At 69.0% G+C, this 53,599-nt stretch carries 51 protein-coding genes and 1 tRNA gene; 29 read left to right on the forward strand and 23 right to left on the reverse strand.

What is annotated here, in order from left to right; all coding sequences use genetic code 11:
* Positions 1-683: 683 nt before the first annotated feature.
* Both ACF08M_RS36110 and ACF08M_RS36115 read left to right on the forward strand, forming a co-directional pair.
* The gene (locus ACF08M_RS36110; protein WP_392189523.1) at positions 684-1,466 is read left to right on the forward strand and encodes a hypothetical protein; all 783 of its coding nucleotides are present in this window, start codon (positions 684-686) and stop codon (positions 1,464-1,466) included.
* Complete coding sequence (locus ACF08M_RS36115; protein WP_392189524.1) at positions 1,463-1,735, forward strand: hypothetical protein; 273 nt, start codon at positions 1,463-1,465, stop codon at positions 1,733-1,735. The genes ACF08M_RS36110 and ACF08M_RS36115 overlap by 4 nt, the downstream gene beginning before the upstream one ends.
* 150 nt (positions 1,736-1,885) lie before the next feature.
* On the opposite strand, the gene ACF08M_RS36120 is transcribed toward ACF08M_RS36115, so the two are convergent.
* Positions 1,886-2,119 carry a YozE family protein gene (locus ACF08M_RS36120; protein WP_392189525.1) on the reverse strand — a complete coding sequence of 78 codons (234 nt, stop codon included), beginning with the start codon at positions 2,117-2,119 and terminating at the stop codon, positions 1,886-1,888.
* Positions 2,120-2,513: 394 nt separating this feature from the next.
* Between ACF08M_RS36120 and ACF08M_RS36125 the strand changes: the two genes are divergently transcribed.
* Entirely contained in the window at positions 2,514-3,101 is a 588-nt protein-coding gene (locus ACF08M_RS36125) for a hypothetical protein (protein WP_392189526.1), read from the forward strand.
* Between the two features lie 617 nt (positions 3,102-3,718).
* On the opposite strand, the gene ACF08M_RS36130 is transcribed toward ACF08M_RS36125, so the two are convergent.
* Positions 3,719-3,973 carry a hypothetical protein gene (locus ACF08M_RS36130; RefSeq protein ID WP_392189527.1) on the reverse strand — a complete coding sequence of 85 codons (255 nt, stop codon included), beginning with the start codon at positions 3,971-3,973 and terminating at the stop codon, positions 3,719-3,721.
* A 127-nt stretch (positions 3,974-4,100) separates the two neighbouring features.
* Between ACF08M_RS36130 and ACF08M_RS36135 the strand changes: the two genes are divergently transcribed.
* Complete coding sequence (locus tag ACF08M_RS36135; protein ID WP_392189528.1) at positions 4,101-5,294, forward strand: hypothetical protein; 1,194 nt, start codon at positions 4,101-4,103, stop codon at positions 5,292-5,294.
* 965 nt (positions 5,295-6,259) lie between these two features.
* On the opposite strand, the gene ACF08M_RS36140 is transcribed toward ACF08M_RS36135, so the two are convergent.
* Positions 6,260-6,334 (reverse strand) — tRNA-Val (locus ACF08M_RS36140).
* A gap of 271 nt (positions 6,335-6,605) precedes the next feature.
* Here ACF08M_RS36140 and ACF08M_RS36145 point away from each other — a divergent pair.
* The 4 genes from ACF08M_RS36145 to ACF08M_RS36160 all read left to right on the forward strand — a co-directional run bounded on the left by ACF08M_RS36145 (position 6,606) and on the right by ACF08M_RS36160 (position 10,063).
* Complete coding sequence (locus ACF08M_RS36145; RefSeq protein ID WP_392189529.1) at positions 6,606-7,370, forward strand: DUF4097 family beta strand repeat-containing protein; 765 nt, start codon at positions 6,606-6,608, stop codon at positions 7,368-7,370.
* Positions 7,371-7,440: 70 nt separating this feature from the next.
* A complete protein-coding gene (locus ACF08M_RS36150; protein WP_392189530.1) occupies positions 7,441-8,826 on the forward strand; it encodes a hypothetical protein in 1,386 nt (461 codons plus the stop codon).
* A gap of 191 nt (positions 8,827-9,017) precedes the next feature.
* Positions 9,018-9,614 (forward strand): DUF4383 domain-containing protein, encoded by a 597-nt coding sequence (locus ACF08M_RS36155; RefSeq protein WP_392189531.1) that lies wholly within the window; start codon positions 9,018-9,020, stop codon positions 9,612-9,614.
* Positions 9,615-9,835: 221 nt separating this feature from the next.
* On the forward strand, positions 9,836-10,063 hold the full coding sequence (locus ACF08M_RS36160) for a zinc ribbon domain-containing protein (protein WP_114244342.1): 228 nt from the start codon (positions 9,836-9,838) through the stop codon (positions 10,061-10,063).
* Positions 10,064-10,098: 35 nt separating this feature from the next.
* Here the strand turns inward: ACF08M_RS36160 and ACF08M_RS36165 are convergent, their stop codons facing one another.
* From ACF08M_RS36165 to ACF08M_RS36180, 4 genes are all read right to left on the reverse strand, one after another.
* Positions 10,099-10,758 carry an O-methyltransferase gene (locus tag ACF08M_RS36165; RefSeq protein WP_392189532.1) on the reverse strand — a complete coding sequence of 220 codons (660 nt, stop codon included), beginning with the start codon at positions 10,756-10,758 and terminating at the stop codon, positions 10,099-10,101.
* Between the two features lie 63 nt (positions 10,759-10,821).
* A complete protein-coding gene (locus ACF08M_RS36170) occupies positions 10,822-11,658 on the reverse strand; it encodes an HAD family hydrolase (RefSeq protein WP_392189568.1) in 837 nt (278 codons plus the stop codon).
* Between the two features lie 167 nt (positions 11,659-11,825).
* On the reverse strand, positions 11,826-14,516 hold the full coding sequence (locus ACF08M_RS36175; RefSeq protein ID WP_392189533.1) for a phosphoribosyltransferase: 2,691 nt from the start codon (positions 14,514-14,516) through the stop codon (positions 11,826-11,828).
* Between the two features lie 100 nt (positions 14,517-14,616).
* Positions 14,617-15,780, reverse strand: coding sequence for an HpcH/HpaI aldolase/citrate lyase family protein (locus ACF08M_RS36180; RefSeq protein WP_392189534.1), 1,164 nt, complete (start codon positions 15,778-15,780; stop codon positions 14,617-14,619).
* A gap of 220 nt (positions 15,781-16,000) precedes the next feature.
* On the opposite strand from ACF08M_RS36180, the gene ACF08M_RS36185 reads away from it, so the two are divergent.
* Positions 16,001-16,900 carry a TerD family protein gene (locus ACF08M_RS36185; protein WP_392189535.1) on the forward strand — a complete coding sequence of 300 codons (900 nt, stop codon included), beginning with the start codon at positions 16,001-16,003 and terminating at the stop codon, positions 16,898-16,900.
* A 163-nt stretch (positions 16,901-17,063) separates the two neighbouring features.
* On the opposite strand, the gene ACF08M_RS36190 is transcribed toward ACF08M_RS36185, so the two are convergent.
* From ACF08M_RS36190 to ACF08M_RS36215, 6 genes are all read right to left on the reverse strand, one after another.
* Positions 17,064-17,798, reverse strand: a complete 735-nt coding sequence (locus ACF08M_RS36190; RefSeq protein ID WP_392189536.1) for a Tellurium resistance — start codon at positions 17,796-17,798, stop codon at positions 17,064-17,066.
* A gap of 178 nt (positions 17,799-17,976) precedes the next feature.
* Entirely contained in the window at positions 17,977-19,119 is a 1,143-nt protein-coding gene (locus tag ACF08M_RS36195; protein WP_392189537.1) for a DUF475 domain-containing protein, read from the reverse strand.
* Positions 19,120-19,189: 70 nt separating this feature from the next.
* Entirely contained in the window at positions 19,190-19,765 is a 576-nt protein-coding gene (locus ACF08M_RS36200) for a TerD family protein (protein ID WP_392189538.1), read from the reverse strand.
* 157 nt (positions 19,766-19,922) lie between these two features.
* Entirely contained in the window at positions 19,923-20,498 is a 576-nt protein-coding gene (locus tag ACF08M_RS36205; protein WP_037696943.1) for a TerD family protein, read from the reverse strand.
* Between the two features lie 175 nt (positions 20,499-20,673).
* Entirely contained in the window at positions 20,674-21,132 is a 459-nt protein-coding gene (locus ACF08M_RS36210; RefSeq protein ID WP_376235138.1) for a peroxiredoxin, read from the reverse strand.
* 248 nt (positions 21,133-21,380) lie between these two features.
* The gene (locus ACF08M_RS36215) at positions 21,381-21,818 is read right to left on the reverse strand and encodes a DUF3052 domain-containing protein (RefSeq protein ID WP_093895494.1); all 438 of its coding nucleotides are present in this window, start codon (positions 21,816-21,818) and stop codon (positions 21,381-21,383) included.
* Between the two features lie 471 nt (positions 21,819-22,289).
* Here ACF08M_RS36215 and aceE point away from each other — a divergent pair, with 471 nt between their 5' ends.
* Positions 22,290-25,031, forward strand: coding sequence for a pyruvate dehydrogenase (acetyl-transferring), homodimeric type (gene aceE / locus ACF08M_RS36220; protein WP_392189539.1), 2,742 nt, complete (start codon positions 22,290-22,292; stop codon positions 25,029-25,031).
* Positions 25,032-25,096: 65 nt separating this feature from the next.
* On the opposite strand, the gene ACF08M_RS36225 is transcribed toward aceE, so the two are convergent.
* Complete coding sequence (locus tag ACF08M_RS36225) at positions 25,097-25,489, reverse strand: peptidase inhibitor family I36 protein (RefSeq protein WP_392189540.1); 393 nt, start codon at positions 25,487-25,489, stop codon at positions 25,097-25,099.
* 176 nt (positions 25,490-25,665) lie between these two features.
* On the reverse strand, positions 25,666-27,153 hold the full coding sequence (locus ACF08M_RS36230) for an MFS transporter (protein WP_392189569.1): 1,488 nt from the start codon (positions 27,151-27,153) through the stop codon (positions 25,666-25,668).
* 240 nt (positions 27,154-27,393) lie between these two features.
* Between ACF08M_RS36230 and ACF08M_RS36235 the strand changes: the two genes are divergently transcribed.
* The 7 genes from ACF08M_RS36235 (at position 27,394) to ACF08M_RS36265 (ending at position 35,247) form a co-directional block, all read left to right on the forward strand.
* On the forward strand, positions 27,394-28,065 hold the full coding sequence (locus ACF08M_RS36235; protein WP_392189541.1) for a TetR family transcriptional regulator: 672 nt from the start codon (positions 27,394-27,396) through the stop codon (positions 28,063-28,065).
* Positions 28,066-28,352: 287 nt separating this feature from the next.
* A complete protein-coding gene (locus ACF08M_RS36240) occupies positions 28,353-29,567 on the forward strand; it encodes an alpha/beta hydrolase (RefSeq protein ID WP_392189542.1) in 1,215 nt (404 codons plus the stop codon).
* A gap of 85 nt (positions 29,568-29,652) precedes the next feature.
* Complete coding sequence (locus tag ACF08M_RS36245) at positions 29,653-30,651, forward strand: DUF4429 domain-containing protein (protein WP_392189543.1); 999 nt, start codon at positions 29,653-29,655, stop codon at positions 30,649-30,651.
* A gap of 125 nt (positions 30,652-30,776) precedes the next feature.
* Complete coding sequence (locus ACF08M_RS36250; RefSeq protein ID WP_392189544.1) at positions 30,777-32,141, forward strand: sensor histidine kinase; 1,365 nt, start codon at positions 30,777-30,779, stop codon at positions 32,139-32,141.
* Entirely contained in the window at positions 32,138-32,821 is a 684-nt protein-coding gene (locus ACF08M_RS36255; protein ID WP_392189545.1) for a response regulator, read from the forward strand. Before ACF08M_RS36250 ends, ACF08M_RS36255 begins: the two co-directional genes overlap by 4 nt.
* Before the next feature lie 174 nt (positions 32,822-32,995).
* The gene (locus ACF08M_RS36260; RefSeq protein WP_392189546.1) at positions 32,996-34,042 is read left to right on the forward strand and encodes an alpha/beta hydrolase; all 1,047 of its coding nucleotides are present in this window, start codon (positions 32,996-32,998) and stop codon (positions 34,040-34,042) included.
* Positions 34,039-35,247, forward strand: a complete 1,209-nt coding sequence (locus ACF08M_RS36265) for an acyltransferase (RefSeq protein WP_392189547.1) — start codon at positions 34,039-34,041, stop codon at positions 35,245-35,247. Before ACF08M_RS36260 ends, ACF08M_RS36265 begins: the two co-directional genes overlap by 4 nt.
* Before the next feature lie 46 nt (positions 35,248-35,293).
* Here ACF08M_RS36265 and ACF08M_RS36270 read toward each other — a convergent pair whose 3' ends face one another.
* The 4 genes from ACF08M_RS36270 to ACF08M_RS36285 are packed head-to-tail and all read right to left on the reverse strand — an operon-like array spanning position 35,294 to position 39,160.
* On the reverse strand, positions 35,294-36,310 hold the full coding sequence (locus ACF08M_RS36270) for an aldo/keto reductase (RefSeq protein WP_392189548.1): 1,017 nt from the start codon (positions 36,308-36,310) through the stop codon (positions 35,294-35,296).
* On the reverse strand, positions 36,310-36,771 hold the full coding sequence (locus ACF08M_RS36275) for a MerR family transcriptional regulator (RefSeq protein WP_392189549.1): 462 nt from the start codon (positions 36,769-36,771) through the stop codon (positions 36,310-36,312). The genes ACF08M_RS36270 and ACF08M_RS36275 overlap by 1 nt, the downstream gene beginning before the upstream one ends.
* Positions 36,768-37,052 (reverse strand): hypothetical protein, encoded by a 285-nt coding sequence (locus ACF08M_RS36280; RefSeq protein WP_392189550.1) that lies wholly within the window; start codon positions 37,050-37,052, stop codon positions 36,768-36,770. The genes ACF08M_RS36275 and ACF08M_RS36280 overlap by 4 nt, the downstream gene beginning before the upstream one ends.
* Positions 37,053-37,084: 32 nt before the next feature.
* The gene (locus ACF08M_RS36285) at positions 37,085-39,160 is read right to left on the reverse strand and encodes a glycoside hydrolase family 36 protein (RefSeq protein WP_392189551.1); all 2,076 of its coding nucleotides are present in this window, start codon (positions 39,158-39,160) and stop codon (positions 37,085-37,087) included.
* 447 nt (positions 39,161-39,607) lie between these two features.
* Between ACF08M_RS36285 and ACF08M_RS36290 the strand changes: the two genes are divergently transcribed.
* The 6 genes from ACF08M_RS36290 (at position 39,608) to ACF08M_RS36315 (ending at position 45,959) form a co-directional block, all read left to right on the forward strand.
* Positions 39,608-40,375 carry a GntR family transcriptional regulator gene (locus tag ACF08M_RS36290; protein WP_392189552.1) on the forward strand — a complete coding sequence of 256 codons (768 nt, stop codon included), beginning with the start codon at positions 39,608-39,610 and terminating at the stop codon, positions 40,373-40,375.
* Positions 40,376-40,573: 198 nt separating this feature from the next.
* Positions 40,574-41,869, forward strand: coding sequence for a D-tagatose-bisphosphate aldolase, class II, non-catalytic subunit (locus ACF08M_RS36295; RefSeq protein WP_392189553.1), 1,296 nt, complete (start codon positions 40,574-40,576; stop codon positions 41,867-41,869).
* On the forward strand, positions 41,866-43,023 hold the full coding sequence (locus tag ACF08M_RS36300) for an SIS domain-containing protein (RefSeq protein ID WP_392189554.1): 1,158 nt from the start codon (positions 41,866-41,868) through the stop codon (positions 43,021-43,023). The genes ACF08M_RS36295 and ACF08M_RS36300 overlap by 4 nt, the downstream gene beginning before the upstream one ends.
* A 49-nt stretch (positions 43,024-43,072) precedes the next feature.
* Positions 43,073-44,065: a BadF/BadG/BcrA/BcrD ATPase family protein gene (locus ACF08M_RS36305; protein ID WP_392189555.1), complete on the forward strand. Its 993-nt coding sequence runs from the start codon at positions 43,073-43,075 to the stop codon at positions 44,063-44,065.
* The gene (locus ACF08M_RS36310) at positions 44,062-45,012 is read left to right on the forward strand and encodes a DMT family transporter (protein ID WP_392189556.1); all 951 of its coding nucleotides are present in this window, start codon (positions 44,062-44,064) and stop codon (positions 45,010-45,012) included. Before ACF08M_RS36305 ends, ACF08M_RS36310 begins: the two co-directional genes overlap by 4 nt.
* 95 nt (positions 45,013-45,107) lie before the next feature.
* Positions 45,108-45,959, forward strand: a complete 852-nt coding sequence (locus ACF08M_RS36315; protein ID WP_392189557.1) for a ketose-bisphosphate aldolase — start codon at positions 45,108-45,110, stop codon at positions 45,957-45,959.
* A 14-nt stretch (positions 45,960-45,973) separates the two neighbouring features.
* Here ACF08M_RS36315 and ACF08M_RS36320 read toward each other — a convergent pair whose 3' ends face one another.
* The gene (locus tag ACF08M_RS36320; RefSeq protein WP_392189558.1) at positions 45,974-47,074 is read right to left on the reverse strand and encodes a DUF4037 domain-containing protein; all 1,101 of its coding nucleotides are present in this window, start codon (positions 47,072-47,074) and stop codon (positions 45,974-45,976) included.
* Positions 47,075-47,224: 150 nt separating this feature from the next.
* Here ACF08M_RS36320 and ACF08M_RS36325 point away from each other — a divergent pair, with 150 nt between their 5' ends.
* Positions 47,225-48,046 (forward strand): serine hydrolase domain-containing protein, encoded by an 822-nt coding sequence (locus ACF08M_RS36325; RefSeq protein ID WP_392189559.1) that lies wholly within the window; start codon positions 47,225-47,227, stop codon positions 48,044-48,046.
* 6 nt (positions 48,047-48,052) lie between these two features.
* Here the strand turns inward: ACF08M_RS36325 and ACF08M_RS36330 are convergent, their stop codons facing one another.
* Complete coding sequence (locus tag ACF08M_RS36330; RefSeq protein ID WP_392189560.1) at positions 48,053-48,511, reverse strand: ATP-binding protein; 459 nt, start codon at positions 48,509-48,511, stop codon at positions 48,053-48,055.
* Positions 48,512-48,595: 84 nt separating this feature from the next.
* Here ACF08M_RS36330 and ACF08M_RS36335 point away from each other — a divergent pair, with 84 nt between their 5' ends.
* The 3 genes from ACF08M_RS36335 to ACF08M_RS36345 all read left to right on the forward strand — a co-directional run bounded on the left by ACF08M_RS36335 (position 48,596) and on the right by ACF08M_RS36345 (position 50,123).
* Complete coding sequence (locus ACF08M_RS36335) at positions 48,596-49,444, forward strand: helix-turn-helix transcriptional regulator (protein ID WP_392189561.1); 849 nt, start codon at positions 48,596-48,598, stop codon at positions 49,442-49,444.
* Positions 49,404-49,670, forward strand: coding sequence for a DUF397 domain-containing protein (locus ACF08M_RS36340; RefSeq protein WP_392189562.1), 267 nt, complete (start codon positions 49,404-49,406; stop codon positions 49,668-49,670). Before ACF08M_RS36335 ends, ACF08M_RS36340 begins: the two co-directional genes overlap by 41 nt.
* Before the next feature lie 213 nt (positions 49,671-49,883).
* Positions 49,884-50,123 carry a DUF262 domain-containing protein gene (locus ACF08M_RS36345; protein WP_392189563.1) on the forward strand — a complete coding sequence of 80 codons (240 nt, stop codon included), beginning with the start codon at positions 49,884-49,886 and terminating at the stop codon, positions 50,121-50,123.
* Here the strand turns inward: ACF08M_RS36345 and ACF08M_RS36350 are convergent.
* The gene (locus ACF08M_RS36350) at positions 50,098-51,084 is read right to left on the reverse strand and encodes an IS481 family transposase (RefSeq protein WP_392189564.1); all 987 of its coding nucleotides are present in this window, start codon (positions 51,082-51,084) and stop codon (positions 50,098-50,100) included. The two genes, ACF08M_RS36345 and ACF08M_RS36350, sit on opposite strands and share 26 nt — an antisense overlap.
* Positions 51,085-51,171: 87 nt before the next feature.
* Positions 51,172-51,537, reverse strand: coding sequence for a VOC family protein (locus tag ACF08M_RS36355; protein ID WP_392189565.1), 366 nt, complete (start codon positions 51,535-51,537; stop codon positions 51,172-51,174).
* 96 nt (positions 51,538-51,633) lie between these two features.
* Here ACF08M_RS36355 and ACF08M_RS36360 point away from each other — a divergent pair, with 96 nt between their 5' ends.
* Positions 51,634-52,599, forward strand: a complete 966-nt coding sequence (locus ACF08M_RS36360) for a helix-turn-helix transcriptional regulator (protein WP_392189566.1) — start codon at positions 51,634-51,636, stop codon at positions 52,597-52,599.
* Positions 52,600-53,137: 538 nt separating this feature from the next.
* Positions 53,138-53,599, forward strand: a 462-nt coding sequence (locus ACF08M_RS36365; protein ID WP_392189567.1) for an aldo/keto reductase, incomplete at its 3' end; no start/stop codon positions are given.

A 53,599-nucleotide genomic window follows, 5' to 3' on the forward strand; every position in this document is an offset into this window, starting at 1 on the left:
TGAGCAGGGCGTCCAGGTCATTCGTCACAGATCGATCTTGGACGCCCTGTCCGCGTTCCCAAACGCACCGTCAGCATTCGGAATGACTCGTCTAGTAGGTACCGCCAACAAGTCGAAGCCCCGGGCCCAAGCCCGGGGCTTCTCTGCACACGGCTCCGGAGGCCGCTTGGGTCTCGACCGTTTCCGCAGGTCATATGGGCTTTGGCGTCCCTTGGGACGCTTGGTCGTCCACATTTAGTCCACGCTGGCGACCCCGTACCGCTATGGGGTTGGCGTCTCATCGTCAAAGTACCCGAGCAGCTGGCCACAAGGGGTCCAGCGGTCTCGGGGTACTACGCCACGATCCCGTGCGTCGATACAAACGCTTGGTGTGGGAACACCGGCCGGGCCGTCATCCGTGATACTGCTCGGCATGTCGTCGGATAGGTCGGGTGTCACAGTTTGCGTCTCAGTGACGGTCACGGCTGGCGATGGAGTGGGCTCATCGTTCAGGCTGAACAGGAAGTTGATCCCGCCGAGGAACATGACGAGAGCGACTACGGCAAGCAACGTGAGCCGGATCGCTATCAGGTCGAGCCATGGCCTGTTGGCGACCGTCGGTCCGTCGCGGGAGAACAAGATAGAACCCGGCCCATGAGACGCCCCGTTTCGCCTGACGCTCGTCGCCGCGATGATGTCTGGTCATGAAGGAACTTGTTCTCGCTCTGGTGGCTGCGGTGTCCGGACTGGCTGGCACAGTCGCTGGTGCACGGGCCGCAAAGAAGGGAGCCTTGATCAGTGCACAAGTCACCTTGCAGCAAGTTCACGATCAAGCCGACGTCGATCAAGCCCACTGGCTTCGGCAACAGCGGCTTCAGGCGTACGAAGGTTTCCTAGCGGCCTGGGACGAGTGTCTGCGCATCCTCAACTCCGTGGGTCTGCCGGGAGACTCTGAATCGTCGGGGCTCAACCCGCTGAAAGAAGCTGCTGGCCGCATGACTGAGCGAGCTCGGAGGATCGACATCCTCGGACCGGCCGAGGTGGCCAGGGCAGCGGAAGAACTCGCCGACAGCATTCGACGTGACGTGGACATAGCCACCAAACTGCTGAATCTCACAGAGGAATACATTCCGACCAATGAACGCATAGCTACCGATACAGCGCCAGCGATGACAGCCGCAATCGGGGCCATGGAGGAAGCCGCAAGGCAGATGCAAGAGCTCACGGAGGAGGCGATCGAGAGCGTTCGGGTGCCCCCTGAGACGGACGCGATGTTCGAAAGCTTCGAGCGGGCTCAGGAACTCGCCGACGCTGCAATCTCGCGCGCGCGTGAGGACACTGCCGGGTTTTCCGGATTCCTTGACCAAGCAACTGCGATCGTCGATGAACTGAAGCGCAACCAGGAAGCTCGCGAGCGTACTCGCGAGCGGTTTACGACCGCCGCCCGTCACACGCTCGCCCCTACGCCAACAAGGAGATCACCGTGACGTTGCGAGTTGGAACGTTCGCTACTGGCGCTGCGACCATAGGCGTCAGCAAAGCCCGTGGTGGACGGATTGAGTTCTTGCTCGACTGCAACCGCGGATCGAAGTTTGGTGATGACACCACGGTGGCCACCGGCACGCTTCCGCTCCAGGAAGCACGTGAGGTGATCACGCGACTCGTAAACGAGACTCCCTGGCTCCAACGGGCTCTCGCCATGCAGTTCGTAGAACAGCTGCTGGAGCAGGGAACGGAAGCCTCCGAGACCAAGTAGTTGTTAGCTGACGGCGCGCACGAAAGAGCGGCCTACGGCCGCGCATCCCTTGGCGCTCGCTGCGCTCGCAGATCGGCCGCGGCCAGGTTCGCGCCGTCTCCCCCTTGGAAGGGCGTCCCGTCAGCCTTCCAAGGGGGCCGCCTCAGCCGCTCAGGCGTCGCCTTGGGCCGCCCGGTACGCCTCGTACTGCGTCCACGCACGTTCCAGTGCCTCAACAGCTTCGGGGTTGGCGCCGCACTCTTCGAGGTAGTCACTCTGCCCCGACAGTCCCTTGCGAGAGGGCCAGTCAGGATCAGCGGAGACGTCCCGCGCGAGATCCCCGATAGGATTGCGCTGATCGACGTGGGTCTTCAACCACGCGGTGAAGCTCTTCGACTTGGGCATGTCCCCATCCTTCCGCCGCCGTGTCGGGGCTAACCTCGGTTAGGAGCGGCCTACGTCCGGGCTCGCTACGCTCGCACGCTGGGCGGGCCGTCATCGGGGTGGGCACTGCGTCGGGCCGTCGGCTGGCTGGGTCAGGAGACGGAAGAACTACTGCAACATGGAGCCGACCAGAGCAAGCCGCGACAGCCGGTGCGTAACCACGGCGCTGGAGACCTCAGCTTGGGAAGCTTGGGCGAACCAGGGGTAGTTGATCGGATGACCAGCGGCGGAGCGCTCCCGGCGTCCGGTTGACCGCTGATCTGCCCCTCGGTGTTCCCCGTGTGTTCTGGAACGATTCTGGCACAACAGCCGTCGACGCCTGCTGAGAGTCGCCTCACCCGCCACAATGCCGGGTATGGATGCAGGGATTGCAGCAATTCTTGGAGCCACAGTTGGGGCGTTGGGCACTGGCGGCGCCGCCTTCGCCACCGGCTGGTGGGGGGCGAAACAGGCGCGGCTCCAGATAGCCACGCAAGAGACGCAAAGCCGACGTCAACTTCGCTTTAATCATTTGAGTGAGCGAAGAGAGCCGAGGAGCGTTGCTTATGTTGCTCTTATTTCGCAAGCTCAGGCAGCGCAACGAAAATACTCTACTCTCGCACCTCAGGTATTGATCAGTCAGGATTCCGCTACCGCGGAGTTAGCCGATGGCCTCGAAACTGAAAATGTAAAGATGCAGGAGTTGGCTGCGCGTGTCTCGATCGAGGGTCCTGCATCAATCGTTGAGCCCGCGAGGAAGCTTAAGGAAGCAGTAGGGAAATGCAGCTTCTTCTGTCTGGTGATGCACATGGAGAATTCGGAGCTGAAGAGATCTGGCACTGCTCCGGCTATTGCTGCCCAAAATGCTATCGAACTAAGTCAGATGATCGACCTGTTTACGCACGCTTCCAGGCTGTCGCTGGATGAAGATATCTCCGGGCTTCACACTTCAGAGTCTCCGTGAAAGGGGAGTCTGAAGGATCGCGGAACCAACCGCCCAGCCGCGACGTACCCCTTCTCTGACGGCAAGCGGCTGATTTCTGTGCGCGCGGCACGGGCGCCGGCCGATGCGTGACGGCGAGGAGTTCGATGCGGAATCCGGGCTCCCAGCCTCGGTGGAAGAGAAGAAGTCGGCGGTGTCGTGGTACCACTGCTTGGGTCGCCCAGTGCAGCCGCCGAGGTGCGCGGGTCAAGTTGAAACGAGGATCTGGTGGCTGAAGTTACGGCAGCAATTGCTGGAGTGTCGGAGCTGGCGGTGCTCCGCGCACTGGAGCGGGCGGGTAGGCGCTTGCTGGGCCGCCCGGACCGAAACAGGCTCAAGGACGTCCTACCGTGGGACCTGCACATCCATCTGACAGTCGAGCCAGCCATCGTGGAACGGCTTCTCGCCGGAGCATGGGACCTTCCCCGAGCGGTTGGGCTTCCAGAAGAGCTCATCGGCGCACTGGATACTTACTCCCGAACTCTGCTGACGTGCGGCCTCCCCTTCGACAGGGACGACTTGAGGCGTGTCCTAGCGCGGCTGAACCGGCGGCCGCAGCTTCCCTGGGAGGAGAGCAACACGTGACATCGACGGGTAGCTCACCGCGGTGTCTGGCTCTCGCCGCTGCCCGCCCGACGCTCGGGCCGACCGAACGACAGCAGTCCCACCCACAGCGTCCCGCTCGCCGCAAATAGGGACACCCATGCCTCGACGGGGGCGTCGAGGCCGACCAGCAAAGCCCAGAAGCTCAGTGCGCCAGCCACACCTGTGAGAGCGCCGGCGATTACCTGTGCGGCGCGAAGCCAGCGAGGAGACTTGGAGTTGGACGTGGCGATGGATTCGGAGCGGGACATGATGGTCTCCTGTTCGAGGGGGCCTGAGCTACTGATTTGCCGTCGAGCAGCACTGCCACGCTAGGACCGCGCGGCATCAGCACACCAGATACAGAAAACGGCCCGATTGCCAAAGGGGTGAGTAGCCATGGACATCGTCGAATGTGAGGGCACCGAACAAATCCCGGGCTGCGAGGGGGGCCACGTCCACGTTGCAAGCGTCGGTCGCGACGAAGAGTGGGAAGTCGTGCTTGGCCTCCGTCAAGGGCCACGTGGTCTCCCGCACGCGGCTTTCCTGCGCATTTCTCCCGCGGCCACCGCACGACCGCCGTGCTTGCTGACAGAACGGGTCGTCAGGAGGATCGACTGGCAACGGGTCTTCGCCCTCGGCTTCGCCTATCACCTCCTCGGCGCCGATGCTGCCCTACACCTCGACCAGACCTGGTGTGTGCGCCCGACGGACGGCAGCGACAATTTCTCCCGTCTGGTCGCCGACCTGCACCAAGCAAGCGCTGCGTCCCGCCTGCCCGCTCGGCAGTTACTCAGCCGCATTCTCCAGCGAAGCCTCTTCCGGGTGGACGACCTCATCCGTGAGGCCCGCGACCGAGGCATGCTGCCGCCCCACGACCCGCACTTGTCCTATCGTCCCCAGCCTCCACCATCTCACTTGGGCCCGATACGGTCGCCTCTGCCGCCTGAGGTGCCGCCGACATGGCAGATGGACGCGTGTACCGGTGGTGCCGTCCTGCGCGACCTGCCCAACTGCCGCGACTTCGACTTTCACGTTGGTGTCTGCTTTCTTCGCACCACACAGGAGCAAGGCGTCTGGGCTTCTTACCTTCGCGGACCCACAAGCAAAAAAGAAGCTGGGACCGGTGCTTACCCACAGTCCCTGGAAGTACAGCCGGCAATGTGGCACGCAGGCGGCGTCACAGCCGAACTGACGGTAAAGCGCCTGGAGAAGCTTCCTCTCCTGCTCGTGCTCGCCCTGGGCCCGGAAGTACAATTGGGAGATCCGACGTCGTTGGCACATGTCCTTGCCGGCAACCATCCGCCGCGCGGATCCGCACATCTGCAAGCTGTGGCGACCGTCCATCGCTTCGCCCTTCAGCAGGGCTTAAAACCCCACGACATGGTTGCCCAGACCTGGCGCGTGCCGCTGCGAACCGCGCAGGAATGGTCGCGCAAAGCGCGACGCTCTGGGTTGCTGTACGAGCGGTCCGTCGAACTCGCACGGCTCCGGCCGCCTGTTGACAGTGAGAAGCTGGCCTCTCTCCGATCTAAAATGGTGTCTGCCGAACGGGAGGCTCGATCAGGTGATCGCGGCCGGAGCCAGGTATGAGGACACGACGTCGCATCGTGTTTCGTGATGGGCTGGGACTCATCGTCGACGGTTTATCCAATGCCCTCCGGAGCGGTCAGCGCCATCGAGGAAAAATTTCTGAACCTGCATGAGTTAGCACCGCCAGGGCCCTGCTGGATGAAAAGCCTCACTCCGGGGTGGCGGCCTGACGAATCCTTGATCCAGAACACGGACGGCTGGATTCTCTTCGAAGCCGTGTCTGCGCGGCGAGGCACGGTGCTCTGCCTGACTGATCCTTGACGGGATCGCGGGACCTGCCTGGGAGCCGGATTCCGAACTTGGCTCCCAGACGGCTCCCAAGATGACCCCGGAACGCCTCATGGCCCGATCCGCTGAGCGGATCGGGCCATGACTTGGTACTTCTCTGTCGGGGTGGCGGGATTTGAACCCACGACCTCTTCGTCCCGAAGCAACTTGGGCTGCTCGCTGGTCATGGGCTGCTGTGCCTATCACCTGCGCTGACGGTCCGCTGACGTCCACGGTTGTTCGCGACTGTGCGTTGTCGTTGTCACGCAGTTAGACATTCAGTGTGCCTATCACGCGGAGCCGCGGCGCAAGTTCCTACAGACCGCGCAGCGCCTCGTACAGGTCGTCGTAGGCTGCCCAACAGCCGATGCTGCCCTCGTCGTACAGGCTGCCCATGTACCAGTCGTCGTCATCGACAGGCTTCACGAGACACAGGCTGTGGAACCCGAGAACGATCTCTGGGCGTGGCATCTCGTGGGCCTCGCCGACGCTGACCCACTTCACTGGCCGATCGGGATCCAGGGCGACAGCCTCTTGGTCCCCCGAACGCATCAGGAAGGTCCGGCCGGCCGAGCCCGGCGACGCATCTAGCACGTAACTGGCACGACGCCCCTCCGCCGCCTCCCCGGCCGGGGAACGGACAAGGCCCAGGTTCCCGGTTCAGTACCGGTGACCTGGGCCTTTGTCGTGCTACCTATTGGTGGGCGCGGACGGTTTCGAACCGCCGACATCTGCTTTGTAAGAGCAGCGCTCTACCCCTGAGCTACGCACCCGTGGATGAGGCAACAGCGTACATGGACTACGGCCCACGGTCACAAACGGTTGCCGGAACGGCAGGGACCCGGCGGAGAACCAGGTCGCCGAAGAACCCGAGCGCCGGGGAACCGGACCGCCGGGGCCGTGGCGCGGCCTCGGTGCCGGCCGGGGGATATCCCCACCCCTCGTACGGTAGCCGTCCGGATTCCGCCCGGCGGGCCGACGTACGTACGGTGATGCCGACAGCGTCGGGGACCACCCGCCGTACGACCTGGGGGACAGTTCATCGTGGCACTCCGTACCCGCACTCTCATCGCGTCCGCCGGGGTCGTACTCCTCGGTTTGGGCCTCACCGGCTGCGGCAGCACGGATCCGGGCGACGCGCCCGCCGAGCACAAGTCGTTCGCGCTCCGCGGGAAGACGCTGACCATCCACTCCGGGGATTCGTCGCTGGAGCTCGCACCGGCCGATGTGCAGAAGGTCGAGGTGACCCGTCGGGTCGACGGTTGGGTGGCGCTCGGGAACGGACCCGAACCCGAGTGGGAGATGCGGGACGACACGCTCAGGCTTGAGGTGAAGTGCCGGGCGCTGGTCAGCGACTGTGCCGCGCAGCACCAGGTGAAGGTGCCGCGCGGGGTGGCAGTGGTCGTCGAGGGGGACGACGGGAAGGTCGTCGCGTCCGGCTTCCACTCCGCCCTCACCCTGCACGCCGACAACGGCAGGGTGATCGTCCGGGATTCCAGTGGGCCGCTCGGGCTGGAGAGCGACAACGGTGACATCTTCACCGAAGGGGTCTCGGCCAAGTCCGTATCGGCGCGGTCCGACAACGGCAGGATCCGGCTGGGGTTCGCCTCCGTGCCGGATCTCGTGGACACCGTGAGCGACAACGGAGAGATCACCATCGAGCTGCCGGCCGGCTCCGTGAAGTACGCGGTGGACGCCGTCGCGGAGGAAGGACGCGTCTCGGTGGACGCGCCCCGCAGCGACGACAGCGGCCATGTGGTGAAGGCCCGGAGCGACAACGGCCAAGTCACCGTGCGAAGCGCGAACTAACCGGCCCGTGTGTTCGTCCTTACTGGTGGGAGAATGTACCGGGCAGGGCGAAACGGCACGGGAGAGGGATGTGACGGCGACACACGCGCGGCCGCGGGCGAGAGCGGGCGGGAGTTCCGCCGTCAGGGGCGTCAGGGGCATCGGGGATGTCCTCATGCTGATGCTGCTGCCCGTGCCGCTGGTCGCCGCCGCGTTGCCGGCCACGTTCGCCGGTGGCGGTACGCGGCGCTGGTTCGGCGGGCGTGGGGAGAGCCAGCGGGCGGATGCCCAGGCTGCGAAGGATGCCGCCGCAGCCGCCTTCTACGAGCTCGACACCGCCCAGCGCGACTTGCGGATCTCGATCGAGACGATCACCGCGGTGGACAGCTCGACCGGGGCACTCAGGGCCGTGGACGACTTCGCCGCTCTCGGCCGGCGGATCGACGAGGTCAGTCATACGTACATCACCGCGGTCGACGCACACGACCTCGACCGGGACGATCTGGAGCCGGCCGTCGCGGCCCGTGCCAGGACCGAGCTGACCACCGCCAAGGACGAGCTGGTACGGGTCAAGGGCGAGCTGGACCGGTTCGCGCAGGGTCTCGGACCGTTGCTGGGCAACGCGGAGACGCAGCTCGCCCGGCTCGCACCCGCCGTGGAGCGGGCCCGGCAGGCGCTCCTCGGTGCGAGCAACGCTCTCGACGCGGTGCGGGCGTCCGGACTGCGGGCGGACGATCTCGCCGCGCGACTGGCGGCCCTCGCTCCCGAGCTGACCAAGCTCAACGAGGGGGCCGGCCGGCACGGCGTTCCGGAGACCTTGCAGCGTGCCGATCGGGTGCTGCGCGACGCCGAGGCGGTACGGGCCGAGGCGGCCCGGCTGCCCGAGCGTGCCGCCGAGATCGACCACCGGCTGGTGTCCTTGCGTACGCGTGCCCAGGCGCTGACCACCCGGGCGGGCTCGGTGGAGCCGGTGCTGAGCGAGCTGCGGCGGCGTTTCTCGGCCGCCTGCTGGCAGGACCTCCAGCCCGTGCCGGAGCAGGCCGCGGCCAATGTGCGGCAGGCCGAGGAGAAGCTGAAGGAAGCCGCCGAGGCGCGGGACGAGCAGCGGTGGGCCGACGCGACCTCCCGGCTGAGCACGGTACGCGCTCTGCTGAACGCCACGGACGAGGCGGTGTCCGCCGCGGGCGACCGGCTGCACCGGCTGAACGACGTCGCCAAGGACCCGCAGCAGGAGATCCAGCGGACCCGGTTCGCGGTCCGGGACGCCCAGCGCCTGGCCATGGCCGGGCGCAACACTCCCGAACCGCGCCACGCCCGCCCGCTGGACGACGCCGTGGCCCGGCTGGAACGCGCCGTGGCCGGGCTGGAGGGACGCCACCCGGACTACTGGCACTTTCTGACCGAGACCGAAGCGGTACGGCAGACGGCCGCGCGGGTGGTCTCCGAGATCCGCGAGGAGCGCGGGGCGGGCACCTGATCCGTACGGGCTCTGGTACGCGGGCTTCCATACACGGACTGGCACGGACTGCACGGACGGCTGCACGGACGCTGTACGGACGACACGGGGCCGGGAACGGGGCCGCTCACAGGGCGCCGGGCCTCTGGATTCCTGATGTGCGGCAGCAGGGCCATGGGCGGATCCTGGTAGTACGCCCGAAGGAGACCGACATGGCCACGCATGCACTGCACGCCACCGGGCGGCACCCCCCGCGGCGCCGTCGCAGCGCCACCCAGCTCGACAAACACCTGCCGGTCGATCACCGGCTCAACCGTGTCTACCGGGTCGGGGCGGGGCTGATGGGACTGGTGCTGCTCGCCTTCGGAATCCTGGGGCTGATCGACGAGATCGGCTTCTTCAGCACGGGCGGAGCCACCGTCGCGGGCCTGAACACCAACGGCGCCCTCAGCGTCCTGTCCATCTGTGTCGGCCTGCTGCTGTTCATCGGGATGGTGATCGGCGGCAACTTCGCCTCGACGCTCAACATGATTCTGGGCATCGCCTTCATCCTCAGCGGCTTCATCAATCTCGCACTGCTCGGAACCGGCTACAACTTCCTCGCCTTCCACCTCCAGAACGTGCTGTTCAGCTTTGTGGTCGGTCTGATGCTGATGGTCTTCGGGATGTACGGACGGGTCAGCGGCGGTCTCCCGCACGACAATCCGTACTGGCGGATCCGCCACCCCGAGGAGGCCGAGCGGGAACTGCGAAGGGTCCCGAGGGCCGCACCGGAGACGATGCCGGTCGTCCGCCGCCCTGAACCGTGAGCCTGTGAGCTCATGAACCCGTGAGTTCGTGTATCCGTGACCCCGTGACCCGGTGACCTCGTGCATCCGGTGACCCCGTGCATCCGGGTATCCGTGAACACGTCAGCGCGTCGGCGTCTGAACCCCTGGCCCCGTACACCGTCTCCTGAGCACCCGTCGGCCGCCGTCCGCCGTCCGCCATGCCTGTCTTCCATGAGTCCGCGCCGGATAGCCTGGGTCCCATGCCTCGTTACGAGTACCGCTGCCGCTCCTGCGGAGACACGTTCGAACTCAGCCGCCCGATGGCCCAGTCCTCGGACCCGGCCTCCTGCCCCGCCGGGCATGCCGACACCGTGAAGCTGCTGTCCACCGTGGCCGTGGGCGGATCGTCGGCCAAGTCCGCCCCCGCCGCCCCGTCGGCGGGCGGGGGCGGGGGCGGCGGCTGCTGCGGCGGGGGCTGCTGCGGCTGAGAGAGCGGGCAGCCGGGGCTGTCGGCCCGCGGCTGCTATCGCTTGCGGGAGAGCGTCAGCCCGTCGGACACGGTGAGCATCACGCTGTCCATCCGCGGATCGGCGGCAACACGGTCGTTGAATTCCTTGATCGCCGCCGCCCCACCGGTCGCCTGCGGATCGGTCACCCCGCCGTGGAACAGCACGTTGTCCGTGACGACGAGACCGCCCTGCCGCATCCGGGGCACCAGTTCCTCCCAGTACGGAATGTAGTTGCCCTTGTCCGCGTCCAGATAGGCGAGGTCGATGTGCGGCTCGGCCGGCATCGCCCGCAGTGTGTCGAGCGCGGGGGCGATACGGAGCTCGATCCGGTCGGCGACGCCCGCCTTCTCCCACGCCTCCCGTCCGTACGCGGTCCACTCCTCCGAGACGTCGCAGGCGATCAGCCGCCCGTCGGCGGGCAGCGCCTGTGCCATCGACAGGGCGGAGAAGCCGGTGAACGTCCCGACCTCGACGACGTGCCGGGCCCCGGTCAGCCGGACGAGGAAGGCGAGCAACGGCCCCTGCTCCTCGGCGGACTGCATGCCGGCGTGCTCGGGCAGGCGCGCGTACGTGGTCTCCACGAGCTCACGCTGCACCGCGTCGAGCGGTGGATTGTGCGCCAGCATGTACGCGTACAACTCGTCCGTGATCTTGGTTTCGTTGCCCTTGGTCATCGCGTGCTCCTCGTTGGTCGTACCGGGTCGGGCCCGCGCTGTCCCCGTTCCCGTTCCCCGTCCTCACATACTGCTACTGCCGGACGAGGGCGCCCGCCTCTGACGCGATGCCCGCAGGAAATGCCGCAGGATCTCCTCACCCGCCGCCACGCCGCTCTCGGCCGTCACATCGACGTGCCCGGCGCTCCAGCCGGTGTCGGCGAGTTCGCCGTGGGCCGGACGCCAGGCGCGGTCGGCGGCGAGGAGCAGATCGGCGTCGAGGAGGCTGTCGCCGGCGGCGAGAGTGAGCGTGGCGCCGGTGCGTCGAGCGACCTCCTCCATGGCGGCGCTCTTGGTGAGCGGGCCCGGCACGGCGTAGATCTTGCGGCCCTGGAGGGAAACCGTCCAGCCTCGGGTCTCCGCCCACTCCCCGAGTTCGTCGACCCAGCCGTCCGGCAGCAGCGAGCGTTCGACGACGAGGTAGGCGAAGAGGTTCTCGGCGACCCGCTCCTTGAGCAGCCAGGCCGGGTCGGCCGCGGCCAGGAGATGAGTGCGGATCTCGTCGAGCGAGGCGCATTCGTCGGCGAGCCGGCGGGCCACCCGTGTCTGCCAGTCGGGGTCGGACACCCCGTCGACCAAGAGGTGTCCCCCGTTGGCGCAGATCGCGAACCGTGGCGCGGGGCCGGGGAGACGGATCCGGGCGTACTGCTCGCGGGTGCGGGTGGTCGTGGGGACGAAGACCGTGGAGCGGCCGAGCTCGTCGAGCAGTGCCGCGGCCGTCTCGGTCAGGTAGGAGAGCGGTTTGCGGTCGTACACCTCCACGCAGAGCAGCCGGGGGGCCTCGGCGTCCGGCATGGGGAGCCGGAGCGCCGCCGTCGAGTAGATCAGCGTGCGGTCGAGGTCGCTGGCGACCAGCGTCACGAGGGCGGCCGGGCCGGCAGAGGTGACCGGAGCGGCAGAGGCAGAGGCAGAGGGAGCGGCCGTGGGGTGCGCGGTGAGTTCCGTGGCCGAGGGCGCGGGAGCGGCCGGGGTGGGCTCGGTACATGCGGTGGCCGGGATGGGCGCGGTAGATGCGGTGGCCGGGGTGGTCACTTCGACTCCACCGCCTTGCCGTCCGCGCCCGTCGCGCCCCTGGTGTACTTCGGGTGGATCAACCCCACGCAGGTGTACGGAAGGGCGTCGACCTCCTCGATCGGTACGCCCCGCTGCTCGGCCAGCAGACGGATGTGATCGAGGTCCGCGCCCGCGCCGCGCTTGGCGAGGATCTTCCACGGGACGCGGCGCAGCAGTACGCGGGTCGTCTCGCCGACGCCCGGCTTGACCAGGTTCACATCGTGGATGCCGTACTCCTCGCTGATGCGTTCCACCGCGGCCCAGCCCTCCCAGGTGGGCGCGCGGTCGGCCGCGAGCAGCTCCTTGACGTCGGTGTCCACGGCCTCGGCCACCTCGTCGAAGTGGGCGGCGACGGTGTCGAGGAAGTGGCCGGACACATCGGCGTCCGCGAGCTCCCGGTAGAACTTCGCGCCGTGGAAGTCGTCCGGGCCGACCAGGTCGGAGCGCAGAACGGTCCGCGAAATCAGCCCGGACACGGTCGAGTTGAGACAGGCGGACGGAATGAGGAAGTCCTCGCGGGTGCCATGGGTGCGGACACAGCCACCCGGGTCGGCCAGAACCGCGATCTCCGGGTTGAAGCCGCCGAACTCGGCGAGTGCCGCGGAGAGTTCACGGGTGATCGCCCCCTTGCCCGTCCAGCCGTCGACGAAGACGACGTCCGCCGGGTCGTGGTGGGCGGCCAGCCAGCGCAGGGCGGTGGCGTCGATGCCGCGCCCCCGCACGATGGAGATGGCGTAGTGCGGCAGATCGACCCCGTGCCGGTGCCGGGCCCAGCGGCGCATGAGCACACCGACGGGAGTACCGGCCCTGGCCAGCGAGACCAGGACGGGACGCGGCCCCCTCTCGGCGAGAACCGTCTCGGTGACGGTGCCGACGGCACGGGCCACACGGGCGGCCGACAGTTCCAGCGCCGCCTTGAAGAGCTCCTGGTACTGGGCGGACGGCTGGTACTCGACGGGCAGCGACTCGGCGTAGTGCGCGCCACCGCTCTGTATCGCCTCCTCGCGCTCCTCGGTGGGCGCCTCCAGCTCGGTGCCGGAGAGGTCCTGGAGCAGCCAGCCGACGTCGTCCGGTGCGTAGGAGGAGAAGGCGGGGCCGCGGAGGGGCTCGGGCAGCATCGGGGGTTCCAGCTGTTCGGAGATGTTCGGGGGAAGGCTCGACGGGGCGTCCGACGGGACATGCGGGTGACGGCCCGGCCGGACCTCCGGCGGGACGTACGACGGAACGACCGCGAGCAGGACGTGGTCGGTGTGGGCGGCGAGCTGCGCCAGCAAGCCGTCGGGGGCGTGGAGTTCGGGCGTGTCGGCGGTGGAGTCGACGGCCACGACCACGGCGTCGAAACCGGCGCCCGCGACGTTGTACGCGTACCGGTCACCGGGCCCGTCGGCCGGGTTGTCGTGGGCCGGGAAGACCAGTCGGCTGCGTATCGCATAGCCGGGATCGTCCACGGCCAGGACGGGGGAACGCGTGGTGGTGGAGTAGCGCACCTCCGCGTCGACGTGGTCCTCCAGGGCCGTGCCCAGGCGGAGGGGGGCGTACATGAGCTCCTCGAAGCCGAGGATCAGTACGCGGCGGGCGTCGCCCAGTGCCGCGGCGACACGGGCGGCCATGGCCGGGAGGGCGGGCTCCAGAGCGGCCCGGTGGGCGGGGGTGAAGCCGTGCCGTCCGCCGTCGGGCACACCGGCGGGCCACTGGAGGTCCACCCGGGTGCACGGTCGGCGAACAGGCTCCACGAGAGTGTCCGGCGCCGTGGAATCCGTCCTCTCCGGGCTCCCGGAGGCGGTGCTCTCCTGCGCGGCGACCAGGGCCCGGCCCTTCGCCAGGACGCCCTCCGGGAGGATGACCGTGCCCGAGCTTCTCGCCACCAGGTCGACGCGCGCGCCGATCTCCGCGGCGAACTCGGTCAGCCGTCCCTGGTCGGCCGCGGACCGCATGTCCACCAGGGCGACAACGACGTACCTGCTCCGCGGGTATCTCTCGTGCAGCGCGCGGATGGTGTTGAGCACGGTGTTGCCCGTGGAGAACTCGTCGTCCACCAGCACCAGCGGCGCGTCCGTGCCGTTCCCCGCGTTCGTTTCCGCGCGTGGGCCGCTTCCCGCGTCCGTTTCCGCGCGCGGGCCGCTCCCCGCATCCGGTTCCGCGCGCGGGCCGGTCTCCGCGCCCGTGCCCGCGGGGCCGCACCCGCCCGCCAGCAGGTTCGGATCCTCGGGGAGCAACAGATGTGAAGTGGCGTGCGAGTGCGACTCCTCGAAGCCGCCTGCTCGCGCCACGCCCTCGACGGGGCGGCGTGTCGAGTGCAGGTACGGCGCCGCGCCGAGCCCGTCGGCGACCGCGTGGCCGAGACCGGTGGCCGTCTCCGCGTAACCGAGCACGACCGCCCGGCGCGCCTCGGCGTCGCCGAGCAGTGCGTGCACCCGCCGGCCGAGCTCGAATCCGACGCCGTACACCACGGAAGGCTTCTGCGGCACATGCTTGCCGAGCACGTTCGACACGAGCAGATGGGCCCGCTTGGGATTGCGGCGCAGGGCAAGGCCCAGCATCTCTCTCAGCTCACCGCCGCCGTCGGGCTTCCCGTCGCCGACGAGCTCGACGCCCAGTCGCTCCGCCACCCAGCTGCCCGACCACACCACGTTCGCCGTCTCTTTCCTTGCCGCGCGCCCGCTCATCGAGACACGCTCCTGCCACGAGGCTTCTGCGGCCCACGGACCGCGCTCACCGCGTAGGGCCCGCTCACCGGGCCAGGCCCACTCACCCAGCACAGCCCGCTCACTCCGCGAGGCCCGCGGCCAGCAGCTCCACGAAGCCGACGTCCGCCCTCGCCACCCCGAAGACCTCGGCCCGTTGCAGGGTCCGCTCGGCCCAGGCGCGGTGCGGCTTCACTTCGTTCATCTTGTTCGTGTACGCGGAGCGCATGACGCCACCGCCGCCGCGCTCCGGCCGCAGGATGTCCTGTGCGTCGCTGAACTCCTCGTGGCTGACCACGGACAGCGCGTGCACGGGCGCGACGTGCGACGGATGGATGCAGGTCTTGCCGAGCAGCCCGTTGGCCCGGTCCAGCTCGATCTCGCGCAGCAGGCCGTCCAGGTCGTGCTCGATCAGCGCCGTGCGCAGCTCCTCGGCCCGGCCCTCCAGGAAGGGGCTGCGGCGCAGCTGCGGTTTGAACATGCGCTCCTGGAGCCGGAAGTACTCCCACACCGGCCCGGTGATCGTGAAGCCCGTGCCGTCCGCGCGGCCCAGCACATTGACCACGTCGGCTATGACGGCACCGACGATCCGTACGTCGTACGCCGTCATGTCGGGCGCCCTGCGGAGCCCGTACGCCGAGCAGAAGTCGGTGACGCCGAGCCGCAGCGCGAGCACTCGCTCGCGGTACTTGTCGACGGTGCGGGCTATTCCCTGGAGCGCTTCGCCGCGGGTCTCCAGATGCAGCAGCTCGGGCGATTCGAGAACGGGCATCGCGAACAGCCGCCGCCCGCACGCCTTTTCGGCTTCGGCGACCGCTTCCATGAAGGGCACGCCTCGTTCTTCGGTGAACTTGGGAAGTACAAAACCAGACAACAACCGGACCGCGGAGCCGAGCCGCTCCACCAGGTCGACCACCTGGCCCGGTTCCCGGACCCGGATGAAGAGCAGGGGCACCTCCACGCTACGCGCGTCAAGCTCCGCGAACTGTCTGACCAGGTTCTCCTCGGCACCGACGACCTCGGAGTCGTCGATCGAATCCTCCAGGCACAGCACCATCGAGACGACACCGCGCCCGGCCTGCTTGATGACGTCGTCAGCAAGCCCCGGCCTGGTGGCAGGGCTGTACAGGGTCGCTCCCAGGGCGGCCGAAAGCACGCGGGCCGGCGAGTCCGCGTCGAATTCGCACGGTTCCTGGAAGAACAGCCCCTCTCTCACAGCGGGCGCAATATGCCCGAAATGACGCATTTGATTTCCCCGAACTGCCGGACCGACCGGACAACACATGGCCGGTAATAGTACGTACGGACGGGTGTCGACAGTTCCCCACGTGCATGAATTCCGGGTAACTCGTCCATTTCCCGACGGGTCGACGTACCGCGGACGACGCGCTTCCGTCGCGTTGCCGAAACACCCGGTGCGACCCCCGCGTTGTCCGCACGGGCAGCCAGCAGGCAGGATGACGGGCATGACGCACGCGATGGTGAAAGGCTCGAACGTCCCTCTGGACGCCTTGGCCGTACGGGCCGTGCTGCGCTGGACCCCGGGCGCCGGGGTTCCGGATGTGGACGCCTCGGCCCTGCTGCTCGGAGCCGGCGGCCGCGTGCGCTCGGACGAGGACTTCGTCTTCTACAACCAGCCCCGCCACCCCTCCGGCCTGGTACGACGGCTACCGAAGCGCAGCGCCCCCGAAGGACTCACGGACAGCATCGAGGCCGACCTCAGCGCGCTCGACCACTCGGTCGACCAGGTGGTCATCGCCGCGTCCTCCGACGGAGCCGCATTCGCTCAGGTGCGCGATCTACGCATCCTGCTGTACGACGCGGCGGCGGGCGGGGACCCGCTCGCCGTCTTCGACGTACGGCCGGAGACCGGCGAGGAGACGGCGATCATCTGCGGCGAGCTCTACCGGCGCGGCGATGGCTGGAAATTCCGGGCCGTGGGCCAGGGCTACCCGACCGGTCTGGTGGGCCTGGCGACCGCCTTCGGCATCTCGGTCGACGAAGCGGAGGCCGCGGCGGAGCCCGAACCGGCGCCCTCGCCCGCGAGCGCTCCCCCGCCTTCGGCGCCCGCCGTCCCCGTGGCAGCACCCGGCTTCCCGCCGCCCGCGCCCGCGTTCCCGCCCGCACCGGCACCCGGCCCGGACTCGCAGGTCACGGTGCAGCACCAGCAGCCCGCCTACGGCTACCCGCAGCCCGCGATGGCCCAGTCGGCGTCCCAGGCCGTTTCCCAGCCCGCGTACGGGTATCCGCAGCCCGCCACCACCCCGCCCGCCTACGGCTACCCGCAGCCCGCCGCGGCCGCGGCCCCCGCTCCCGACCCGAATTTCATGCTGCCCCCGCAGGGACCGCAGTTCGCACGGACCTGAGACGCGGCCGTCGCCCTCCGGGGCCCCAGAGCCTGTCGGGGACCTCGGCCCTGAGGCCCGGCCCCGGATACCCGGCTCTGGGCGCTCGGCTCCTCAGGTCCGGAGCGGAGGGCCCAGAGTCCCAGGCCTGGAGCCGGGCGCCCGCAGTCTCGGGCCCGGATGCTCAGGTCCTGGTCTTGTAGCCGCGTCCCCACTGCAGGCCCCAGCCGTACAGCCGGTCCAGCTCCGACTGGAACCCGTACACGAACTTCACTTCGCGCCGCACGACCAGTTCGTCCTTGGCGTTCTCCACCGTGAACACGGCGCAGGAGCGGGCCTCCGGAGCGTGCTCGTCGAGTTCGATCTCGATCCGCGGGCCGTTGCCGGGGTAGAGCGTCACCTTGGCGTGCGTGCGGTCGAAGGCCGGGGTCTGGTCGTAGATATAGACGAAGAACAGCAGCCGCTTGATCTCGTCGCGCTTGTCGAGATTGACGTAGAGGGTCTCGCCCGACGGCGCCCCGAAGCGGTCATCCCCACTGAGCCGGATGTACGGCGGCGCGTTCAGGTCGCCCAGGAGGTTGCCCAGCGGCTGGACCGCGCCCTTGGTGCCGTCCTTCATCTCGTACATGCAGCCCAGGTCCAGGTCGACATTGACCATGCCCTGGGTGTGCGCCTGGACCACATCGGGCTTGAAGAGCTTCATGGGATGCAACAGCCGACCGCTCTGCCGCGACCTGCCCTCGATGTCGGACGTACGCATCCGCCAGGAGAGGTTGACCCGCAGATTGCCGGTCAGCGCCCCCTGTTTGGCCAGTGAGACCGTGGCGTGCCGTCTGGAGAGCACGATGGAGCTGGTCGACGCGTTGCCCGACTCGAAGTGCGCCTCTCGCCGTGGCCACAGGCTGTCCCAGAACGCCATCCCCAACCCCCACACGTATCGGTAGAAACACAGGTGCCTTGGCCCTGCTGCCGCCCCGTGCGTCGCACAGGGTGTTCCACATCACTGCGGGGCGGCCGCCGGGCCGGGTCCGGGTGTCCCCGGAGAACCGTCGCCGTACGGACCGCCCCGCTGAGAGCGTTCCTCAATCCCTACCGGGTCACACCCCGGACGGGACTTCTGCCTTGGAACCCGCGTCGTCGCCGCCCGCGGCCTCCAGCGCCTTGTTGCGCCGGACCGAGGACCAGAAGGACCAGGCGATCAGCACGACACCGATGAGACCGGTGATGAGCTCGTGGATCTGGTACTGGATGGTGACGAGCAGGATCACGGCCAGCGCGCCGATGGCGTAGTGGGCGCCGTGCTCCAGGTAGACGTAGTCGTCGAGGGTGCCCTGGCGGACCAGGTAGACCGTGAGCGAACGGACGTACATGGCGCCGATACCGAGGCCGAGGGCCATCAGCACGATGTTGTTGGTGATGGCGAAGGCGCCGATGACACCGTCGAACGAGAAGGACGCGTCGAGCACTTCCAGGTAGAGGAACATGAAGAACGCGGCCTTGCCGGAGAGCACGATCGCGGAAACCTTCTTTCCGCTCTTCCTGGCCTCCTCCTCGGCCTCGTGCTCCCGCTCCTCCTCTTCCTCCAGCTTGTTCTCGAAGAAACCGGAGAGACCGCCGACGATGAGGTAGGTGATCAGACCCGCGACTCCGGAGAGCAGGACGGTCTCCGCCTTGTCCGCGTGGCCGCCGCCGTGCTGGTGCGCGCTCGTCGCGAAGGTCATGGCCGAGATCAGCAGCACGATCAGGGCGATGCAGACCGACAGCATGTCGACCTTGCCGAGCTTGGCGAGCGGGCGCTCGATCCAGTGCAGCCACTGGATGTCCCGCTCCTCGAAGATGAAGTCGAGGAAGATCATCAACAGGAACATGCCACCGAACGCGGCAATCGCCGGGTGGGCGTCCGTGACCAGTTCCTGATAGCGCTCGGGCTGGCTGAACGAGAGATGGACCGCATCGATCGGGCCCAGCTTGGCGGTGATGGCCACGATCACGACGGGGAACACCAGCCGCATGCCGAAGACCGCGATGAGCACACCGACCGTGAGGAAGATTTTCTGCCAGAAGGCATTCATCTTCTTCAGGATTCCGGCGTTGACCACCGCATTGTCGAAGGACAGCGAGATCTCCAGGACGGAAAGGATCGCCACCACGCCGAAGGCTTCCCACCCCCCGTAGATCACCGCTGCGACCAGGCCGAGCGCGGTAATCGCGAACGACCAGCCGAAGGTTTTCAGAAGCACTGGCTACCCCATCGTGTATGTAACGGGTCTCCCCTGGTGTGTACGGGGCTCCCCCGCGCCGTGCGCGGCTTTACGAAACGTTGACCCCAAAGTCTAGAGCGATGCCGCGCAGACCGGACGCGTACCCCTGTCCCACTGCACGGAACTTCCACTCGCCGTTGTACCGGTAGAGCTCGCCGAAGATCATCGCCGTTTCCGTCGAGGCGTCCTCGCTGAGGTCGTAACGCGCGAGTTCCTGACCGTCCGCCTGATTCACCACGCGGATGAACGCATTGGCGACCTGGCCGAAGGTCTGCCCCCGGCTGTCGGCCTCATGGATCGAGACCGGAAAAATGATCTTGTCGCAGTTCGCCGGTACCTGGGTGAGATTCACGATGACCGACTCGTCGTCGCCCTCGCCCTCACCCGTGAGATTGTCACCGGTGTGCTCCACGGAACCATCGGGGCTCGTGAGGTTGTTGTAGAACACGAACCATTCGTCGCCGAGCACCCGGCCCGACTGGCACAGCAGCGCGCTGGCGTCGAGATCGAAGTCGGCACCCGTGGTGGATCGTGCGTCCCAGCCGAGCCCGACCAGCACCTGGGTGAGGTTGGGTGCGGCCTTGGAGAGGGAGACATTGCCTCCCTTGGCGAGCGTGACGCCCATGGTGTGTCCTCCCCGAATCGATGAACCGTGTGTAGAGCTGTGAACCGTGTGGAGAGCTGTTGAGCACGTCCGGCGCCGCACGTCGTGCGGCGCCGGACGGATTCACTGCCGGCGAGGGCCCGGCGGAGCCTCGGCCGCCCGGCCCGGTCGCCCCTTCTCAGACGTTGACGCCGAAGTCCTGCGCGATGCCGCGCAGCCCCGAGGCGTACCCCTGGCCGATGGCACGGAACTTCCACTCCGCCCCATTGCGGTACAGCTCGCCGAAGACCATGGCGGTCTCCGTCGAGGCGTCCTCGCTCAGGTCGTAGCGCGCCAGCTCGCTGTTGTCCGCCTGGTTGACCACGCGGATGTACGCGTTGCGCACCTGGCCGAAGCTCTGCTGCCGGGTCTCGGCCTCGTAGATCGAGACCGGGAAGACGATCTTGTCGACATCGGCCGGAACGCCGGCCAGGTTCACCTTGATGACCTCGTCGTCGCCCTCGCCCTCACCGGTGAGGTTGTCACCGGTGTGCTCCACGGAGCCGTCGGGGCTCTTGAGGTTGTTGAAGAAGACGAAGTTGCCGTCGCTGCCGACCTTGCCCTCGGCGTTCGTCAGCAGGGCGCTGGCGTCGAGGTCGAAGTCACCACCGGTGGTGGTACGAGCATCCCAGCCCAGACCGACCACGACCGCGGTCAGGTTGGGCGCGGCCTTGGTCAGCGAGACGTTGCCGCCCTTGCTGAGGCTGACTCCCACGAGTCCTCCCATTGGTTTCCTTGGGGGCCGGCCGACGCCGGCGCCTCCACGTTGCGTTGGCATCCGATCAACGACTGGATCCTAGTGACCGGTTCCCGGTCAAAGCAGGCTTTTGACCGGGAAGCCTGTAGATCCGCCGGTGCCGTACCGGCGGACCCGGATCGGGGGTCCCGGATCAGAGGGCGTCGAGCGCCTTGATGTAGTCGTTGAGGTCACGCGCGTCGGGCAGACCGTTGACGACGGTCCAGCGCACCACGCCCTCCTTGTCGATGATGAAGGTGCCGCGCACCGCGCAGCCCTTCTCCTCGTCGAAGACGCCGTAGGCCCGCGAGGTCTCGCCGTGCGGCCAGAAGTCCGAGACCAGCGGGTACTCCAGGCCCTCCTGCTCCGCGAAGACGCGCAGGGTGTGGATGGAGTCGTTGGAGACGGCGAGCAGCTGCGTGTCGTCGTTCTCGAACTTCGGCAGCTCGTCACGGAGCGCGCAGAGCTCACCCGTGCACACGCCGGTGAAGGCGAACGGGTAGAACAGCAGCACGACGTTTTTCTCGCCGCGGAAGTCGGAGAGCTTCACGGTCCGGCCGTGGTTGTCCTTCAGCTCGAAATCCGGGGCCTGGGTGCCGACCTCGATCGCCATGAAACGCGTCCCTTCGCTACGTTCACCGGGCTGGGCTGTCCGGGTGGCCCCCACCCTACGCAGGGCCCGCAGGAGGCCGCGCGGCGCCCGCGCCGCCCGCACTCCGCCCGCAGTCCGGGCCCGAGCCCGCGCGGGCACTCCGCGACCGGAAACCCCGGCGGCGGTGCGGACCCGGCGGCCGCAAGAAGAAGACCCCCGGCGGTTCATGCCGTCGGGGGTCTTCGGGGCGAGTACGTGCCGAACGCGGCTCAGCGCTTGGCTTTGGCCGCCTTCGGCGTGACCAGACGGCTGCCCGTCCAGTCCTTGCCCGCATTGATGCTCTTGGTCTGGGAGAGACCGGCGGTCTGTGCAGCCTCGTTGATGTCGCTCGGTTCGACGTATCCGTCACGGCCGGTCTTCGGCGTCATCAGCCAGACCGCGCCGCCGTCCTCGATCAGACCAATGGCATCCACCAGCGCGTCCGTAAGGTCGCCGTCCTCGTCGCGGAACCACAGCAGGACGACGTCTGCGACGTCGTCGTAGTCCTCATCGACGAGATCCTGGCCGATTGTGGCCTCAATGCCCTCACGGAGCTCCTGCTCGACGTCGTCGTCGTAGCCGATCTCCTGGACCACCTGTCCGGGCTCGAACCCCAGGCGTGCTGCCGGGTTGGTCCGCTCCTCCGCGTGGTCCGCGGTCGCGCTCACGGGTTGCCTCCTGATCATGTTTCGGAAAATGCTTCAGCCACGCGCGTGCGCGGGGCGTTGGCCGTAGTCCACACGGGAGCGGCGGATCGCGCAAGTACCCAGCGTGTGAGACCGCCTAAACGGTGACGTTCCCCCTCACGTCTCCGCACTGTCGGCGGTCCCCCTGCGGGGGCCCGGCGCCATCTTCCACACCCTTTACGTCCTTCCACAGCTTATGCCGTTTCGGTCCGCCATTCGGAGTCGCACATCCTTTGGGAACGCTTGGACGGGTTGGGCGTAAGGTTGCGCTTTGGACCAGCCCATCCCCGCGCCGCGGACGCGATGTCTCACAACACGGCGGTTACCCCTCGGTAGAGATGACGTTTACGCCCTCGCGGTACACGATGGTGATGGCGTACATGCATACATCCCGGGGGCATGTTCTCCCGGAACCAGGCCCCGTAGAGCAGCACCGAACAGCGAAGGAACAGCGTGGCTTCCGGATCCGATCGCAACCCGATCATCATTGGCGGCCTGCCGAGCCAGGTCCCGGACTTCGATCCCGAAGAGACCCAGGAGTGGCTCGACTCGCTCGACGCCGCCGTCGACGAGCGAGGCCGTGAGCGGGCCCGTTATCTGATGCTCCGGCTCATCGAGCGTGCGCGCGAGAAGCGCGTCGCCGTGCCGGAGATGCGCAGTACGGACTACGTGAACACGATCGCCACGAAGGACGAGCCGTTCTTCCCCGGCGACGAGGAGATCGAGCGCAAGGTCCTCAACGCGACCCGCTGGAACGCGGCCGTGATGGTGTCGCGCGCCCAGCGTCCGGGGATCGGGGTCGGCGGCCACATCGCCACCTTCGCCTCCTCGGCCTCGCTGTACGACGTGGGCTTCAACCACTTCTTCCGGGGCAAGGACGACGGCCTGGGCGGCGACCAGATCTTCTTCCAGGGGCACGCGTCCCCCGGCATCTATGCCCGCGCCTTCCTGCTCGACCGGCTGAGCGAGGCGCAGCTCGACGCCTTCCGCCAGGAGAAGTCGAAGGCGCCCAACGGCCTGTCCAGCTATCCGCACCCGCGGCTGATGCCGGACTTCTGGGAGTTCCCGACCGTCTCGATGGGCCTCGGCCCGCTCGGCGCGATCTACCAGGCCCGGATGAACCGGTACATGGAGGCGCGCGGCATCGCCGACACCTCCCGGTCTCATGTGTGGGCGTATCTGGGCGACGGCGAGATGGACGAGCCCGAGTCGCTCGGCCAGCTCTCCATCGCCGCCCGTGAGGGCCTGGACAACCTGACCTTCGTGGTCAACTGCAACCTGCAGCGCCTCGACGGCCCGGTGCGCGGCAACGGCAAGATCATCCAGGAGCTGGAGTCGCAGTTCCGCGGCGCCGGGTGGAACGTCATCAAGCTGGTCTGGGACCGGTCCTGGGACCCGCTGCTCGCACAGGACCGCACGGGCATCCTGGTCAACAAGCTGAACACCACGCCGGACGGTCAGTTCCAGACGTACGCCACCGAGTCCGGCGCGTACATCCGTGAGCACTTCTTCGGGGACGACCCGCGGCTGCGCGACATGGTCAAGGACATGACCGACGACCAGATCCTGCACCTGGGCCGCGGCGGTCACGACCACAAGAAGGTCTACGCGGCCTACGCGGCGGCCAAGGCCCACAAGGGCCAGCCGACGGTGATCCTGGCGCAGACGGTCAAGGGCTGGACGCTGGGGCCGAACTTCGAGGGCCGCAACGCGACCCACCAGATGAAGAAGCTCACAGTCGAGGACCTCAAGCGGTTCCGCGACCGGCTCCACATCCCGATCACGGACAAGCAGCTGGACGAGGGCTACCCGCCCTACTACCACCCGGGCCGCGACTCGGAGGAAATCCAGTACATGCACGACCGCCGCAAGGGTCTGGGCGGTTACGTCCCGACCCGCGTGGTGCGCGCGAAGCCCCTGCCCCTCCCCGAGGACAAGACGTACGCGACCGCGAAGAAGGGGTCGGGTCAGCAGTCGATCGCCACGACCATGGCGTTCGTCCGCATCCTGAAGGACCTCATGCGGGACAAGGAGATCGGCAAGCGCTTCGTGCTGATCGCGCCCGACGAGTACCGCACCTTCGGTATGGACGCGTTCTTCCCGAGCGCGAAGATCTACAACCCGCTCGGTCAGCAGTACGAGTCGGTGGACCGTGATCTGCTGCTGGCGTACAAGGAGTCGCCGACCGGTCAGATGCTGCACGACGGCATCTCGGAGGCCGGCTGCACGGCGTCGCTGATCGCCGCCGGCTCGGCGTACGCCACGCACGGCGAGCCGCTGATCCCGGTGTACGTCTTCTACTCGATGTTCGGTTTCCAGCGCACCGGCGACCAGTTCTGGCAGATGGCCGACCAGCTCGCGCGCGGCTTCGTGCTGGGTGCGACGGCGGGTCGTACGACGCTGACCGGTGAGGGTCTCCAGCACGCGGACGGCCATTCGCAGCTGCTCGCCTCGACCAACCCGGGCTGTGTCGCGTACGACCCGGCGTTCAGCTACGAGATCGCGCACATCGTCAAGGACGGTCTGCGCCGGATGTACGGCGGGACCCCCGACGAGAACGAGGACGTCTTCTACTACCTCACCGTCTACAACGAGCCGATCCAGCACCCGGCCGAGCCCGAGAACGTCGATGTCGAAGGCATCCTCAAGGGCGTGTACCGCTACAAGGCCGCCGATCGGGGCGAGGTCCCGGCCCAGATCCTGGCGTCCGGTGTGGCGGTTCCGTGGGCGGTCGAGGCGCAGCGGATCCTCGCCGACGAGTGGAACGTCCGGGCGGACGTCTGGTCGGCGACCTCCTGGAACGAGCTGCGCCGCGAGGCGGTGGACGTGGAACGGTACAACCTGCTGCACCCGGAGGAGGAGCAGCGCGTCCCGTATGTCACGCAGAAGCTCTCCGGCTCCGAGGGCCCGTTCGTGGCGGTCTCGGACTGGATGCGTTCCGTACCGGACCAGATCGCGCGCTGGGTGCCCGGCTCGTACCAGTCGCTGGGCGCGGACGGCTTCGGTTTCGCCGACACCCGCGGCGCGGCCCGCCGGTTCTTCCACATCGACGCGCAGTCGGTCGTCCTCGCGGTGCTCACCGAGCTCGCGAAGCAGGGCCGGGTCGACCGTTCGCTGCTGAAGACGGCGATCGACCGGTACGAGCTGCTGGATGTGACGGCGGCCGGACCGGGCGCGGCCGGCGGCGACGCGTAGGGCCGACGAACGACGGCCGAAGGGCGGCGGGATCTCCTCTTCCCGCCGCCCTTCGGCGTATCCGGTCAGTTCTCCCAGACCTTGAAGGCCCTGACCTGGTACGGGGACTGGGGCACCCAGGTGCCGCCGCCCGGATAGGTCTCGAACTCTCCGGTCTCGGCGCACTCGGCCGACTGGTACGTGGTGACGGGCCGGCCGGTGCGGTTGGCGAGTGCCTGGACCCTGCCGCCCGCCGGCAGCGGCACACAGCTGTCGATGTCGATCGTCGACAGCTCATGGATCTGCCGGGCGCCGGCGAAGTCCGGCTTCTCCCAGAGGCAGAGCTGACCGCTTCCGCAGGCCCCGAGCCGGGCGGGCGCGGAGTGGGCGGTTGCCCGTGGGGCCGCGGAGCCGGCCGTGGCGGCCTGCGGAATCAGCGCGGCGGCGGCCAGGGCGGCGGCGAGAAAGGTCGTACGCATGGACATCAACCCCCGTGGTGGTGCGCATCAGTTGTCTGCACCCTGACCTGCGGAGCAAGACCCGGGGAAGGGGCCGCGGGCCGCACCACCCTGATAGGCGACAGCCCCGCCGGAACGGTCCGGCGGGGCTGTCGTACGTACGGTGTTGACGCCGCGGAGGGCATCGTGACGAACGGTCAGATGTGACCGGCGCCCGCGCCCGCCTGGGCGTTGGCACCTCTCTTGGTGAGCGTGGCGACCACCGCGGCGACCACCGCGACGACGCCCGCAACCATGAACGCCGTGCTCATGCCCGACACGAACGTGTCATGCGCGACGCCTGCGATCTTCGCCGCGACCTCCGGCGGAGTGCCGGCGGCCACCGGCGGGACGCCGACCTCGACGGCCGAGGACGCGGCGTCCAGCTGCTCCGGCGCGAGCGGCGGGAGCTTCGCGGCCGTCCAGTTGTCGGCCAGCTTCGAGTCGACCTGGGAGGCCATGACGGCGCCCAGCACCGCCGTACCGAGGCTGCCGCCGACCTGCATGGCGGCCTGCTGCAGACCGCCCGCGACGCCGGAGAGCTCCATCGGGGCGTTGCCCACGATGACCTCGGTGGCGCCGACCATCACCGGGGCGAGGCCGAGGCCGAGCAGACCGAACCAGATCGACATGGTCAGGGTGCCGGTGCCGATCTCCAGCTGGGACATGCCGAACATGGCGACCGCCGTGCAGACCATGCCCCCGACCAGCGGAACACGCGGACCGAACTTGGTGATCATGGCGCCCGCGAGCGGCGAGGCGACGATCATCATCCCGGTCAGCGGCAGCAGGTGCAGACCGCTGTCGACGGGGCTCAGACCGTGCACGTTCTGAAGGTAGAAGGTGACGAAGAACAGCCCGCCCATGAAGGCGAAGGCCATCAGCACCATCAGGACCGCACCCGCGGACAGCGGCACGGACCGGAACATCGCCAGCGGGATCAGCGGCTCCCTGACGTTCTTCTGGGAGAAGGCGAAGACCACGAACAGGGCCAGGGCGGCGCCCAGGAAGCCGAGCGTCTTGTAGTCGCCCCAGCCCCACTCGGAACCCTTGATGAGCGCCCAGATCAGGCAGAACATCGCCTGTGACAGGAGCACGATGCCGCCGACGTCGAAGGAGCGCGGCGCGTTCTCGGCGCGGTGGTCCTTGAGGATCACCAGGCCCAGCAGGAGCGCGATCACCCCGACCGGCACATTGATGAAGAAGACGGACTGCCAGTTGACGTGCTCGACGAGCACGCCGCCGAGAATCGGTCCACCGGCGGTCGAGGCACCGATCACCATGCCCCAGATGCCGATCGCCATGTTCAGCTTCTCGGCCGGGAAGGTGGCGCGCAGCAGGCCGAGCGCGGCCGGCATGAGCAGGGCGCCGAAGAGGCCCTGGAGCACCCGGAACACGATCACCAGGGCGACGCTGTGGGAGAGACCGATGGCCCCCGACGCCGCGGCGAAGCCGACGACCCCTATGAGGAAGGTCTGGCGGTGACCGAACCGGTCACCGAGCTTGCCCGCGGTGATCAGGGAGACCGCGAGGGCGAGCATGTAGCCGTTCGTGATCCACTGGACATCGGCGAGCGAGGCGCCGAGGTCCTGCTGGATGGCGGGGTTGGCGATCGCGACGATCGTGCCGTCGAGCGCGACCATCATCACGCCGATGGCCACGGAGAAGAGCGTCAGCCAGGGGTGGCCGCGCAGCCCCTTGGCAGGTGCGGGCACGGCGCTGTCCTGCGGCTCCCGCGACGCCTTTTCGACGGTGGTCTGACTAGTCATGCCGGGGAGATTAGTGTCAGCCGCTGACAGTTGACAAACCATTTCACAAGACAGTAACTGTCATGTGGCTCACAGCCGCGTCGAGCTGCGTGCATCAGGAGGAAGAGGGCCATTTCAGTGACCGATGGGCAGCGGGCCGCACGTCCGACCGGGCTGCGCGAGCGGAAGAAACGACGCACCCGGGACGCCCTGCTGCACGCCGCCCTCGATCTTTTCACCACCCAGGGATACGAGCAGACCACCGTCGACGAGATCGTCGGCGCCGTCGAGGTCTCCCAGCGCACCTTCTTCCGCTACTTCGCCGGCAAGGAGGAGGCCGCCTTCGCCATCCAGGAGATGGTGGAGTCGCACTTCCTCTCGGAGCTGCGCCGACGGCCCGCTTCGGAAACCCCGTTCGAGGCGCTGCGCCACGCGGTCCTCTGCGCCTGGAACACCCTCGGTGAGGCAATCGAGGCGATCGTCACCGTCGACCTCCACATGCGCACGTACCGGATGATCGAGTCGACGCCGTCGCTGCTCGCCGTTCACCTGCGGCGGAGCATAGACCTGGAGAACGAGATCGCACGGCTGATCGCCGAGCGCGAGGGGATCGACCCGGAGAAGGACCCGCGGCCCAGGGTCGCCGTCGCCGCGTTCGGCGGGGTGATGCGGGTGACCGGGCAGCTCTGGGGGCAGGGGCGGGACACCGGCATGGAATCGCTGCGTGTGCTGACCGAGACATATCTGGACCAGCTCGGCCCGGCACTGGCCGGGAACTGGCGGACGGAGGCCGGCGCGGGGGCCGGGTAGCGCCATGGACACTCCGTCCGGTGTGCGGCAGACCTGGGCACGGGGGCACGGCTGCGCCGGGGTACCGGCACGCCGCTGTGCTGTACGCCTCACCGCGCGGCATGACCGACTTCACAACAGCCGTGCTCCGGCGCCCACATACGACGCTCCGGCAGGCACTCCGCGCGCCTGTGCGTACCCGCCGCACCAACACAGCGTGAAATAACGGGCCTTGAATTCCCGGGGGCGGGGTGATGTGCATCACCCTCGTCACGGCCGCTGCCCCGCGTCTCCTAATGTGGGCGGGAGTGACTTCCTTCGACTCCTCCCCCACGCTCACCGCATGGCGCGCGCTGCTCGCCGTCGCGGTTGTGTTCGTGATGCTGGCGACCACGGGCTGGACCGCCGTACGTCACCAGCACCCCGACGAGCCACGCGCCCTCGCACTCGCCTCGTGGGCACGGGGCCGCGTAGCCGGTCACGCGCTTCCGGACGCCGACGCTCCGCCGCACCGGCTGGCGCAGTTCTTCGCCGCGCTCACACCCGCGCAGCGCACCCGGCTCGCCGACAAGTACCCCTTGGTCGTGGGTAATCTGAACGGTGCCCCGGTCACCCTGCGCTACCACGCCAACCGGCTGGCCCTGGCGCAGGCGAGCGCGGTCGAGCAGCAGCGCATGCACGACGACCGGCTCTCCCCCGACGGCCGCGCCGAGGCGCTCCGCCGGCTGAACCGCATCCGGGCGATGCTGGAGAACGGCCGGCACATCCTCGCCTTCGACCCGTCCGGGAAGGGCCGCGCCGCCGAGGTCTTCGGTGATCTCGACCGGGCCCAGCGGATCTCCGTGGTCGTCCCCGGCGTCGACACCACTCTGCTGACACTGGAGCGGTCCGCCCCCATGGTGAACGCCGCCCCGGTCGGCATGGCGAAGTCGCTGTACGCGGCGGAGCGCGCCGCGCGTCCCGGCACCCGGACCGCCGTCATCGCCTGGGGCGACTACACCACGCCCGCCGGAATCGGTGTGGACGCGGCCCTGGGCAACCTCGCCGAGCGCGGGGCGGTCCGGCTGAACGCCCTGGTGGGCGCGCTGCCCGGGGATGCCCCGGTCTCCCTGTTCTGCCACAGCTACGGCTCGGTGCTGTGCGGTGTCGCCGCACATGAACTGCCCTCCAGGGTCACCGACATCGCGGTCGCGGGCAGCCCCGGCATGCGGGTGGAGAACGCCCGCCAGCTGCGCACCGGCGCCCGGGTGTGGGCGACGCGGGACCGCGGCGACTGGATCGCGGACGTACCGAACATGGAGCTCGGCGGGCTCGGTCACGGGGCCGACCCGGTCGACCCGGGCTTCGGCGCGCGTGTGGTCTCGGCGGGCGACGCGGTCGGACACAGCGGCTATTTCGAGCCGGGCACCGAGAGCCTCAGCAACTTCGCCGCCATCGGCGTGGGGGCCTACGGCTCGGTGAGCTGTGCCGGCTCCGACCACACCTGCCACAAGGGAGTCACCACCGGCGGCCAGGAGATCTGACCGGCGCGACGAGCCACAGCCGGCCGCATATCCGGACTTACACGGAAGGGGGACGTGCGAGCAAGTGCCGCATACGATGAGGCACATGGGTGATGTGCTGGCCGGAATTCATGCCACCTGGGAGTTCGACACCGACTCCGTGCTCATCCGCTTCGAACGGGGAATACGCACACCGAAGCTCTTCCAGAGCCTGCGTGAGCGCCGCGTCCCGCACGCGGCACTGTCGTCGGTGACGCTGACCCCGGGCAAGCGGGGCACGGTGGTGCTGCGCGCGGTACCGAGACCCGGTGCCGACCCGCTGCTGGAGGCCGCAGCCGGGCAGCTGAAGGACGGCTGCGATCCGTACCGGCTGGTGCTGCCCGCCGAGCGCGAGACGCTCGCCGAGTACTACGCGGACGAACTGCGCGCCCGGCTCGGCCCCGACGCCGCGGAGCCCGCCGAGCGGTTCCTGGTCGCGGCCCCCGAGGCCCCGATGCAGTTCAAGGCGTACGACGGCCGGGCCGGCTTCGACGGGGAGCGGGTCTCCTTCCGCTGGTTCTGGACGGGTGCCTCCACGGCGAAGTGGAAGGCCGGCGACCAGACGTTTCCGGTGACGGAGCTGAGCGGGGTCGAGTGGCGCTCGCCGGAGGCCTTCGACGGCTATCTGCGGCTGGTGCCGAGGGGCCTGGAAGGCGTGGCTCCGGGACCGGGCACGGATACCTGCCTCGGCATGAACAGCGCGTCCGGCATGGGTGCGGGACCGGATACGGAGTTGGGCACGAGGCTCACCGCGGGTCCGGTACGGAGCGCCCAGCCGGCGGCTCCCCGGCCCGCCCGGGCCGATCAGGATCCGGCCGCGGTGGTCTTCGGCCTCGGCTACGGCCCGGTGCACGAGTCGCTGCCGTTCGCCGCGGCCGTACTGGAATCCGTACGCAGGAAGCAGCCGTCGCCCGGCACGCCTGCCGCCGCCCTGGTGGGCGCGGGGCGGCGCGATCCCGCGGACATCGCGGAGCGGATCCGGCACCTCGGGGAGCTGCACCAGGCGGGTCTGGTCACGGACGACGAGTTCAGCGCGAAGAAGGCGCAGCTGCTCGCCGAGCTGTAGGCGTCCGGTGCCCGAAACGACCGGGGTCCGGCTCCCCAGTAGTACCCCCGTACGAGAAGCGCGGCGGTGGACCGGAACCCCGGTATGACGCCACCGGGTGCTCCACTGCCTACGCTGATCGGGCCATGTCTGCTTCCCCGCCGCCCCCGCCGTCCCCGCCGCCCCCGCCGTCCGCACCGCCCCGGACTCCCCCGCCGCCCGTCGACGGCCTGGTGAGCGCCGCCCGGCGCAATCTGCGCGAGATCGCCCACGGGCTCTCGCACCCGTCCCATCCCCCGGCGCCGCTCCTGGCGAACGCGCCGAAGCGGTGGCAGCGGCTGCTGCCGTACGCCGTCGTTCTCGCCCTCGTCGCGATCTTCGTACCGGTCACGATCAATGTCCTGATCCATGGGTACGGCGTGAACGGAGGGCTGGCGGGAGCCCTGGCCGTCGCGCAGGCGGCGCCGCTGCTGATGCTGGCGCACCGGCCGCTGCAGGCCTGGTGGATCGTCTTCCCCGCCGACGTCCTGGGCGCGGCAGTGCTGCTCGGGCACCCGGTCGGCGCGTACGAGATCTGGCCGTGGCCCCCGCCCACCCTGATCGGCCATCTCTTCCTGCTGCTCGCGCTGGCCCTGCGCGAGACCCGGCGGACCCTGGCCGCGGTCTGGGTGGCGACGGGCGCGGCGAGCCTGGTCCTGCACCTGATCGCGCCGGCGCGCAGCAACGGCAGCGCACTGCTGCTCGTGATCCTCGGCGCGGTGGTCCTGGTGATCGGCGCGGCGCTGCGGGAACGCGGCGACGCACAGCGCCGGCTGGCCGAGCAGGAGACCATCAGCGAGGCCGAGCGGGCGCAGCGGACACTGCTGGAGGAGCGCACCCGGATCGCCCGGGAGCTGCACGACGTGGTCGCGCACCACATGTCCGTGATCACGGTCCAGGCCGATTCCGCGCCCTACCGGATCAGCGGGCTGCCCGCGGAGGCGGTCGCGGAGTTCGGCGCGATCGCGGCGAGTGCGCGGGAGTCGCTCGCGGAGATGCGGCGGCTGCTGACGGTGCTGCGCAGCGAGGGCACGGAGGGCGAGCGGGCGCCGCAACCGGGGCTCGACCGGGTGCAGCAGCTGGTGGAGGCGACGGTACGGGCGGGGCTGCCGGTCGAACTGTCGCTGGCCGCCGATGTGCCGGACGTACCGCAGGCGGTGGATCTGTCGGCGTACCGGATCGTGCAGGAGGCCCTGGCGAACGTGGTCCGGCACGCGTCGGGTGCGCGGACCCGGGTGTCGATCACGTCCGACGGTGACCACCTGACCGTGCTGGTGGTCAACGACCGGGCGGAGCAGCCCGGTTCGCCGCTGGAGACGACCGGGACCGGGCACGGCCTGGTCGGCATGCGGGAGCGCGTACGGTTGACGGGCGGCACGCTGGACACCGGACCGCTGCCCGACGGCGGCTTCCGGGTGGCCGCGCGACTGCCGCTCGCCACCGTTCCGCCCCCGACCTCGGAGGACTCTTGACCATCCGCGTGATCATCGTCGACGACCAGGCCATGGTGCGGGCGGGGTTCGCGGCACTGCTCGCGGCACAGAGCGACATCGACGTGGTCGGTGAGGCGCCGGACGGGCGCCAGGGCGTCGACGTCAGCCGACGGGTCCACCCGGACGTGGTCCTGATGGATGTCCGGATGCCCGAGATGGACGGCCTGGCGGCGGCCCGCGAGCTGCTGAACCCGCCGGTGGGCGTGGTGCACCTGCCCAAGGTGCTGATGCTCACCACGTTCGACGTGGACGACTACGTGTACGAGGCGCTGCGGGCCGGGGCGTCCGGATTCCTGCTGAAGGACGCGCCGCCGGCGGATCTGATCTCGGCCGTACGCGTGGTCGCGGCGGGCGAGGCGCTGCTGGCGCCGTCCGTGACCCGGCGCCTGATCGCGGACTTCGCCCGGCAGGGGCCGTCCGGGGCCATCCGGAACGGGCACGTGCTGCGGCTGAACGGGCTGACTCCGCGCGAGACGGAGGTGCTGGAGCTGATCGCGCGGGGGCTGTCCAACCAGGAGATAGCGGAACGGCTGGTGCTGGCCGAACAGACGGTGAAGACACACATCGGGCGGGTGCTGGCCAAGCTGGATCTGCGGGACCGCGCGCAGGCGGTGATCTTCGCGTACGAGGCGGGAGTGGTGGTACCGGGAGAGCAGTAACGGGGGTCTCCCCCCGCCCGCCCCACCGGCGGGCCCTCCGTACACCCCCTACCCCGGTATCACCTCGCACTTGGCTCCCCGGTGCGACGCCCCCGCGCCCTCTTCCTTCCTACCTTCCTCTCCGTCGCGCCGAACGGCGTGCGGAACCGGGTCAGCCGGAGAGGGAGGGGCGGGATGCGCCGATACGCAAGGACTCTGGTCGCGGTCGCGCTGGCGATCACCGTGGTGGCGGGGACGGCCGGCTGGGCGTCCGGGAACGCGCAGCAGGCTCTGACCGGGCCGCCCCCGGGCACGGCGGCCTGGCGCGCGGATCAGGTGCTGGGGCGCGAGCTGCCCGACCCGGAGCGGACCTCACCGGCCGAAGTGAGCCGCTTCTTCCGGGGGTTGACGGCGGCACAGCAGCAGACCCTGGTCGTACGGCATCCACTCGTCGTCGGCAATCTGGACGGGGTGCCCGTCGAACTGCGCTACCGGGCCAACGCCCGCTCCCTGCGCGCCGGTCACGACCCCAGGTATGCCCATCTCACCGGGCCGGGGCACCGGCAGATCCTCGCCTTCGACCCGCGCGGACGCGGCCAGGTCGCCGAGGTCTTCGGGGATCTGAGCACCGCGCGCCATGTGGCGGTCGTGGTGCCGGGTTCGGACATCGACGCCGGGACCTTCGACCGCACCACCGATGTGTACGGCACTCCGGCGGGCATGGCGAAGTCTCTGTACGCGGAGACCGGACGCGGCAGCGCCGTCGTCGCCTGGGCCGGGTACACCACGCCCGTGGGCGTCGGCATCGACGCCGCGACGGGCTCACTCGCCGAGGCGGGCGCCGGCCGGCTGACCCGGTTGGCGGACGGGCTGGCCGCCGACGGCGTGCCCGCGCCCGCCGTGTTCTGCCACAGCTACGGCTCCGTCGTGTGCGGCCTCGCCGCATCCCGGCTGCGCGCCACGGACCTGGTCGTCCTCGGCTCGCCCGGGATGCGCGCCGACGACGTCGCGGATCTGCACACCACCGCCCGGGTCTGGGCGGCCAAGGACGCCACGGACTGGATCGACGACGTACCGAACGTGGAGGTGGCGGGCCTGGGCCACGGCCCCGATCCGACGGGTCCGGGGTTCGGCGCCCGCCGGGTGCCGGCCCGCGGGGCCCACGGGCACACCGGCTACTTCGCCCCCGGCACGGACTCGCTCCGCGCCTTCGCCTCGATCGCACGGGGGGAGGCCCGATGAGCCTCGCCACGCTCGCCGAGCGCATCGACGCCCGTACGCCCGGCCATCGCGACCGCGCCATCGACGGCCTGCGCGCCCTCGCCCTGCTCGCCGTCCCGACCGGCCACTGGCTGCTCGGCGGCTTCCGCCTCGACGGCGACGGCGCGCTGCACAATGCCAGCCCGCTGTCCACGTTCGGCGGGCTCGCCCCGTTGAGCTGGGTGCTTCAGATGCTGGGCATCTTCTTCCTGGTCGGCGGGTACGCCTCGGTGCTCTCGTACCGCCGCAGGAAGTCCACCACCGGCGCCTGGCTGCGCGGCCGGGTCGCCCGCCTGGGCAGGCCGGTGCTCGGGGTGACGGCCGTCTGGGCGGCGATGATTCCGGTGCTGAGCGCGCTCGGTGTGCCCGGTGACACCCTGCGGACCGGGTCGACGCTGGTGATCCAGCCGCTCTGGTTCGTCGGGGTGTACACGGTGGTCACGGCGCTCACCCCGTACTGCGTCCGGGCCGCGCGGAAGCTGGGCGGCTGGGCCGCGGTGCCGCTGCTGGGCTCGGTCGCCGTCGTCGACTTCCTGCGGTACGGGCCGTTCGCCGACGCCATGCCGTCCTGGCTGAGCGTGTTGAACATCCTTCCGGGCTGGCTCTTCGCGTACCAGCTCGGCGTCTCCTGGGGCGAGGGCCGCATCGGCAGGCGGGGCGCCCGGCTGTTGCTCATCGGTGGGACGGTGTTGTTCGCCGCGCTGCTGCTCGTCCTCCACTACCCGGCGTCGATGGTCGGCGTCCCGGGCGAGGCGCGGACGAACTCGCACCCGCCGTCGCTGCTCGTCCTGGCACTGGCCGCCGCGCAGAGCGGTGCGGCGATCCTGTTGCGGGACCGGATCGCCCGACTGCTGCGCAGGCCGCTGCTGTGGGCGCCGGTCGTCGTGATCAACCTGTCCGCGATGACGATTCTGTGCTGGCACCAGACGGCGATGCTGGCCGCGGCGGTCCCGGCGTCGTTCGCCGGTACGGTGCCGGGGCTGACGACCGGGCCCGACACGGTCGGCTGGATCCTGGCCCGGATGGCGTGGCTGCCGGTCTTCGCGGGGCTGCTGGTGCTGATCGCCCGGTACGCGCGCCGGTTCGAGGCACCGTGGCAGGCCGGCACGCGTGCGGCGAACGCCCGCCGCGCGGTGGCGGGGCTGCTGGCGGCCGGGTTCGCGATGTACGCGCTGGGGCTGGCGTAGGGGCGCGGGGCCGGGAGTCCCGGCCCCGCACCCGATCTGGAGACGACTACTCGCGCGCGGCGGACGTGCTGCTCATGTCCGGGTACCGGTCCCCCGCCACCTGCCCCGCGATCGGCTCCAGCACCGCCAGCTCCTGGTCCGTCAGCGTGAGCCGGGTGGCGGCCACGTTCTCCAGCAGCCGGCTGCTCCTGCGGGTGCCCGGGATCGGCACCACGGTCAGGCCGTGCACCTGGGCCCGCTGCTGCACCCAGGCGAGCGCCACCTGTGCGGCGGACGCCCCGTGTGCCGCGGCGATCTCGTGCACGGGCTCCAGCAGAGCGGCGTTCGCCTTCGCGTTGTCGCCCGTGAAGCGCGGCTGGTACTGGCGGAAGTCGCCCTTCGACAGGTCCTTGGCCGCGTCCGTGAACGCCCCGGTCAGAAAGCCCCGGCCGAGCGGCGAATACGGCACGCAGGTCACCCCGAGCTCGATCGCGGCGGGCACGGCGCTGCGCTCGACGTCCCGGCTGAAGAGCGACCACTCGGACTGGAGGGCGGCGATCGGGTGCACGGCGTGCGCCTCGCGCAGTTCCGCGCCGGTGACCTCGCTCAGTCCGAGCTGCTTGACCTTGCCCTGCCGCACCAGCTCGGCCATCGCGCCGACGGACTCGGCCAGCGGCACGGCGGGGTCGCGGCGGTGCATGTAGTACAGGTCGATGACATCGGTGTTCAGCCGGCGCAGGCTGTCCTCGACGGCCTGGCGGATGTACGCGGGGTCGTTGCGCACGCCCCGGTAATGGGGGTCGTCGCCCTTGCGCTCTATGGCGAACTTCGTGGCGAGCGTGATCTCGTCCCGGTGTGCCCCGACGAACGGGGCGAGGAACTCCTCGTTGGCGCCGAGACCGTACACATCGGCGGTGTCGAAGAGGGTGACACCCGCCGCCAGCGCCGTCTCCAGCGTCTCGCGCGCGGCGGACTCGTCGGTCTCCCCGTAGAACTCGCTCATGCCCATGCAGCCGAGACCCTGCACACCGACCTGCGGGCCGCCGTTGCCGAGCTCCACCGTGGCGATCTTGTTGTCAGTCATCAGGCACAGGGCCTTTCCGATGCCCGTCGGGCACTCGCATAGAAGTCGATCTTGTGGTCGAGGACGGCGAGGGTGTCCTGGAGCTCCGCGATCCGCGCCTTCACGTCGCGGCGGGTCGACTCCAGCAGCTCCTGCCGCTCCTCGAAGGTGTGCTCGCCCTCGCGCAGCAGCTCCGCGTACCGGACCATGTCGGCGACCGACATCCCGGTCAGCCGCAGCTTGCCGACGAAGGCCAGCCAGTCCAGGTCGCGGTTGGTGAAGCGGCGCTGACCGGTGTGCGACCGGTCCACGTGCGGCATCAGCCCGATCCGCTCGTACCAGCGCAGGGTGTGCGCGGTGAGCCCGGTGACGGCGACGACCTCACTGATGGTGTAGCGGTCCTGACCGTCGGCGCGCGGATGCGGCCGGGGAGCCGAGGCGCGGGCGTCCACCTTCGCGGAAGTGCTCTCCTTCACCGTCATGCCCTCCACGCTAGAACCTTGGAGTGCACTCCAAGCAAGTGCTGCCGGTGACGGGTTTCGGGCCGTCCGAGCGGACGGGCGATGTCGGCCCGGGTCCGGTGCCGGGCCGTGGGAACTTCTTCAGGCTGACGACGGACCGGTCCCCGGTTGAGGGGGGCGGGGACCGGCGTGACCGGCGTGACCGGCGGCAGATGGAACAGGATCGCCGCGGCGACGAGGAAGGCGATCGCGTTGCCGGCGACCATCAGTTGATAGGCGGTGAGCGTGCTGAGCTGCACCACCCAGCCCGCCGGCACGGCACCGAGGGAGATGATCAGCCGATGGGCTCGGCCACGATGAGCTGGAACCGCTCGAAGGACAGCTTCACGGTGTTGTGCTGAGCAGTGGCAGTTCCGAGTGACGTGCCGGTGAACGGGTCGGTCAGGCGGTACCGCGTGCGGCCCAGACCGCGCAGCTCGACCGTCCCGTCCCACTGGTCGGCGTAGAAGGCGTAATGGAGGGTCCGCTTCTTGGCCACGACATGCGCCTCGGGCTTGTCGAAGCCGATGTCGTACAGCTCACCGCGGTACTCGCCGGTGGACAGCATGTTCTTCTCGTACAGGGACACCCACTTGCGCCAGAGGACCTCCTTCTCCGGGGTGAGGTCGGTCGCCTTGTCCGGGGCTCCGGTTCCGGGGAGGGTGAACTTGGTCGACAGGACGGCTCCGACCCCGTAAGAGGACGCGAAGTCGTTCCCGCCGTCGCTCAGTTCGACGTGGTCGCCGGCGTAGCTGCTGCCCGCGCCCATCAGCGCCTTCATCGACTTGCCCTTGCTCCGGACCTGGTAGGAGGACTCCGGGTCCGAGCTGGGGTACTGGTCGACGTAGGGCAGGTTGTGGAAGGCGAAGGCGGTACCGCAGGGGCAGAGCTCGACGAGGGCGTCGGGGTTCGCCTCGTGCGCGGCTTCGTGGATCGCCTTCCAGAACAGGGCCACGCCCTCGGTGGATTCCTCGGGGCGGGCGTGCCGGTGCTTCGGGTTGTAGCAGGGCGCGACGCTGTTGAGGTGCTGGCCGTCGATCTTGAGCCCCTCGTAACCCCAGTCGCCGATGAACCTCTTCGCCTGCTCGACGAAGTAGTCCACCGTCGGCTGGTAGGCCGGACAGAGGGTGTAGGCGTCCCACCAGGTGACGTCCTGCTTGTTGCCGTCGCGGTCCAGCAGCAGCATGTCGGGCCGGTCCCGGAACAGGTTGCTGTCGGGGTCCGCCGCCAGCGGGGCCCACCACAGGCGCGGCCGCAGACCGGCGTCCCGTATCTCCTTGGTGAAGGCCCGCATGTCCGTTTCGCCGCGCGGGAACTTCGCCGTGTTGATGTCCCAGTCGCCCTCGTTGGTCTGCCAGCCGTCGTCGAGTGCGGCCCAGCGCAGACCGACCTCGTGCGCCTTCGGCAACGCTCCGGTGACCTGCTCGGTGGCGAAGTCGCGCTCGTAGCCCCAGGCACACCAGATGGGCTCGAAGGCCGAGGCGGGGACCTTGGGGGCGCGCCGGCCGATGTCGCTCATGTAGTCGCGGTACCGCTGGAGCGGCACGAAGTGGTCGCCCGGGAGGGCGGTCAGGAACGTGGTGTCGGTGCTGAGCCGACGGCCCGGCTTCAGGGTGCGGGCGGTGTCGTCCTGGATGGCGATGCTCGCTCCGGCGTCCGTCTTGCGGACCGGCATGCGCAGGACCGTCGCCACGGGCTCGACATGTCCGACGGAGAGGCCCGCGCCCCGGCGCCAGACGGTCGCCAGCGGGGTGCCGCCGCCGTAGTCGGAGGAGTCCATCCCCAACGAGTTCTCCTGGACATAGCCGTCCTTCACCGGCATCACCCAGTCGCGGCGGTCCGTGTACGTGGTACCGGAGAAGGTGTAGAAGCCGCCGGGAGTCTCCAGGAGTTCGTGGGCTCCGTTGCGCCACCCGGTCACCTTCAGCGCGGTGGAGGACCTGTTGGTGTAGGTCACCTTCATCACGATCATGCCGGTAAGACGCTCGAAGGAGGTCAGCACGACCGTCTTCTGTACGCCTTCCTTGGACGTGCCCTCGATCGTCACCCGGACGCCCGCGCCGTGGCGGGGGTGCCGGGTGTCGCGGGTCCGGTGCCCGCGGTAGGCGAACGCCTCGATGGCCTTACCGCCCGCCAGCAGGGCTTCGCCGGCGTCGAAGCGGGTGAGGCCGACGCCTTTGAGCGCCACCCGGCTGCGCAGTTGGTCGTCGAACTCCAGGGTGATGGAGGTGTCGCCGACTCCGACGAGGTCAGGATCCGAGTTCGGTGCGGCGGCCGCGGGTGAGGCGCCCATGGCCACGGCGGGGAAGGCGGCCAGGCCGGCACCCCCCAGCGCCACCTTCAGTACGCTTCGCCGGTTCATGTCCGTCATGTCGAACTCTCTTTCGGTCGTGCGTGCCCGACTGGGGCAGCCGCCTTTTGTCCGCGTTGTGGATCGTCAAAGTCGAGCCGCGTGCTCGCGACGAAGCAACCGTCCGTAAGGCTGGTCGATGCCTGGTCTACTACCGGTTTTCGCAGTGGGTCGGCTGGGGTCGGGGGGTGGCGAATCGTCCGAACGGGTACCCCAGTGCGAGGTCGCCTCCGGCGGTAGCGGGCAGGCATCCTCGGTGAGCTGCGACAACGCTGCCTCGATCACCGGCGGGTGCCCGGGGCACGGCGAAACGGAAGGTCGCTCACGGGCGACTTCTTCCTCATCGGGTGGCCTGCTTCGAGAACGTAAGCGGTATTCGAGTGGCATGTCAACGGGGGCTTCCTGGACGAGAGTTCGCGCCGTCGATCAGATTGGTATTCTTCTGGTATGACAAATACGAGAACGCCGATGCCCAGAGGCCTGTTCGGTGACGACGCCCTCCCGTTGTACGAGCGCACAGCCACGCAGTTGCTCGACGACCTGCGCGCCGCTGCCGCCCGCCCCGGTGACCGGCTGCCCTCCGAGCGGGCTCTGGTCGACCGGTACGCCGTGTCGCGCGTGACGCTGCGAGCGGCCCTCGCGCAATTGGAGTCGCGGGGCATCGTGCGGCCGTCGTCGTCGCGCGGGTGGTTCGTCGCCGAGCTCGGTCTGCTCCCCGAGGCAACGATGACGTCCGCCTCGGCGGCCCCGCAGATCCAGGGGTTCGCCGACTATGCGCAGGTCAACGGCTTGACGACGACCGGCAAGGTGCTCTCCGCCACTGTTCGCCCGGCCACGGTGTCCGAGGCCGAGCAGCTCCGGATCGCTCCGGGCGCCGACCTCTTCGACCTCCACCGACTGCGCTTCCTCGACGGTCTGCTCGTCGTGCTCGAGCACAACCGGCTTCCGTTGGCGGCCTGCCCTGCCCTGGCCGAGACCGACTTCAATACGGCCTCGCTCTACGCCACCCTGCGCGCCGCCGACCCGCCGCAGCTGCCCCGCATCGCCGACTATTCGGTCGAGGCCCGCCACCCGACGCCACGGGAGATCGAGCTGTTCGAGATCGGGGAGACCATGCCGATGCTCGTCGCGACCCAGCTGACGTCGAACCAGGAATCACGCCCGATCGAACTGACCGTCCAGGTCTACCGGGGGGACCGCTACCGGTTCCGGGCCTCCATCACCAACCAGACTTAAACGATCACCAACCGGACTGGGACGATCGCCAACCAAACTTGGGCGATCGCCGCCGATCTGCCGGTTCGGCTGCGCAATACCAGATGCATACCAGAACAAGACTATTGACGACCCTAATTAAGACCAGTACTGTCCAAAATGAGCCGCAGGCCATGACGGCACATTGGCTTGAGATACACGTTGAGTAAGGGGTTGGCAATGCAGAGCCCATTGAGCGAGGTGGTCCGGCGTCAGAAGGCCGGACAGTCGCAGGGCATCACCTCGGTGTGTTCGGCTCATCCGCTGGTCATCGAGGCAGCCGTGGTGCAAGCCCGGGAGACCGGCGGTCATGTACTGGTGGAGGCGACCTCGAACCAGGTCGACCAGTACGGCGGTTACACGGGCATGCGGCCCGCGGACTTCCGCGACCTCGTGTACGGCATCGCCGCCGAAAGTGGTCTGCCACTGGACCGCGTGATTCTCGGCGGCGACCACCTCGGACCGAACCGGTGGCAGTCCCTGACGCCCGACGAGGCGATGGAGCGGGCCGACGCCCTGGTCGCCGCCTACGTGGCGGCGGACTTCACCAAGATCCACCTGGACTGCAGCTTCGCCTGCGCCGGTGACCCCGTACCGCTGACCGACGACGTGGTCGCCGAACGCGCCGCGCGGCTGATCCGGGTGGCCGAGGAGACGGCCGGCCCCGAGCGGGCCGAGCGGATCCGGTACGTGATCGGTACCGAGGTGCCCACACCCGGCGGCGCGCACGAGACGCTCGACGCGCTCGTCCCGACCACGCCCGAGGCGGCGCGCACCACTCTGGAGCAGCACCGCAAGGCGTTCGCCCAGCACGGCATCGACGAGGTCTGGCCGCGCGTCATGGCCCTCGTGGTCCAGCCGGCCGTCGAGTTCGACCATGTGCAGGTCGTCGACTACCGGCGCGAGCTGACCGAGGAGCTGCGCAAGGTCCTCGACGACGAGCCCACCATGGTCTACGAGGCCCACTCGACCGACTACCAGACCGCCGAGGCGCTCACCGCGCTGGTCGAGGACCACTGGGCGGTCCTCAAGGTGGGCCCCGGGCTGACCTTCGCCCTGCGCGAGGCGCTGTTCGCCCTCGCCGCGATCGAGGACGAGCTGGTCCCGGCCGCCGAGCGGTCACGCCTTCCCGAGGTCGTCGAGGAGCGGATGCTCGCCGAGCCCGCCAAGTGGGAGGGCTACTACCCGGGCAGCGCTGCCGAGCAGCGCCTCGCACGCCGCTACAGCTACAGCGACCGGATGCGTTACTACTGGCCCGACCCTGAGATCGAAAAGGCCCAGGCCCGGCTGATGGACAACCTCTCGGCCGTGGACATCCCCCTGCCGCTGCTCAACGCCCACCTCCCACTCCAGTACGCCCGCGTCCGCCACGGCGAGCTCGCCGCCCGGCCGCGCGACCTGTCCGTGGACCACGTCCGCGACGTTCTGCGCGACTACGACCGCGCCTCCCACCCCCACCTGATGGAGCACGTGTGACCACGCCCTCCGGCGCCCTGTCCCTGGACGACGGCGCCGCCCACACCGTCCGCGAGATCGCCCAGCAGCCCGCCCTGTGGCGGGAAGTCGACCGGATCGTCGCGGCCTCCCGGGAGTCGCTGGCCGCCTTCGTGCGTCCGCTCGTCGCCCGCGGTGACCTGCGCGTCGTACTCACCGGTGCCGGCACCTCCGCGTTCGCCGGCCAGGTGCTCCAGCCCGCCCTGGCCCGGCGCCTGGGACGCCGCGTCGACGCGGTCCCCACCACGGACCTCGTCGCCGACCCCCGCGGCTGTCTCGCCGAGGACGTTCCCACGCTGCTGGTCTCCTTCGCGCGCTCGGGTGACAGCCCGGAGTCCGTGGCCGCCACCGCCCTGGCCGACCAGGTCCTCTCCGAGGTGCACCACCTCGTGATCACCTGCAACGAGCAGGGCCGCCTGGCCCGCGAGCACGCGGAGCTGCCGAAGTCCCACGTGCTGCTGATGCCGGCCGCGTCCAACGACCGCGGTTTCGCCATGACGTCGAGCTTCACGTGCATGACGCTCGCGGCACTGCTCGCTCTCGGCGGCAGCGCCTACGACGGGGTCGCCGAACGCCTGGCCGAGGCGGTCGAGTCGATCTGCGAGAGCGACGCCGTGGACCGCACCGTCGGCGCCCTCGTGGCCCGCGCGCCCGAGCGCATCGTCTTCCTGGGCAGCGGCCCGCTGAAGGGCCTCGCCGAGGAGTCGGCGCTGAAGGTGCTCGAACTCACCGGTGGGAGGCTCATGGCCGTCTCGGAGACCTCGCTGGGATTCCGGCACGGTCCCAAGGCGGTGCTCAACGACCGTTCGGTCGCCGTGGTGTACATGTCGAACGACCCCTACACCCGCAAGTACGACCAGGACATCTCCGCGGAGCTGCGCGGAAATCTTCCCGCCGGCAGCGTCGTCACAGTCTCCGCGGGCCCCGACGCGGAAGCGGACGGCAACGACGCCTGGCCGCTGCCGGGCCTCGATGGCGTCGAGGACGTCGCCCTGGCGCTGTCCGCTGTGGTGTACGCCCAGCTCATCGCCCTGCGCGCCTCCCAGGCCCGGGGCCTGCGGGCCGACAACCCGTTCCCCTCAGGTGAGATCAACCGCGTCGTGCAGGGCGTGACACTGCACTCCTTGCACAACTGATCAAAGGCATCAACGGCGCGGATCCAGGGCGCCGGACGGAGGTACAACGATGTTCCTAGGTGTCGACGGCGGCGGTACGAAAACCGCATTCTGCCTGGTCGACCGGGGCGGGCAAGTCGTGGCGCGAGCGCAGGCGGCAAGTTCGTACTACTTCTCCCACGGCATCGAGCTCGTCGAGCGGGTGCTGAGGGAAGGCGTCGACGCTGTCTGTGCGGCGGCCGAGCTGACCCCCGCCGACATCGAGTACGCCTTTTTCGGCTTGCCCGGTTACGGGGAGGCGGCCCGCGATCTGCCCGTCCTGAACGCGACCCCGCGAGCCGTGCTCGGACACGACCGCTACGCCTGCGACAACGACATGGTCTGCGGCTGGGCCGGTTCACTGGGCGCGGTCGACGGCATCAACGTCATCAGCGGCACCGGCTCCATGACCTACGGCGAGCGGCTGGGCCGGGGCGTGCGCGTCGGTGGCTGGAGCGAGATGTTCGGCGATGAGGGATCGGCGCACTGGATCGCGGTCCGCGGCCTCAACGCCTTCTCGCGGATGGGCGACGGACGGCTCCCCGAGGGCCCCCTGGCCGAGGTGTTCCGATGCCACCTGGATCTCGCGTCCGACCTCGACGTGATCGACGTCGTCCACAACCAGTGGCAGGGCGACCGCGGCCGGATCGCCGCGCTCAGCCGCTCGGTGGCCGAGGCGGCCGGTCTGGGCGACGAGGCCGCCTCGGCGATCCTCGCCGAGGCCGGCCGGGAACTCGCCCTGCTCGTCGAAGTCACCCGCGAGCGGCTGGAGTTCGGCCCGGACGAGACCGTACCGGTCTCCTACTCGGGCGGCACCTTCGGCGCGGCCGCGGTTCTGGAGGCGTTCGCCACCGGACTGAAGAGCCGTTTCACCCACTACGAACTGCGACACCCTCTGTACGAGCCTGTCGTAGGTGCCGCCCTGTACGCGGCGAAAACCGCCGGAACCCCGCTCGACCAGCCCGCGCTCGACGCGCTGCGCATGGCCTCCGGGATCACTGCCTCAGGAGGGGAAGACCGATGAACAGAGGCACGAAGAGCTGGATCCTGTACGCGTCGCTGCTGGTCCTGTTCTGGGGTGTGTGGGGCGCCTTCTCCAGCGAGCCGAACAGCAGGTACGGCTACCCCAACGAGATGATCTACATCATCTGGGCCTTCACGATGCTCATACCCGCGTACTTCGCGATGCGCGGCAACACGTTCGACCGCCGGCCGACCGCCGCCGTGTACGGACTGATCGCGGGACTGACCGGCGCCGGCGGCCAACTCCTGCTGTTCCACGCGCTCGCCAACGGCCCGGCGTACCTGATCTTCCCCCTGGTGTCGCTCTCCCCGGTGGTCACCGTCCTCATGGCGATGGCGCTGCTGCGGGAGCGGATCAACCGGCTCGCCCTCGTGGGTGTCGTCGCGGCGCTGGCGGCGATCGTGCTGCTCAGCATTCCCAGCGGCAAGGACGACTCGAACTCGCACGGCCCGTGGCTGCCGATGGCCATCCTGATCTGTGTTGCCTGGGGCGTGCAGGCGTTCTGCATGCGCAAGGCCGCGGTGGTCGGGGTCAACGACGCGACGACCTTCGGCTGGATGACCATCAGCGGACTGCTGCTGGTTCCGGTGGCGTTCGTGATGATGGGCGATTTCCCGTCCGACGCTCCGTGGCAGGCGCCGGCACTCACCGCGGTGACGCAGGTCCTCAACGCGGTCGGCGCGTTGTTCCTGGTCATGGCGTTCAGCCGGGGCAAGGCCACGGTCGTCGCCCCCATCACCAACGCGCTGGCCCCGGTGCTGACCATCGTGCTGTCCCTGGCGGTCTACCGGACGCTCCCGAACGTGTGGGGCGCCCTCGGTATCGTGCTGGCCCTCGCGGGCTCGACCCTGATGGTCTACAGCGACGAGAAGAGCGGCGAGAACTCCGTGGCCCCGGGCGCGGCGGACGACGGCGCGGACGTGAGTCCGGCCCCGCAGAAGTCCTGATCGCCCACATATCCGTACCGGCCGAACCACGTAGCGGTACGGGCCGACTCCGATCCGTACCCACCGACCCGACATGAAAGCGAGGGGACACCTTTATGCCCCTGGTTCCCACGCGCGAACTCGTCTCGAAGGCCGCCGCCGCAGGCCGGGCCGTCGCGGCGTTCAATGTGATCACGCTGGAGCACGCCGAGGCGATCACCGCCGGCGCGGCCGCCGCGGGCGCCCCGGGGGTGATCCTGCAGATCAGCGAGAACGCCGTACGGTTCCACGGCGGCCGGGTCGAGCCGATCGCGCGGGCCGCGGCCGAGGTCGGCAAGGCCTGTGACGTCGACGTCGCACTGCACATGGACCACGTGACGGACATGCGGCTGCTGCGCACGGCGGCCGACGCGGGGTTCTCCTCCGCGATGTTCGACGCCGGGGCGCAGCCGTACGCCGAGAACCTCGCCGCCACCCGCGCCGCGGCCCAGTGGGCCCACGGCGCGGGCCTGTGGCTGGAGGCCGAACTCGGCTATGTGGGCGGCAAGCCCGACGCTCCCGCGAGCGCCCACGCGGCCGGGGTGCGCACCGACCCGCAGGAGGCGGCGCGCTATGTCGCGGACACCGGCGTGGACGCCCTGGCCGTCGCCGTCGGCAGCAGCCACGCGATGACCGAACGCTCCGCGGCCCTGGACCACGCGCTCATCGAACGCCTGCGGGAGGCCGTGCCCGTACCTCTGGTGCTGCACGGTTCGTCGGGCGTCGGCGACGACGATCTGCGACAAGCCGTTCAGGCGGGCATCGTGAAGATCAACATCGGTACCGCTCTCAACGTCGCGTTCACCGGCGCGGTCCGCGAGACGCTGGCGGAGCGCCCCGACCTGACCGACCCCCGCCCCTACGTCGCCCGGGGCCGGGAGACGATGGCGGAGACGGTCCGGGTCCTGCTCGGTGTGGTGAGTGGCTGAGGCCGGCGTTGCCGCTACTCGGGACGGGAGAGCAGACCGCTGGTGGCGGCGCGTGTCAGTTCCGGACGGCTGAGGACATCCGTGCTGTCGACGAACTGATCGACGGCGCCGATCGTCGGCAGGGAGCTGATGCCGGGGTCGGTGATACAGGCACTCAGCGCCGCTGAGAAGCGTTCGGCGTGCAGGACCTTGAATGGTCTGGCGTGGTAGGGCCGCGTGGCGGGGTCGACGGGGTCGGTGAGACCGAGCTGGTTGTGTGCGGCCGCAACGACCTCGTAGGCGCGGGCCAGGTGGTGCTCGCGGGTGTGCCAGTCGGTGGCGGCGAGGGCCGCGGTGAGGACCGGGGTGAGGGCGGGTGCCTGGGTGGTCAGGGCGAAGGCGCTGCCGAGCCATTTGCTGTAGGGCGGGTAGCGACGCTCCATGAGCAGGCAGAGCCGCATCAGATCGCGTACCAGGCGAGCGGCGACGACGGCGGAGCCGAGTTCGTCGCCCACTTCGCCGCAGCGGCCGACGAAGGCTTCCTCCTGGGCGACGCGCTGCCACTGGCAGGCGAGCAGGTGGAGCCAGAGGTCGTGGGGGTACCAGTCGAGGCCGGCGCGGGCCGGTGCGAGTTGCCCGAGTCCGTCGTGGAAGACGGCTCCGGCGGTGACCTCGGCGAGGCGCTGAGTGGGGGTGGCCAGCCAGTCCGCCAGGTTGATCCCGGTACGCGGGTCGAACCCCAGCTGCGCGGTGAACCAGGTGCCTGGGTCCGTGACTTCGACTCGGTGGTGGACCGGCCCGTCAGTGGTCTGCATGACCCGGATGCCTGCTTCGCCGGTGGAGGCGAAGTGCGTGGGGTAGCCGCGGAAGGTCTTCGGCAAGCGTTCGGAGAGCAGTCCCGTGATCCTCGCGCCGTGGCGTGTGACGTCCTGCGGGAGCAGGAAGATCTGCAGGCGGGGTCCCCACTCGTGGTCGGCGGAGCGGGCGGTGTCGAATCCGAGGACTTCGGAGCCGCTGCCGAGGCGGGCGGCGGAGTGCGTGACCCCCGGGGCGGCCTCGTCCAGCAAAGGCTGTACGGCTTCGAGGTAGAAGCGGTGGGAGAGTTCCAGTCCGGGAACGAAGGGCGACGTGGTCATGCTGGGGAGGGTGCCGGACCGGCGCTGGTCGGTCGAAGGCTTTTCCCCGTCCGGCAGGTCGCGGTCGGCCGCGTGTACTGCCGACCCCGCGCGGATCGGGTGACCCGGTCGGCCGAGGGTCCGACGACCCCGCCCGTTACGCTCGTACGCATGCACAGCCTGGCGATGATCGACAACTGGCCCGTCCCCACCGCGGCGGCTGCCGTCGTACGAGCGGACGGCACGGTCGTCGGTACGCACGGCCCGGCCGCGCACCGTTTCCCGCTCGCCTCCGTCACCAAGCCGATCGCGGCCTACGCGGCGCTGGTGGCGTACGAGGAGGGCGCGGTCGAGCTCGACGAGCCAGCAGGGCCTGAGGGTTCCACCGTCCGGCATCTGCTCGCGCACACCAGCGGGCTCGCCTTCGACGAGCACCGGACGACGGCCGCCCCCGGCACCCGGCGGCTCTACTCCAACGCGGGCTTCGAGGTCCTCGGCGACCACATAGCCAAGGCCACCGACATCCCGTTCCCGGAGTACATACGCCAGGCGGTGCTGGAGCCGCTCGGGATGACGGCGACGGCGGTGGACGGCTCGCCCGCCAAGGACGGTGTCTCGACCGTCGACGACCTCATACGGTTCGCGGCGGAGATACAGGCGCCGCGGCTGCTCGACCCGCGTACGGTGCTGGCCGCGCAGACCGTCGTCCACCCCGGCCTGAAGGGCGTACTGCCCGGCTACGGCCACCAGAACCCCAACGACTGGGGGCTCGGCTTCGAGATCCGGGACCACAAGTCGCCGCACTGGACGGGCAGTTCCTCGTCCCCCGCGACCTTCGGGCACTTCGGCCAGTCCGGCACGTTCCTGTGGATCGACCCGGTCGCGGGCGCGGCCTGCATCGCGCTGACCGACCGGGCCTTCGGACCGTGGGCCGTGGAGGCGTGGCCGCCGTTCACGGACGCGGTGCTCGCGGAGCTCCGTTCCGGCCGCTGAGAGCCGTCACCCGTCGGCCGCCTTCGTGGCCCGGCACTCGAACCACACCGTCTTCCCACGGCCGTCGCGGCGCGGTTCCGCGCCCCAGCGGTCGGTGACGGCGTCCACCAGGACCAGCCCCCTCCCGCCCTCGTCGAGTGCATCTGCATCTCCCATGACCGCCCGGGGCAGTTCGGGGCAGCCGTCCGCGACCTCGACGCGCACGCCCCCGGCCGGGAGCCGGAAGATGAACGTCTGACAGCGGCGGCCGGGGACATGCCGTACGACATTGGCGATCAGCTCGGTGAGCGCCAACTCGGCCGCGTCGGCCACGTCGAGGAGATCCCAGACGGTGAGGTAGAGCCGCAGGATGCGACGCAGATGCCGGGCCGAGTGCTCGCCCATCGCGAGATCGGCGCGGTAGGTCGCCTCCGGCAGATCGTCGGCCTGCAGATCGTCGGCCTGCGGCTCAATTACGTGATTCATGTCACCAGAGTGCGCCGACATGATTACGCTCGGCTACGTACCGAACTGAACGCCGTGAGGCGTTGAACGCCGGAGGTGCCCGCCGTGCCCAACATCCAGACGCTCGACCCCAGTGCTTCCCCGTTGGACTACTACGGCTGGGAGCTGCGCCGCCAGAGAGAGGCCGTCAACCTCAAGCAGGGCCAGCTCGGCGACATCATCTTCTGCACCGGCTCCCTGATCGGCCAGATCGAAACCACGAAGAAGGTCCCCACGCGCGACTTCTCCGAGCGGGTGGACGCGGCACTCGGCACGGACGGGGTGTTCTCGCGGCTGATCGGACTGGTCCTGCGCAGCCAGCTGCCCACCTGGTTCCAGCCGTACGCCGAGATGGAGTCCTGCGCCGCGTACATCTCCACGTACCAGGCGCAGTTGGTGTACGGGCTGTTGCAGACGGAGGAGTATGCGCGGGCCGTCCTGGCCACCGGTATGCCGGACGACCTCGAAAACCTGGTGGCGGCCAGGATGGAGCGTCAGCGGATCCTGGAGCGGGAACGGCCGCCGCTCGCCTGGGCCGTTCTCGACGAGGCCGTACTGCACCGGCCGATCGGGGGTCACGAGGTGATGCGGAAGCAACTCCAGCGGCTGTTGGACGTCGCCGACCACCGCTGGATGCAGATCCAGGTGCTGCCCTTCGCAGCCGGTGAACACGCGAGCCTCGCGGGGTCGTTCAACACCCTGCGCTTCGATGACGACCCCGACCTCGTCTACACGGAGGACGTCATCTCCGGCCACATGACGGCCAACCCCGACACGGTCAGGGAGGCCTCGCTCCGTTACGCTCGCCTGCAAGCCGCCGCCCTCTCCGTCGAGGACTCCGCGGCCCTGATCACCCGCGTTATGGAGGAGCGTTATGGAGACCGGTCCCGAGCTGAAGAACGCGCGGTGGCGTAAGTCCAGCTACAGCGGAAACACCGGCGGCGAATGCGTCGAGTGCACCGTCACCGGCGGTGCGGCCTGGCGCAAGTCCAGTTACAGCGGCAACACCGGCGGGGATTGCGTCGAGGTGGCCGACGGCCTCCCCTGCGCCGTCCCCGTCCGCGACAGCAAGAACCCCGACGGCCCTGTCCTGACCATCGGGGCGGACGCCTGGCAGAGCTTTGTGGACGGGCTCCACTGACGGGCTCCGCTCACGGGCTCCGCTGACGTCACAGGAAGCCCTGCGACGGTGGGGGCTCGGGGCGACCGCTGGTCGTCCCGGGCCCCTTTCCGTTCCCCCCGTGGTACGCGGGCTCCGCCAGAGCACACGCCCGCCGGATAGTCAGTGGTGCCCCCTACGATCGTTCCCATAGCTGTTCCAGCCGTGCAGGTAAGGCGATCAGGGGGTATCACGATGGGTACATCACCGGCGCAGGTGCGTGCGCCCGAGCCGACGATTGCACCGATCACCTCACTCGCCTCACGGGTCCTGAACGGGGACATCGTTTTACCGAAATTCCAGCGGGCGTTCGTCTGGACCCCGCAGCAGGTCCTGTATCTGCTCGACTCAGTGCGCCGCAACTACCCCATCGGCAGCCTGCTCATGTGGCGCACCACGGCCAAGCTGGCTAGCTGTACTGACCGGGCACGTTGATCAATCGTGAGAATGGCGGCTGGTTGCCGCACGCGGTGTGGGGCCGGTGGTGGTTGTACTGGTGGAGCCAACCGGCCAGTGCGTCGCGTCGTTCTTGCTCGCTGGTGTAGCAGCGGGCGTAGGCCCAGCCATCGGCCATGGTGCGGTGGAAGCGCTCGACCTTCCCGTTCGTCTGCGGGCGGTAAGGGCGCGTGAACTTCGAGGTGATCGAAAGCGCTTCGCAGTTGTCGCGCCACAGGTACGAGCGGTACGCGCCGCCGTTGTCCGACAGGACCCTCTCAATGGTGACGCCACGGTCAGCGAACCAGTCGACAGCCCGGTGCAGGAAGCCGACGGCGGTGACGGCTGTTTCGTCGTCGTGGACCTCGGTGTAGGCGACGCGGGAGTGGTCGTCGATGACGGTGTGCACGAATGCGTATCCGACCTTCGGGCCGCCGTAGGCGTTGCGTGACTTACTCTGCGTCGCGGCGCGGTGCTTCTCGCCTTGGTGGCGGCCGACGTAGCGCCAGCCGCCACCGTCGGGGATGTTCCCGAGCTTCTTCACGTCCACGTGCACCAGTGATCCCGGATGGTCGTGCTCATACCGGCGGACGGGCTCACCGGTCTCACGGTCGACGTAGGCGAGTCGGTTCAGGCGGGCCGATCGCAGGATTCGATGCACTGTCGACGGGGCGATATTGAGTCTCGCAGCGAGCTGGACCGGCCCTTCCCGCAGACGTAGTCGCAGGCTGACGCACCTCTTCGTCACGGTCTTGGGTGTCTTGGCCGGAGAGCTCCGCGGTCGTGAGGATCGGTCCTGCATGGACTCGCCTGCGAGGTAGCGATCGACCCAGCGCTTCACGGTCGGCCAGGACACCTGGAAGCGGGCCGCGACTTCGCTGACTGGCCAGCCGTCGTCAGCGACGAGTCGAGCGACTTTCAGCCGGTGGCGCGGGGTGAGGGCCGCGTTCGAATGCGACATTTCTGAGCTCCTAGACAGGCTGAAAGGCCGGCCATGGTGTGTGGCCGGCCCTTCAGCTTGGAGATATGCGGGGAGGGATAGTGCAGGTCAGTCGACCGGGGAGACTCGGATGAGGTTGCCGTCAGGGTCCGTAATCACGAACGTGCGGCCGAAGACAGCATCATGCGGCTTCTGCACAACGTGGACCCCCTTCGAGGCCCACCTCGTGAAGATCTCGTCAATCGCCTCCGATGGCCCCGGCACCATGAGTCCGATCTCTGTCGTACGAGGGAGGCTCGGGACCGCGTGCTCGCTGTAGCCCGTCCACAGTGCGAACAGGACACCGGGGGCAGCTTCGAAGGCTACGTAGTGGGGACTGGTGAAGGTCGGTTCGATCTCGAACAGGTCGCTGTAGAAGGCGGTGGCGGCCTCGGCGTCGCGGACGCCGATCAGGAACAGGTTCGGTGTGGGCATGGAGTGCTCCTCAACTCGTTGATTACTCGGTCCAGCACCCAGTGGATCAACCAATCGCGACGGAACCTGTCACCTTTTCTGAGAACATGGGTAAGCATGAAGGCTTCAAGGCTCCTGCATCTCCTGCTGCTCCTGCAGACCCGTCAGCGGCTCACTACCACGGAGCTCGCCGCGCGTCTTGAGGTGTCCCGGCGGACTGTGCTGCGGGACGTCGAGGCGCTATCGACAGCGGGCGTGCCCGTCTATGCCGAACGTGGGCGGAACGGCGGGATCGTCCTGCTCCCCAGTGCACGGCTCAACGCATCCCATCTGGAACCACCAGAACTGGAGGCCCTATCTGTGGCCGGCTTGGACAGCGCACTACGTGAGCGAATGGGTCTAACTGCGGTGTGGGAGTCGGCCGAGCGCAAGATCGCCGCCCGCCAGGCTGCAGCACCTGAGTCGCCGAGCCCGCTGCGGCTGGCTGACCTGGTGCTTGTCGACAGCACCGCGTGGTTTGCTGCCCCCGAGGCAGCGGTCGAAGTATCGGCTCTGGCCTCGACCCTGCGACACCGGCGACGCCTTCGAATCCTGTACCGGCGCAGCGCCGAGAGCCAGGCCTCGACACGGGTGGTCGACCCGTACGGGATCGTGGCGAAATCAGGTCGCTGGTATCTCGTCGCCGATGACCAGGGCGACAGCCGGCTGCTCGCTCTGGAACGACTGTCGGCCTTCGAACAGCTAGACGCACCAGCCGTGCTCCAACCAGGCGAAAGCCTTCGCACCAGATGGGCCGTGTTGAAGAAACGCACCGAGGGGCAAGATCGCGTGAGCGTGACCATCCGCCTGCCGGAAAAGGGTCTCGACCTGGCGCGGCGCATCCTCGGCACCCGCATCCACCATGTCTCCGACGCGGAAAAAGGCTCGTGCGTCGTCGTCGTGCGCTACCCCGACATCGAGTCGGTGCGTCAGCTTCTTCAGTTCGGCGACCACATCGAGGTGCTCGCCCCTGAGACGGCCCGCGCACGCATCAGTCAGCTCGCCAGGGACCTGGCTGACAGACACTCAACCCCCGCATCGTGATTGCCGATCAGGTCCCCTGTTCTCAATCAACGTGCCCGGTCACTACAGCTAGCGGACATGAGATCGCGAGGCTGGACACCGTGCCTCAGCATGAGGGCGCCCGGTGCACTATGTCCTCGACGGTCAGAAGCGGCTCGCAAGCCTGGTGGGTGCGCTGAACAAAACTCAAAGACTACTTTAGTTTTGCGACAAACGTTTGCGTCAAACTAAAGCTATCTTTGACTTAGAAGATGCCGCGGGTAGGGGCGCCGTCGCGAGCGCCGCGATACCGCCGCCCGGACCAGCGGAATCTCTTAGTGATCGAGCGGTGATCGGTCGTGGCGACGGACCCGCGAGGGTGGTTTGCCGTCGGGGGGGCTGAGTAGTGCCCCATGCGCTCGGCCGAGAATTGACGGTTTGTTACTCGTTACCACTGGGTTCTCTGGTACGTCTGGCCGAAACGGTCGAAACCTGACAGGGCGCACAGGCCCCACGCCTCCGAATTCCGGACCGAGACGTATTGCGTTGGAGCGCACTCCAAATCCTAGGTTTCGGAAGCATGCGATACATCAAACTCGGAACGACCGGACTGGAAGTCTCCGCCATCACCCTCGGCTGCATGAGCTTCGGCGAGCCGGGCCGGGGCGGCGAGCCCTGGTCGCTGGGCGCGGATGCCAGCCGGGACATCATCAAGCAGGCCCTCGAGGGCGGCGTCAACTTCCTCGACACGGCCAATGGGTACAGCGCCGGAAGCAGCGAGGAGATCGTCGGCCAGGCGGTCAAGGACTTCACCCGGCGCGAGGAGGTCGTTCTCTCCACCAAGGTCTGGATGCGGATGCGCCCCGGCCCGAACGGCGCCGGGCTGTCCCGCAAGGCGATCTTCGCCGAGCTCGACGCCTCCCTGAAGCGACTGGGAACCGACTACGTCGACCTGTACCAGATCCACCGCTGGGACTACGACACCCCGATCGAGGAAACCCTCGAGGCGCTGCACGAAGCGGTCAAGTCCGGGAAGGTCCGC

The sequence above is a fragment of the Streptomyces sp. NPDC015032 genome, from assembly GCF_043080425.1.
GTDB lineage: Bacteria > Actinomycetota > Actinomycetes > Streptomycetales > Streptomycetaceae > Streptomyces.

What these genes read in the sequence shown, in the direction of transcription:
- ACF08M_RS36275 (WP_392189549.1), bottom strand. Translation starts at nt 36,771, where the DNA reads ATGACGGTGAAGGAGAGCACTTCCGCGAAGGTGGACGCCCGCGCCTCG.
- ACF08M_RS36265 (WP_392189547.1), top strand. Translation starts at nt 34,039, where the DNA reads ATGAGCCTCGCCACGCTCGCCGAGCGCATCGACGCCCGTACGCCCGGC.
- ACF08M_RS36110 (WP_392189523.1), top strand. Translation starts at nt 684, where the DNA reads ATGAAGGAACTTGTTCTCGCTCTGGTGGCTGCGGTGTCCGGACTGGCT.
- ACF08M_RS36120 (WP_392189525.1), bottom strand. Translation starts at nt 2,119, where the DNA reads ATGCCCAAGTCGAAGAGCTTCACCGCGTGGTTGAAGACCCACGTCGAT.
- ACF08M_RS36340 (WP_392189562.1), top strand. Translation starts at nt 49,404, where the DNA reads ATGGAGACCGGTCCCGAGCTGAAGAACGCGCGGTGGCGTAAGTCCAGC.
- ACF08M_RS36310 (WP_392189556.1), top strand. Translation starts at nt 44,062, where the DNA reads ATGAACAGAGGCACGAAGAGCTGGATCCTGTACGCGTCGCTGCTGGTC.
- ACF08M_RS36285 (WP_392189551.1), bottom strand. Translation starts at nt 39,160, where the DNA reads ATGACGGACATGAACCGGCGAAGCGTACTGAAGGTGGCGCTGGGGGGT.
- ACF08M_RS36305 (WP_392189555.1), top strand. Translation starts at nt 43,073, where the DNA reads ATGTTCCTAGGTGTCGACGGCGGCGGTACGAAAACCGCATTCTGCCTG.
- ACF08M_RS36185 (WP_392189535.1), top strand. Translation starts at nt 16,001, where the DNA reads ATGACGCACGCGATGGTGAAAGGCTCGAACGTCCCTCTGGACGCCTTG.
- ACF08M_RS36245 (WP_392189543.1), top strand. Translation starts at nt 29,653, where the DNA reads ATGGGTGATGTGCTGGCCGGAATTCATGCCACCTGGGAGTTCGACACC.
- ACF08M_RS36325 (WP_392189559.1), top strand. Translation starts at nt 47,225, where the DNA reads ATGCACAGCCTGGCGATGATCGACAACTGGCCCGTCCCCACCGCGGCG.
- ACF08M_RS36345 (WP_392189563.1), top strand. Translation starts at nt 49,884, where the DNA reads ATGGGTACATCACCGGCGCAGGTGCGTGCGCCCGAGCCGACGATTGCA.
- ACF08M_RS36125 (WP_392189526.1), top strand. Translation starts at nt 2,514, where the DNA reads ATGGATGCAGGGATTGCAGCAATTCTTGGAGCCACAGTTGGGGCGTTG.
- ACF08M_RS36130 (WP_392189527.1), bottom strand. Translation starts at nt 3,973, where the DNA reads ATGTCCCGCTCCGAATCCATCGCCACGTCCAACTCCAAGTCTCCTCGC.
- ACF08M_RS36260 (WP_392189546.1), top strand. Translation starts at nt 32,996, where the DNA reads ATGCGCCGATACGCAAGGACTCTGGTCGCGGTCGCGCTGGCGATCACC.
- ACF08M_RS36315 (WP_392189557.1), top strand. Translation starts at nt 45,108, where the DNA reads ATGCCCCTGGTTCCCACGCGCGAACTCGTCTCGAAGGCCGCCGCCGCA.
- ACF08M_RS36350 (WP_392189564.1), bottom strand. Translation starts at nt 51,084, where the DNA reads ATGTCGCATTCGAACGCGGCCCTCACCCCGCGCCACCGGCTGAAAGTC.
- ACF08M_RS36200 (WP_392189538.1), bottom strand. Translation starts at nt 19,765, where the DNA reads ATGGGCGTCACGCTCGCCAAGGGAGGCAATGTCTCCCTCTCCAAGGCC.
- ACF08M_RS36160 (WP_114244342.1), top strand. Translation starts at nt 9,836, where the DNA reads ATGCCTCGTTACGAGTACCGCTGCCGCTCCTGCGGAGACACGTTCGAA.
- ACF08M_RS36230 (WP_392189569.1), bottom strand. Translation starts at nt 27,153, where the DNA reads ATGATGGTCGCGCTCGACGGCACGATCGTCGCGATCGCCAACCCCGCC.
- ACF08M_RS36360 (WP_392189566.1), top strand. Translation starts at nt 51,634, where the DNA reads ATGAAGGCTTCAAGGCTCCTGCATCTCCTGCTGCTCCTGCAGACCCGT.
- ACF08M_RS36270 (WP_392189548.1), bottom strand. Translation starts at nt 36,310, where the DNA reads ATGACTGACAACAAGATCGCCACGGTGGAGCTCGGCAACGGCGGCCCG.
- ACF08M_RS36135 (WP_392189528.1), top strand. Translation starts at nt 4,101, where the DNA reads ATGGACATCGTCGAATGTGAGGGCACCGAACAAATCCCGGGCTGCGAG.
- ACF08M_RS36190 (WP_392189536.1), bottom strand. Translation starts at nt 17,798, where the DNA reads ATGGCGTTCTGGGACAGCCTGTGGCCACGGCGAGAGGCGCACTTCGAG.
- ACF08M_RS36355 (WP_392189565.1), bottom strand. Translation starts at nt 51,537, where the DNA reads ATGCCCACACCGAACCTGTTCCTGATCGGCGTCCGCGACGCCGAGGCC.
- ACF08M_RS36250 (WP_392189544.1), top strand. Translation starts at nt 30,777, where the DNA reads ATGTCTGCTTCCCCGCCGCCCCCGCCGTCCCCGCCGCCCCCGCCGTCC.
- ACF08M_RS36165 (WP_392189532.1), bottom strand. Translation starts at nt 10,758, where the DNA reads ATGACCAAGGGCAACGAAACCAAGATCACGGACGAGTTGTACGCGTAC.
- ACF08M_RS36210 (WP_376235138.1), bottom strand. Translation starts at nt 21,132, where the DNA reads ATGGCGATCGAGGTCGGCACCCAGGCCCCGGATTTCGAGCTGAAGGAC.
- ACF08M_RS36180 (WP_392189534.1), bottom strand. Translation starts at nt 15,780, where the DNA reads ATGCGTCATTTCGGGCATATTGCGCCCGCTGTGAGAGAGGGGCTGTTC.
- ACF08M_RS36290 (WP_392189552.1), top strand. Translation starts at nt 39,608, where the DNA reads ATGCCCAGAGGCCTGTTCGGTGACGACGCCCTCCCGTTGTACGAGCGC.
- ACF08M_RS36295 (WP_392189553.1), top strand. Translation starts at nt 40,574, where the DNA reads ATGCAGAGCCCATTGAGCGAGGTGGTCCGGCGTCAGAAGGCCGGACAG.
- ACF08M_RS36330 (WP_392189560.1), bottom strand. Translation starts at nt 48,511, where the DNA reads ATGAATCACGTAATTGAGCCGCAGGCCGACGATCTGCAGGCCGACGAT.
- ACF08M_RS36175 (WP_392189533.1), bottom strand. Translation starts at nt 14,516, where the DNA reads ATGAGCGGGCGCGCGGCAAGGAAAGAGACGGCGAACGTGGTGTGGTCG.
- ACF08M_RS36320 (WP_392189558.1), bottom strand. Translation starts at nt 47,074, where the DNA reads ATGACCACGTCGCCCTTCGTTCCCGGACTGGAACTCTCCCACCGCTTC.
- ACF08M_RS36225 (WP_392189540.1), bottom strand. Translation starts at nt 25,489, where the DNA reads ATGCGTACGACCTTTCTCGCCGCCGCCCTGGCCGCCGCCGCGCTGATT.
- ACF08M_RS36155 (WP_392189531.1), top strand. Translation starts at nt 9,018, where the DNA reads ATGGCCACGCATGCACTGCACGCCACCGGGCGGCACCCCCCGCGGCGC.